Origin of the sequence: Bradyrhizobium sp. URHA0013, from assembly GCF_000518345.1 — a bacterium.
GTDB lineage: Bacteria > Pseudomonadota > Alphaproteobacteria > Rhizobiales > Xanthobacteraceae > Bradyrhizobium.
This window is the reverse complement of the sequence record NZ_JADK01000006.1, coordinates 456,383-514,053: the sequence shown is the minus strand read 5'-3', so window position 1 is coordinate 514,053 and position 57,671 is coordinate 456,383. Positions and strand designations below refer to the sequence as shown.

Genomic DNA, 57,671 nt, shown 5'->3' with positions numbered 1-57,671 from the left:
CCGCCCCGCTGCAATCCTCACCAAGAGGTAAAGAGGCATGGTTAACGGCGCCTTAACGCCCGCTTACAGGAACTTGACGAGCGAGAGCTGCGCGAGGTTCGAGGTCACCTGGTAGGACGCCTGGAGTGCATTCTGGAGCGACAGGATCTCGCTCGCAACTTGGTCCGGCGGCGCCGACTCCGCCTGGTCGATGATAGTCTGGAGCTGCGCCTTGGCCTGGGTCTGGCGCGTACCCGCGTCCTTCATGGTGTTCTGGGCCATCGCGATGTCGGTCTGGATGTCCTCGATGCGCTGCTGGCCGGGCTGCTTGGTCAGGGCCTGCGTCACCCGCAGGCTCAGTGCGGCGACCTGCCCGCCCGAATACTGCCCGGTCGGCGAGGTCGAGAACGTCCCGAACACGGCGACTGCCTGCAGCTCCTTGCGGATCGCGTCCTCGTTCGCCTGCGCGCCATACTGCACCGTGACGGAATCGTCGACCCGGGCCATCGCGGTGGAGCGCGGCGAGCCGGGGCCGTCATTGCCCAGGTACCATTGCACGGTGGTGGCCGAGCCGTTCACCAGCGTCGTCGCCGAGCCGAGGGGCGACGAGCCGACGCGCAGCGGAGCCTTTGTCGCCGTGACCGGGGAGGTCGTGAAGCCGAGCGCCGCGAACGCCGTGCTGTTCGAGCTCGTGATGTTGAGGCTCCCGGGATCGTCCGTGTTGATCGTGATCACGCCGCCATGGATGGTCGACGGCTTCGTGGTGCCGGTGATCTGATCGATCTTGCCAAGCAGAGTTGTGATGCTGTCCGTGATGTTGATCTGGTTTGGGCCGCTGGCGCCCGAGGCGACAAAAGTCAGCGTCTGACCGTTCACCGTGATCGTATCGGGATTAACGGCAGGCGGACCCGCCGACCCCGCCTGGAACGCCGCTGAGAGGACTTCCGGGCCGCCCGTGGTCGCAGTGCCGCTCAGCACAGTTGAACCGGTGATCTGAGGCGTCGACGCCACGCTGCCGCGCGTCACGCTGCTGAGACCGAGCGCCGTGGCCGCCGCGCCGCCGGTGACCGCCACGTCCGTGCCGGTGCCGGTCGCGATCTGGATATTGCCGCCGGCGCTCAGAGTCACGTTGGCGGCGGGGATGCCGGCGGCAGTCGCGATTGCATTCAGGATATCAGACACCTTCGCGGCGCTGCCCGAAGCCAATCCGATCGTGGTATTGCCGCTAGCCGTCGTGACAGTGGTGACGTTAGGGTCGAAGGTAATGGTATGGGCGCCGCTCGCGCCGGTGATGGTCAGGGTGGTACCGGTCGGAGCGTTGGCGAGCGCGTTGAGAATGGTCCCGTTGAGATGGGGTGTCGCCGAAGAATCGAGCGACGTGGTCGTAGACGCAATCGCCAATGCGCTGTCCTGCAACGCGACCGAGCCCGTCCCGGTCGTCGAGGTATAGGAGCGCAGATTGCCGGTGGCCGCCACATTCGCGGTGGCTGATCCCGCCGTATTGAAGAAATTGTCGCCGGCGGTGACGGCGGAGGCCGCCACCAGCGAGGTGCCGGCGAGCTTCTTGATCGCGGTGTTCAGCGCGGTGTTGAGGTTCGTCGCCGTATTGTTCGGGTTGACCGGGACGCTTGCATCGATGGCAAAGCTGCCGACAGGCGTCGGCGTCGCGGTGGACGCCGTCAGGTCAATCTGCTCGGTCGAGCCATCGGGCAGCGTGAACTGCACGCTGAGCTTGTCGCCATTTTTCGGATTGACGCCGTTGAGGTCGACCGAGAACGACACCGGCGAGCCGCTCGGGCCGGTGACCGTCGCGCCGGTCAGCGTCGAGGAGACTGCAGCGATCTTCAGGCCGAATGGCGATACGGCCGCGTCCTCCGACACCATCACAGAGCTCGGCGTCGGCTGTGGCGTCGCCAGCACCAGCCGGCCCATGCCGTTGGCGCCGAGGTCGGCGGCCTGGCGCTCCGCCATGACGGTCTTGAAGCCCGCCTGCGTCGTGGTGCCGTTGATGATGTCGCCGGCATTCGCGACCGACGGCGTGTTGAAGGCGGTGCCGGAGAACAGATAGCGGTTGCCGGACTGCGTGTTGAGAACGCCGACCATCGAGCCGAATTGCGCGGCTGCGGTGTTCTGCGCAACCGTCTGGCCGTTGACGTTGAGATCCTGCGCGGTGTTGGCCGAGCCCGTCTGCACCGTGTTGCGGATCGTGGTCAGCGACTGCAACGCGGTATTGGCGAGGTTGATGCTGACGTTGACGTTGGTCATTGTGTCGGTATAGGCGGCGATGTTGGAGAGTTGCGCGCGCCCGGCGATCGCAAAGCCCTCGTTGGTGCCCATGCCGGAATAGTTCTGCGACAGCTTGCCGGTCGAGAGCTGCGTCGACAGGTCGGTGAGCTGCTGGTTGATGTTGCGGATCTGCGAGCCGAGAACCGACGAGGAGTAGTTGATGCTGCTGATCGACATGTTTCAGAGCCCTGTTACTTGTTACACTTGAGCCTGGAGCAGCGTGTTCATCATGCTCTGCACCACCGACATGACATGAGCGTTGGCGGCATAGGCATTCTGGAGCTGGATCAGGTTCGACATCTCCGAGTCCAGGTTGACGCTCGCGGTCGAGTTGAACTTGGCCTGCAGCGTCGAGACCACGACGCTCTGGCCCTGCTGGAGCTGGGTCGCCTGGGTCGCGGCATTGCCCTGAACGCTCAGGAACTGCTGGAGGTAGTTCGAGACGCTGCCGGTGAAGGGCTGGCTCGCCGAGCCCAGACCGGATTGCGGCGAATAGGAGAACACCGCCGAGGTGAGCTGCGAATAGAGATAGTCCGAGCGCGCGGTGTCGCCGGTGGGCGTCACCGGCGAGGTGTTGTAGATCGACAGCCTGGTCGGGTCGGTCGCGAGCTGCGTGTTCACGGCGATGCGCCCGGCAAGGCCGGTCATCTGCGAACCCGATGCCGTGATCGCGCCGGTGTAGAGCGCCTGGCCGCCATCGGTGAACAGCGGCAGTTGCGGATTGCCCGAGGTCAGCGACGAGATCGTCTTGGTGATCGAGGCCGAATTGACCTTGGCGAGGCCGCTGTTGTCGTCGGTCACCCGCAATGTAGTGGCCGTCGCCGGCGACGGGGCGGCGGCGAACGACAGATGCGAGCCGGAAAGTGCGGTGTTGAGCGCCGAGGCGATCGCGCTCATGCCGCCGGAGAAGTTCACCCCGATCTGCATCGGATTGGCGTTGGTGGGGTTCTGCAGCGGCAGCGCCGCCGGATCAGTTACGTTGACCAGCGTGACCTGTCGCTTCGTGTTGGTGGTCGTGTCGGTGTAGCTGAAGTTGACGCTGTTGCCCGGCGCCGCCCCGGCAAGGTCGAGATCGAAGCCGGCCGGCGGGCCGGTGACCGTGCTGCCGGCCGTGGTCTTGTCCGACAACGCGCTCGACATCGTTGCGGCGAACTGGTCGATCTGGTTCTGCGCCTGCACCAGCGTCTGGTCGCGCAGCTTCAGATCGGCCGCGATCTGGCCCGAGGACACCACGTTGTTGGCGATGACGTCGACCGAGGATCCGTTCGGGAGCTTGATGTTGAACGCCCCGACGCCGGATTTGGCCGGATCGATGTTGTAGAGCGAAGTCGCCGACAGCGCACCGGCGGACGCAAAGGTGAATTGCGAGGCCAGCCCGGCGCCGACCAGCTGGATACCGGTGGTGGTGTAGATGTTGGCCTGATTGGACCCGTCGGTGGTGACGTGGACGTCGACATATTTCGACAGCGTGTTGATGGCCTGGTCGCGCTGGTCCATCAGCGTCGCAGCCGAGGGGTCGTGTTCCGACAGGCCCTGGAGTCTGGAGTTGATGTCGGCGACTTGCTGCATCGCCGCGTTGGCCTGCTGCGCCGAGGTGCTGAGATCCTGCTCGACGTTGGAGCGCAGCGACTGGATGCCCTTGGTGGTGAGGTTGAGCTGCTGCGCCAGCGTCTGCGCGGCGCCGAGCGCAACCGTTTGCGCCGACGACGAGCCCGCGTTGGTCGACAGCGCCTGCAGCGCCGTGGTGAAACTGTTCAGCGCGGTTTCGAGCGTACCGCTGTTGCCGGGCGTGCCATAGACATTCTGAAGCTGCTTCAGAATGTTGGCCATCTGGTCGGCGTAGCCGCCGCCGCCGGTCTCGGTGCGCAGCTGCTTCTGCACATAGGTGTCGAGCTCGCGGCTGACGCCGGTCGTCGTCACCGTCGAGCCGAAGTCGCCGGTGGTGACCTCGATCTGGTTCGGCGTCTGGACGACGTAACCCGGCGTCTGCGAGTTGGCGACGTTCGAGGAAACGATCGAGAGCGCAGCCTGATTGGCACGCAGACCGCTCATCGCACTGGCGAGGGCTGAACTCAAACCCATGTTGACTTGCCGCCTTTGGTTACGTCACGCCTCAATCAGCGCAACACGTTCAAGAGGTCCTGCACCATCGTATTCGCCGTCGTGATCACCTTGGTGTTGGCCGAATAGGCCTGCTGGGTCACGATCAGCTTGGTGAATTCGTCGGCGATGTCGGTGTTCGAGCCTTCCAGCGACGAGCCGCTGATCGAACCGGAAGCGCCATCGATCGCTGCGCCCGACTGTTCGGTCGCTGAGTATGCGCCGCCGTCCTGCGCCTTCAGGTAGTTGGTGCCGTTGAAGTGCGACAACGAGACCTGTGCGAGGTCGAGGTTCTGGCCGTTGGAGAAAGTCCCGACCACGAGGCCGTTGTTGTTGACGGCGACCGAGCGAAGCTGACCGGCGGCATAGCCGTTCTGGGTGATGGTGTTGATGGTGACCGCGCCGCTGGTGCTGGCATATTGGGTCAGTCCGCCCGAGGAGATGTTGAAAGAGACCGAGCCCAGCGACTGGCCGCTGACGCTGACGTTGTTGATGGTGATCCCCGAGCCGCTCGGCGAGGTCAGCGAGCCGTCGGCGGCAAAGGTGAAGGCCTGGCCGGTATTGACCCAGCCGACGGTCGTGCCGGTCGCATTCGGGTCGGTCTGGTAGAACATGTTCCAGCTATCGGCATGGCCCGCGCCCAGCGAGGCGCTGTCGGTCTTGGCCCAGCGCAATTGCAGGTTCACCGGCGTGCCGGCCGCGTTGTAGGCGGTCACCGCGCCACCGCTGATCGATTCCTTGGTGAAGGTGGCGATGTCATTGCCGATCACGCCGCCGGTACCGGCAACGCCACCACCGTCACGATTCTTGGTGATGGTCGAGGTGAAGCCGAGCGCGGCGAAGGCGGCGCTGTTGGAGCTCGCCACCGACAGGTTGGAAGCTGTGCCGGTGTTCAGCGTGATCACGCCGCCACTGCTGACCGACGACCCCGTTGCACCGGAGAGCGCGTCGATCTTGCCGAGCAGCATCGTGATGTTGTCGGTGACGTTGATTTGGTTCGGGCCTGACGCGCCGGCGGCCATGAAGGTCAGCGGCTGACCATTGACCGTGATGACGTCGCCGGCGGAGAAGCCCGATGTGATCACCTCGGCGCCGCCGGCCGCCGCCGCGCCGCTCAGCACCGTGGCGCCCGAGATTGCTGGGGAGGACAGCACGTTGCCGCCGCGCGTTACGCTGCTGATGCCGAGCGCCGTGGCCGCCTGGCCGCTACCAACCGGTACGTCGGTGCTGGTGCCGCTGGAGATCACGATGTTGCCGCTGGGGTTGAGCGATGCGGTAACGCCGGCGCCGCCGGCCAACTGGATGGCGGAGATGATGCTGGCCACCGTGGCCGTCGTGCCAGCGCCGAGACCGATCGTGGTGTTGCTGCCGGCCGTCACGACAGTGGTGCCGCCGTTGAACGTGATCGTGTTGCCGTTGACGGTCAGCACCTGGCCGCTGAGCGCGGTGAGGGTGGTGGAGGCGAGATGCGTACCCAGGGCGTTGTCGAGCGAAGTTGTGGTCGATGCGACCGCCGCAGAGTTGTTCTGGAGCGCCGCTGTGCCGGTCGCCGTGGTCGACGAGTATGGTGAGCGAATATTACCGGTCGCGGCAGCGCCGGACGTTGTGGCGTTTGCATACGGCGGAGGCGGCGTGCCGACCGGCAGCGGGTTGGCCGCGAAGTCCGATGGGTTCAGTCCGCCGGCCGCCAGGAGCGTCTTGGTCGCCGCCGTCGTGCTCGCCACGGTGTTCGGCTGGGTCGGCAGGTTGGCCGCGTACTGGATCGAGGTGGTCGCCTGCGCCGGGATGAAGTTGTTCTGGAATTTGAGGACTGTCGCAACGTTGCCTTGCGGGTTGCCGGTCTTCGGGTCGACCGTGACACCCATCAAATAGTAGCCGGCGCCGTTGACCAGATTGCCGTTGGCATTGAGCTGGAAGTCGCCACGCCGCGTGTAATAGGTGACGCCGCTGAACACCGGCGCGTTGTCGACGACGCCCGTCGCCTTCTGAATCGAGAAGAAGCCGTCACCGGTGATCGCCATGTTGGTGGCGACGCTGGAGCCCGAGATCGTACCCTGCGTGGTGATGGTGGCCTTGGCGTTGGCCGTCACGCCGCCCGCGACCTGCTTGCTCGGGACCGATGAGTCGGGAATGAGATCGACGAAGCTGGTGCCGATGCCCTTGTAAGCGGTGGTGGATGAGTTCGCGATGTTGCCGGAAATGTTCTGCAGCGCGTAGGACTGCGCCTGCAGGCCACCCACCGAGGTGTTCATTGCATCGAAGATACCCATAACTTTGTCTCCAGATCCGATCTCGGCGGCCGGTCGACCATGGCCGCAGTCGGAGGAGACTGTCGCAAGGGCTATGCCAATGCGGGTACTTTCGCGAAATCAATGACTTAATGAAAAAGCCCCGGTCGGACGACCGGGGCACAATTGCCGGGACCGGCAACAATTGCCGGACGAAACCTAGGTTGCGGACGCCGCCGCGGGATGGAAGACCAGCCCGAAACCGTCGATGCAGTAGCGCAGTCCGGTCGGCTTGGGACCGTCGTCGAAGACGTGGCCGAGATGGCCGCCGCAGCGCCGGCAATGCACCTCTGTCCGGAGCATGCCAAAGGTGCGATCCTCGGTCTTGCCGACATTGCCCTCGATCGGCTGGTAGAAGCTCGGCCAGCCCGTGCCGCTCTCGAATTTGGTGTCGGAGGCGAACAGCGGCAGGTCGCAGCCGGCGCAGGCGAAGATGCCCTTGCGGTGCTCCTTGAGCAGCGGGCTGGAGCCCGGCCGCTCGGTGCCCTCCTTGCGCAGGATCTCATATTGCTGCGGGGTGAGCTGGGCACGCCATTCGGCGTCCGTTTTCTCGATCTCGAATTTTTGCGCGGCTTTCTCTCCAGCCTCCGCGGGCGATGCTCTGAGCCAGCGGAAGGCCGCAAGGCCGAACAGGCCGGCGACGGTCGTCAACAGGATGCGGCGGTCAAACATCTCATTCTCCATGCGGGAGCGTCTACGCCCTGAGATACGGGCTCTCACGGCAGACGTTACACTTCCGGGCGGGATTTTTCTCGGGTCTCTTGCGGGACGCTGTCGTCGCGCGAGACCGGTTCCGGGGCTGGTTCCGAGGCTGGTTCAATGGCTTCTGCCGCAGTTTTCGGCGGCTGGGTAAGCCGCGGCCTGACGCCTGACGGAGGCCGGCGCGGACCGGTGCCGGCGGCCCGGTTGGCTTCGGCGAGGCGTGTCTCGCGTTCTCTGTCCTTGACCCTGGCACGTTCACGATAGCGGGCAAGCGAGCCTGCGGCAGCGGAACTCGCCCTGCCCCAGATTCCGACCAGTTGGCCGGCAACCCGCCCCGTCGTTCCCCCCGCCCAGACCAGCTCGAACGGTGAGAACAGCTTCCAGCGCTCGTCGCCCCACAGGATGCTGCGCGCGATCATCTGCCCGGCCATGGCCGAGGTGTTCATGCCTTGGCGGCCGAACCCGCTGGCCACCCACAGGCCTTTGCGCAACTGGCCGATCTGCGGCATGCCATGCACGGTCTGGCCGGTGGCGCCGCCGAAGGTCTCGGTGATTTCGACATTGCCGAGTTGGGGGAAGATGGACCGGATCCGCCGCCTGACGGCGCCCGCAAAGCGTTGCGGGCGTGCCGCCCAGGTGGTCTCCGGGCTCTCCCACATCAGGCGGTCGCCATCGACGATCCGGAAATGATCGACGCCGTGGGAATCCATCACCGATCCCTTGAAGGCGATGATCTCGTGCACGCGCTCGCCGAGCGGCGCGGTGATGCCGGCATAGCGCCAGACCGGCAGCAGCGTTTCCGACAGGCGCCGCAACGGCGCACCGAGATGGATGTTGCCGGCGAGCACGATATGGGTGGCGCGCAGCCGCGCCGAGGGCGTGACGATGCGCTTGCGGATGCCGGAATGATCGATGCTGACGACCGGCGTATCCTCGAAGATGCGCGCCCCCGCCCGCCGCGCCAGCGCCGCGAGGCCGTGCGCATATTTGCGGCCGTCGACCTGGAACGCCTTCGGATAATACACGCCATGGAAGTAGTGTTCGGTCTTGAGCACCGCGCGGACGCGATCGACCTGCCAGCCCTCGGCCTCGGTGTCGAAATCCTCGTTCAGCATCTGCAAGCGGCTGATCAGCCGGTCGCCGGCATCGACGTTGGAGACCTCGAGCACGCCGTCGGTCGGGCCGATCCCCGGCATGTTCTCCTCGGTGGCGTTGGCCCGGACGAACTCGGCGCCCGCTTTCGACAGCGTCCACAATTCCCGCGCGTCCTCGAAGCCGATCCGCTCGATCAGCTCGGCGAGCGGCAGCGCGAAGCCCGGCATCACGGTGCCGAGTTGATTGCCGGAAGCGTTCCAGCCGATGTGGCGGCCCTCGAGCACCGCGACGCTGGCCCCCAGCCGGGCCGCCTCGAGCGCGATGGAGAGCCCTGCAAGCCCGGCCCCGATGACGCAAATGTCCGCATCGAGGTCGAACGACAGCCGCGCCCGGTCGCGAAAGCCGGCTTCTTCCTGGGACACGCTTGTGAAAGTCTCGCTCATGTCGTTTCTTAAAGGACTGAGCGGCCGCTTGTCACCTTGTCCTCGACCAGCGCCTGTAGATTATCCTGGTCGTGTAACGATTCGAGAATGCCATGCGCCGTTTGCTGCTGCTGCGTCACGCCAAGACCGAGACCGACGCGCCGAGCGGCCGTGACCAGGACCGCCGGCTCGACGACCGCGGCCACAAGGATGCCGCCGAGATCGGCGACTGGATGGCCTCCCATCCCCCCTTTCCCGAGGCCGTGCTGGTGTCGCACGCGGTCCGGGCCCGGCAAACCTGGGACATCGCCTGGGAGACCATGAAGGACCGCGTCGCCGCGCCGCAGGTCGAGATCCTGCCGGAACTCTACGTCGCCGATCCCGCCCAGATCCTGGAATCCATTCGCACTGCAACCGTCCCGGCCGACCCGAAGCAGTTGCTGGTGGTCGGCCACAATCCGGGCATGCACGAGATCGCCCTGATGCTGACGGGCGGCGGCGATCCCGCCGCCGCCAAGGCGCTCGCCGACAACCTGCCCACGTCGGGGCTTGCGATCTTCGACTTTGACGTCAAGGATTGGGGCGACGTGGCTTACCGCCGCGGCAAGCTGGTGCTGTTCGTCAGTCCGAGGTTGCTTCGAAGTTAAGGCTGCTCGATCGGGTTGATCGCGCGACGTGCCGGCAAGACGTCCTGACTGGAAGATTTGGAGGCGCAGATGTTCAAGTCCATCCTCGTGCCCATCGACCTCGCCGACACCGATCTGGCCAAGCCGGCGATCGCGACCGCGGCAACGCTGTCACAGACCTGGAGCGGCGTGGTGCGCCTGCTCAACGTGCTGCCGATGACGCCGGTGATGCTGGCCGAATACGTGCCGGCCGATTTCGACGAACAGCAGCGCCAGACCTCGGAAGAAGCCCTCGCCATCGTCGCACGCGAGTCCGGCATCGAGCCTTCCCGCATCTCCAGCGTGGTGCGCCAGGGCGGCATCTATCACGAGATCCTGGAGGAAGCGGTGCACATGAAGGCCGAGCTGATCGTGATGACCTCGCACCGGCCGGCGATGCGCACCTATTTCCTCGGCTCCAATGCCGGGCATGTCGTGCGCTACGCAAAATGCTCGGTGCTGGTGGTGAGGCACTGAGGGTTGCGGCAAAACTCAGCATTGCAAGCAGCCAGGCTGTAGCCCGGATGAGCGAAGCGATACCCGGGGCAGCTCGTGTCACGATTTCCGGATGTCGCTTCGCTCATCCGGGCTACAAGCCCTTGCGTTGCCCGTCGGACAAAACACCCAAACGGTCGGTCAACGCCCGCCGCCGAAAATATTCCACTTTACCGAAATTCGGAAATCACGTATGTGTCGCGGCAACCCGGCCCAAGGAAGAGGGGCGTATCGCGATCGTCACGAACGCGGGCCGGACAGCGGCGGACGCGGGCCACACCGGCGCGGATGGCTTCGCAGGGCGGGCAACCGTGAGCGAAAGCGTCGCGCACACGACCGGTGTGATCAGCGTACGGCAAAACCGTGTCGTCCTGACGCCCGGGGTCTGTGCGTCAAGTCTTGTGGTGATGTGGCGGCCCGACCGGGTTCGCAGCATCAGCCATCCGCAAGGCGACGGGGGCAATAGTGCATCGCTCCCCGGGGAGAGCACGGCATAAGCCGTAAAACCGCTGCGCAGGGAAGGCCGGACGTTTTGGCTCCACCTGTATGCCGCTGTGCAAATTTCCTACTGCAACTTCGCACAGTGGACCGCGGGTGCCAGCCGGCGCCCGGTCTTCCCTGCGCCCTCTTTCAACTGAGGGCAAGGCGATGAAGCAAAGCTCGGGCGAAACAAGCCGCGAGAGGGCGAAGGTGTGTCTGCGATGAAGGCGCGAGCTAAAGGAGCGACAGTGCTACCCCCAAGCGCCGTCATTGCGAGCGCAGCGACGCAATCCAGAATCTTTCCGAGGTAGGATTCTGGATTGCGTCGCTGCGCTCGCAATGACGATATTGAAACAGGTGTGCCCGAGAACTCAGTCTCGTCGGCTCCGCGCAGCAGCGTCAGAACGCTGCAGCGCGTCCGGAACACGAGCGAAGCGCTTACAGATACCGCGTCAGCTCTGCTTTGGCCTGGCCGTAGACCGCGTCCTCGATCTGGCTGCGCGTGATCCCGATGTCGCGCAAGGCGCGGTCATCGAGGTCGTTCAGCGTCTTGACGGCGGAGCGTTGCTCCAGGCGGTCGAACAGCGCATAGGCGCCGTTGGCCAGCTTGCGGAAAAATCCGTCCGACGAGGATGAGCGTAAACTCCGCCCGGCGGTCTGCGAGATCGTGGTCATTGTCCTTCTCCGGCCTGTTGTCCACGCGGCGAAGCGGATGCCGTTGGCGCACGCGCCCGAGCGCCTGCACCTCATTTGCCTCGGATTGCTCTCGCTCTCCTCGGCTCAATCGTGAAGCTTGATGGAACTTAAATGCTCCACTACACTACTCGGAGCAAGTGAAACATTGCTCTCGGTGCAATAATGTCCAAGTTCGAATACGTGAAGCTTGCCGATGCCATTGCTCTCGATATCTCTAACGGCACGTTAAGACCGGGCGATCGGCTGCCGCCGCAGCGCAATTTTGCCTATGACCGTGGCATCGCGGTCTCGACCGCGAGCCGGGTTTATACGGAGTTGCTCCGCCGCGGCCTCGTCGTCGGCGAAGTCGGCCGCGGCACCTTCATCTCCGGCGCCATCAGGCGCGAGGTCGAGGCGCTGAGCGAGCCGCGCGACGCGCGGATCGATTTCGAGGTCAATTATCCGCTGCTGCCGCAGCAATGGGCGATGATCGCCAAGAGCCTTGCGGGCCTCGAACGCGTCGACGCGCTCGAATCCGCACTGCGCGTCTCCACCAGCACCGGCACCAAGAGCGTGCGCAATGCAGCCGCCGCCTATCTCGCGCGCAAGGATTTCGCGCCGCAGGCCGAGCAGATCGTCTTCACCGCCAACGGCAAGCAGTCGCTCGCGGCCGCGCTCGCAGCCCTCGTTCCCACCGGCGGCCGCTGCGGCGTCGAGGCGCTGACCTATCCTTACGTCAAGAGCATCGCCGCGCGGCTCGGCGTGACGCTGGTCCCGATACCGATCGACGAATTTGGCGCGCGCCCCGACGCCATCCAGAAGGCGCATCGCGAGGCGCATCTGTCGGCGCTGTATCTCCAGCCCATCATCCAGAACCCGCTTGGCGTCACCATGAACGCGACACGGCGCGCGGACATCATGCGCGTCGCCGAGAAACTCGATCTCACCATCATCGAGGACGCCGTCTACGGCTTCCTGGCCGACGACACGCCGCTGGCCGCGCTCGGACCCGACCGCTGCATCGTGATCGACAGCCTGTCCAAGAAGGTCGCGCCGGGCCTCGCGCTCGGCATCCTGGTCGCGCCGCCGCGATTGCGTGAGAGCGTGATGAGCGCGGTCCGCACCGGCGGCTGGATCGCGTCCGGCCATGCGCTGGCGTCCGGGCAGCGGCTGATGGCAGACGGCACCGTCGCCGAGCTGACGCGGCTGAAACGCGTCGACGCCGCGCGCCGCCAGCAGGCTGCGGCAAGGCTGCTCGCCGGCTACCAGCTCGCCGCCGATCCGCGCTCCTATCACCTCTGGCTCACGCTGCCGGCACACTGGCGCTCGCAGACCTTCGTCGCCGCAGCAGCCCGGCGCGGCATCGCGCTGACACCGTCCTCGACCTTCGCGATCGCCCATGGTCACGCGCCGAACGCAGTGCGGCTCGCGCTCGCCCCGCCCTCGTTCGAGCAGCTCGATTCCGGCCTGCGCACGATCGCATCGCTGCTCGGCACCAAGGAAGAGGATTTCGACTCGACGGAGTAGCTAAAGCGTTCTCGAGCGAAGTGGGTACCGGTTCGCGTCAAGAAAACGCGTCAAGCAATAATCTGATGCCGTTCCTCCGCTCAGGCCTCGGGCCATTCCGCGATGAAGCCCCTCGCCTTGTAAGGCTCGATCTTGTCCCATTCGTGCAGCATGCGGCGGCGAAATTCGGGATCGGTGTGCCAGAGCGCGCGCGGCGTCGCAAAGCTGTCGACCGTGAGCAGCATTTTCTCGACCTCCGGCCAGTGCCGGTGCAGCGTCATCGGATAGCGTCGCGCGGTCCAGGTGTTGCCGAGGCAGATCACGCTGCAGACATTGTGCAGCCCGAGCGCCGCGTCAATGATCGGCAGCGAGAGGATCACGTTCTCGCCGGTGTTTTGGGCACGATGTTCCTCGAGAATTCGGTCGGCCGGAATGCCCGCCGCGACCATCGCCGCCTTGATGATCGTGCACTCGGATTGCTCCGAGCCCGCCGTCACGCCGCCGCTGACAATCGACCAGCGGAAATAGCCCTGGCGCCATAGTCGCGTCGCCGTATCGGCCCGCAGCGTGACGTCCTCTCGGGTGCCGAACATGAACAGGAGGTCCGCCGGCTGCAGCGGCGTATCGATCAGATGTGCGCGGTTGATCTCGGAGATCTCATCCGCCGAAGGCTTACGCATGCCGCGGTCCATGGTTGACATGGCAGCACGATGCGACACCGGGGCAACGGCGCGAAGTCACGTTTGGTTGCGGCCCATTGCACCCAAGGCAGCAAGGCCATTTAGGGCAGCAAGGCGCTCGGCACGCGATCGAAGCTGTAGCTCCGCGGCTGGTTGCGCCGGACGAACCCGCCGATCTGCCAGGCGAATAGCGCGGCAAAGCCGATGATGAACAGCGCCCCGGCGAATTCGCCGATCGCGAGCGCGCGGATCAGGAGCCCCGTCATCGCCACTGCAAGCACCGCAAGAAAAGCCAGCATTGTCGCGTAGGTCCTGCGGCCGAGGCCCGCGGTCAATTCGGCGCGGCTGCCGGCCTGCGCCATGCGCGCGTGCAACGCGACGATGAAGTCGCGAAAACCTTTGTCCTGCGGCGCCATCAGGGCCGCGGTTTGCCAGCTCGTCGAGAGGATCGCGATACGGCCGCCACCGGTGTGGCTGACATCGGCGCGAAAGCGGTGCTGCTGCATCGACACCGGGCGGAACGACAGCCGGATTGCACTGATCTCGTCATAACGCCACAGGGCCGAACGGCCGCCGATGTGCCAGGACAGCCCCTCCTCCGTCAGTTCGAAGCGATGCGCCGAGCCGATCAGCGACGCCTTGTAGGCGTAGCTCGCGCCCGCAGCCGCCTCAGCTCCCGAATCCTGCATCTTCACAATCGATCCAATCCGGGCGATCCCATCTGCGATCCGCTTGCGTGAGCGCCCTGCCCCATCCTACAAGCGGGACATGGCTGAGACGATTTTTTTTCCGCGCCGTCTGATTCTCGGCGCCGCCGTGATCTCCGGCGTGCTGCTCGCGCTCGCCGTGCACATGCTGGGCGCGCGCTACGGGCTCGACCTCGGCGGCCTCTGGCACTCGGATACGCACGAGTTCATACCGGCGGGCGCGGCGATCGCCTGGTGGCTGATCGCCTCCGTCGGCTTCTCCGGCGGCTATTTCACGGCGACATTGATGCAGAGCGCCGTCTCGGGCCAGATCCCGCAACGGATGCGGCAATTCCTGATCGCGGTCGGCGTGCTGCTGCTTGCGGGCGCAGGCCAGGTGGCCTCGGCGCCGAGCCCGGTGCCGACGGTCTCGGGCGTGCTGGCGGGGATTGCCGCGCTGGGCCTCGGTGCCGTGATGGCGTTCTGCGGCGCGCATTTCGCACTGCGCCGCGGCTAACCTCAGGCGGTCGCGCGCAACGGCGGTCGGTCCAGCATGATCGCGACATCGGCAGCGGGCCGCGGCTTACTGAACAGATAGCCCTGCGCCTGGGTGCAGCCTTCGCGCCGGAGCAGCTCGAGCTGCGCGTCGTTCTCCACCCCCTCAGCCGTGGTGACGATGCCGAGGCTCCGGCCCAGCCCGGTCACGGCGCGGATGATCGCCATAGAATCCTCACGCGTCGCGAGTTCCGACACGAAGGAGCGGTCGATCTTGATCTTGTCGAAGGGGAAGCTGCGCAGATAACTCAGCGATGAATAGCCGGTGCCGAAATCGTCGAGCGAGATGCGTACGCCCATGGCGCGGAGGTCGTGCAGCGTGGCCAGCGTCGCCTCGCTGTTCTGGAGCAGCACGGATTCGGTGATCTCGAGCTCGAGACGGCGCGCGTCGAGTCCGGACGCGACCAGCGCCTCGGTCACGGATGCGATCAGGTTCGGATTCTTGAACTGCACCGGCGACAGGTTGACGGCGACGTCGACATCGTCGGGCCAGGTGGCCGCGTCGGTGCAGGCGGAGCGCAGCACGAATTCGCCGAGCTGGATGATCAGTCCGGTCTCTTCGGCCAGCGGAATGAAGTTCATCGGCGCGATCAGGCCGCGCTCTGGATGGTTCCAGCGCAGCAGCGCCTCGAACGCGACGACTCGACCGCTGACGACGTCGCGGATCGGCTGATAGTAAGCCTCGAACTCGTCGCGTTGCAGGGCGGCGCGCAGGTCCATCTCCAGCAGACGCCGCGCCTGCGCGCGCGCATCCATGCCGGTCTCGAAGAACCGATAGGTGCCGCGGCCGTCAGCCTTGGCGCGATACAGCGCGAGGTCGGCGTTCTTCAACAGCTCGTCGGGATTGCTGCCGTCCTGCGGCGACAGCGAGATGCCGATCGAGACGCCGATGATGATCTGATGGTCGTCGATCTCATAGGGCGCCGAGATCACCTCGACCAGGCGGCCGGCAAGGGACCTTGCCGCGGTTTCCTCCGAACGTCCGATCTGGACCACGGCGAACTCGTCGCCACCGAGCCGCGCCACCGTGTCGCTCTCGCCGACGGTGGCCTTCAGCCTGCGCCCGACCTCCTTGAGCAGCGCGTCGCCGATGGGATGGCCGAGCGAGTCGTTGATGTCCTTGAAGTGATCGAGATCGAGACAAAGCACCGCGAGCTGGTCGCCCGATCTGGTCCGGCGCAGTCCCTGCACGAGCTGCTCGTGGAACAGCACACGGTTCGGCAGGCTGGTCAGCGCGTCATGGCGGGCCATGTGCGAGATCTTGGCCTGGGCCTCCAGCCATTCGGTGATGTCCTCGAAGGTCGCGACCCATCCGCCGCCCTGCATCGGCTGGTTGACGACCCGGATGGAGCGGCCGAACCTGGTCACGACGTCCGTCGTGGTGCGGCTCTCGCGCGCGTCGGCGACGAGGCGGGCGAAGAATTCGCCGGCATCGCCCTGCCACTGACCCTTCGCCTGCTCCTCTCGCAGCACGTCGACCAGCAGTCGGCCGGTGAGCAGGATGTCGGTGCGGCCGAGCATCGCGGCATAACGCTCGTTGAACAGGATGATCTTGCCGTCCGCATCGAACATGCACAATCCCTGCGACATGTTCTCGAGCGCCGTGTCCAGCACGATCCGCTGGCGGCCCAATTCGCCCTTGGCGCGGCGGTCGAGCAGCGCGGCCACCAGCGCAATCGCGATGATCGCGACCGCTGCACCCGCTGTGAAGAAGGACAACGAGGCCGCCGGGATCGATAACCCGCTGGTCGCGAGCGTCGGATCCGGCGTCAGAACGACGGCGCCCATTGCGGTGAAATGATGTGCGACGATGGCGACCGTTAGCAGGGTGCTCGCGGTTAGCGCATGGAACAGGTCGTCGCGCCGCGCAGCGACAAACAGCGCGAGCGCCGCGAAGACAATTCCGAACAGCACCGAGGCGGCAACCGTGCTCCCGATCCAGTCGACGCGTGCCGGCATCTCCAGCGCCGCCATGCCGGTATAATGCATCGTCGCGACCGCGGTGCCGACGATGGCGCCGCCGAGCACGATCCACGGCGCGCGCGCGGAGGATGCCGCCAGACTCAGCCCCACGAAGGTTAAGGAGATCGCGAAGATCAGCGAAAGGATCGTCACCGGGATGTTGTAGGCGCCGGCGCCGCCCGGCCCGTAGGCGAGCATCGCAATGAAATGCGTCGCCCAGATGCCGCATCCGCTGACGGCGGCATCCAGGGCGATCCAGACCAGGCGCCCGGAGCCGTGCGTCGCGCGCGCGCGGTGAAACAGGCTGATCGCCGCCGCGCTTGCGAGCAGGCACACCGCGCCGCCAAGCGCGACGAGCCGCCAGTCGTGCTCCTCGGTAAGACAGTAGAGAACTTGATACATTGCGGGCCCCTATCGACCCGCACTTGAACCGACAGAGATGGACAGTCGGTAACCGGCTACGCGCCTGTTTCGGGGATGGTGAACGGAAGCTGTGTGCATTCGCTCGGATTGTTCATCCGCGCGCCGGCGCGCCGAGGCCGATCACGGCGGCGGCGAGCAGCAGCACGGCCGCCGACACGACCAGCGACAGGTGCAGGCCCGTCATGAACGCGCCCTCCGAGGCCACCAGCGAGCCGAACAGCGCGACGCCGAGCACGCTCCCGGTTTGTCGCGTCGCGTTCAGCACGCCCGCAGCGATACCGGAGCGTGCCTTCTCGACGCTGCCCAACAAGGTCGAGGTCAGCGGCGGCACCAGCAGCCCAAGTCCGCTGCTGATCGCGATCATCTGCGCAAAGATCGCCCAATAGCTCGTGCCGGCTTCGATCCAGAGCAGGCCGACGCAACCGAGCGCCGAGACGCAGGCGCCGACGACGATGGTCGGGCACGGGCCGATCCGCTCGGCGAGGCGCGGCGCCAGCAGATTGACCGGCAGCACCACGCCCATCATCGGCACGAAGGCGAGACCGGTCCACCATGCCGACAGCCCGTTGATCCTCTGGAAATACAGGCTGAGTACGAAGATCAGGCCGTAGATCGCGATGTTGACGAGCAGGCCGACGAGCGAGGTCAGCGCGAACAGCCGGTGGCTGAACAGCGACAGCGGCAACATCGGCTGTGCCGCACGGCTCTCGCGCCAGACGAAGAGCACGGCGAGAATTGCGGCTGCGACGAAGGCCGCGATCACAGCTGGATGGTCCCAGCCAAGCGCGCCACCTTCGATGATCGCGCCGGCGAGCGCCCCCAGCGCACCAATTGCCGCGAGCTGGCCCGGCAGATCGATCTCGCGCGAGCGAGCCCGCGTGGTTTCGCTGGCGTAACGCCAGCTCAGCCACAGGCCAATGAGTCCGACCGGCAGATTGACCAGGAAGATCGCGCGCCAGCCGACCAGCGTGATCAGCGCGCCGCCGACGAAGGGGCCGGCAGTGAGCGCGAGGCTCGCACCGGCGGCCCAGATTGCAACGGCGCGGCCGCGCTCGCGGTCGTCCGGATAGGCATGATTGAGCAGGGCAAGAGAGTTCGGCACCAGGATCGCCGCCGCCAGGCCCTGGACCAGCCGCGCCCCAATCAGCACGGTCGCATTGGGCGACAACGCGCAGGCGAGCGAGGCCACGGTGAAGATGGCGAATCCCGCCATGAAGACGCGCTTGGCGCCGATGCGGTCGCCGAGCGCGCCGGCCGTCAGGATGAATGCGGCAAACGCAATGGTGTAGGCGCTGACCACCCATTGCAGCTCGGCGACGCCGCCTCCGAGCGTCCTGCCCATTGCATCGAGCGCGGTGTTGACGATGGTGACGTCAAGCTGCACCACGCCATAACCAAGGCTCATCGCGGCAAGGGTGAGGGATGTCGCAAGGCGCGAGCCGGCATGCGGCGCGCCGGCTCCGAAGGCTTCGTATTTGACGGTGCTTACTCGCATGCTGCCATCTCGGTTGCAGCCCCATGCGAACGATACGCATCCAACCCGTCATGTTACGACAACGATCGAATGATGGATGCATGATGGGATATGTGATGCGCGAGCGTCGCGCGGACGGCCGCGCGACCCTCTGTCCTGATCCAGGCCGCGCCTGGCCCTAGCTCGCCGCGCGCAGGTTCACCTTGCTCTCGGCGAGAGTGGTCAGCTTCTTGTCGGTCGCTTTCTCTTCTTCCAACGTCTTGGCGAGCACGCTGGCGCAGTCGTTGCGGCCGAGTTGCTTCGCCCAGGCGATCAGACTGCCGTAGCGGACGATCTCGTAATGCTCCGCCGCCTGTGCCGCGTTGATCAGCGCCGCGTCGAGCACCGCCTTATCGGCCACTTCGCCGGCGGTCTCGTCGGCTTCCTCGATGATGCCGTCGATCGCCGGGCAATCGACCGCCTTCACCTGCGCACCGTGCATCTTGAACACTTCCTCAAGGCGCTTCACGTGCTCTCTGGTTTCTTCGAGGTGCGTCAAAAAGCCCTGCTTCAGCTGCGGATCGGTCGCCTTATCCGCCATTTTCGGCAGAGCCTTGGTGAGCTGCTGCTCGGCGTAATAGATGTCCTGGAGTTGATGAACGAACAGGTCGTTCATGGTTTTGATGTCTTTTGTGAACAATCCCATCGGTCCGATCCTCTCGGGTTGTGGGAACACAGAGGCGCCGGCTTGCAGGAGAAGCCGGTTATTCCGCCATGTTCGATTGCTGATGCGGCACTAACCAGCGCAGGGCATCGTCGTTCCAAAAAAGCCCGCATCCCTTGCGCTGGAACAATGTTGGCCGTGCAGGATCTGAGACCATGTCACAGACGGACGCGACCGATCCCACGACTCATATGCTTAACGCGCGTCCGATGTGAACCGCGTATGACAAAGTGGCTGGTCCAAGCTGGTCCAAGGCAGAACCTATCCTTGTCAAGGGCTGCACAAGTCACTGTTTTTGCCTTAAATGAGCTACATCATGCCTAGCGATCCAAGCCCACATCGGGCACTGATCGCATCTGACCGGCCAATGTCTGGCCTGGTCGGTCTTGCCCCCCGCCGGGAGGATGAATGCACGGACTGCTGACCGCGCTGAAGCGCGGCTTCAAGAGATGGATCGGCTGGCGGCGACTCGGCGTTGCGGCGAGCGTCTTCATCATTGCGTTCGCGATCACCACGCTGGTACGGACGCTCAAGGGCATCGACACCGGGGTCATCCTGACCGCGTTGACCGAGATCCCCCGCGGTAACATCGGGCTGGCGGCGATCTGCGTATGCTTCGCGTTCTGTACGCTGACCTTCTACGATTTTTTTGCACTGCGAACGATCGGCAAGAAGCACGTGCCCTATCGCATCGCAGCGCTCTCCAGCTTCACATCGTATTCGATCGGCCACAATATCGGCGCCACCGTCTTCACCGGCGGCGCGATCCGCTTCCGGATCTATTCGGATTACGGGCTGAATGCGATCGATGTCGCAAAAATCTGCTTCCTGTCGGGCCTGACCTTCTGGCTCGGTAACATCTTCGTGCTCTCGATCGGCATGGCCATCCATCCGGATGCCGCCTCCTACATGGATCAGCTGCCGTCGTCGATCAACCGGCTGATTGCGCTCGGCGGCCTCGCCTCGATCGGCGCGTATCTGGTCTGGCTGTGCATGGGCGAGAAGCGCCGCGAGCTGGGCCAGAAGGGCTGGAAGGTGGTGCTGCCGTCAGCGCCGCTGACGCTGGTGCAGATCCTGATCGGCGTCGTCGATCTCGGATTCTGCGCGCTGGCGATGTACCTTCTGGTGCCGGCCACGCCGCAGATCGACTTCCTATCGCTCTCGGTGGTGTTCATTTTGGCGACATTGCTCGGCTTTGCCAGCCACGCCCCCGGTTCGCTCGGCGTGTTCGACGCCGCCATGCTGGTGGCGCTGCCGGAGTTCGGCCGCGAGCAGCTTCTGGCCACGCTCCTTGTCTTCCGCATTCTCTATTTCGTGATCCCGTTCGGACTGGCCATCTCCATCATGGGCACACGCGAGCTCTGGATGAATGTGGTGGAGCCCTGGCAGGAGCGCCGAAGGCTGGCGGAGGCCTGCGCGCAGGCCAACCTGCCCAAGCAGGTGGCAGCGATTGAGCGCGAGCGGTCGCTGCGGCAGGCCAGCAAGCGCTGAGCATGATGCGGAAAAGTGCGAAGCGGTTTTCCGGAAAGATCATGCTCCAACGATAGTCCGCTAGACGCCGGCCGGCAAAACCATCAGACCGATGTTGCAGGCGGAGAGCAACTCTCTTATTTCCGCCTCAACTTTGCCGTTGAAAATGCGGGCCATGATCCCTGTATCCCTTCGCCGTTTCCTCGCTGGTGCCCTGCTGCTCGCCGGGCTCCTCACCGCCCTGCCGCTGGAGCGGGCGGCCGCGCAGGACGCGGGCGCCATGCAGATCAGCTGGGAGGTGCGCAACCGCTTCCGGCTGTTCCGCGAAGAGCGCGACTTCCTGCTCCATGTCGAGAACGCGCGTAACCGCAGCATCCTCGCCGCCGAGCAATCGCTGGAGCTCCAGAGCGAGGGCCGCGGCTGGGCCCGGAACATGGTCAACCGGCTCTGCATCGACCTCCAGGGCCGGGTCAACCAGCCCTGCACCCGCGACAACACGAAGGAAAACTACCTCACCCCCCTCGACCATCCCGTCACCGTGCGTCTCGCCGGCGCGGTGCCGGTCGGCGCCACCTGCGCCTGGTCGTTCGACGACGGCGACGGGCCGCAACAATCCACCTTCGACTGCGCCGAGCCGATCAATCTGCGGGTCCGCTACGGCAAGCAGACGGTCGCGACCGTCGACGTCTCCTCCGGCTCCGATCCAACCCAGCGGGTCCAGACCGAGATCCAGGTCCGCGACATCTTCGTCGCTGGCCTCGGAGACAGCATCGCCTCGGGCGAAGGCAATCCGGACCGGCCGCTGGCGCTGTCGGACGAAGGTTTTTGCTTCCGCTCCTATCTCGGCACCGCCGGCGCGCAGTATTACCGGCCGAGCCGCGCCGGCTTCAAGGGCGGCCGCGCCTGCGAAGCGCCGGATACGCTTGCCAACTGGCAGCGCTACAGCGCGCTCTGGTTCAACTCGCCCTGCCATCGATCGCTCTACAGCTACCAGGCCCGCACCGCGCTGGCGCTCGCGGTACGCTACACCCACGTCGCGGTGACGTTTCTGCCGCTCGCCTGCACTGGCGCCAGCATCAGCGACGGGCTGCTCGGCTCGCAGCGTGCCCGTGAATGCCCGCCCGGCAAGACCGGCGTCTGCAACATCAGCGTGAACGCACAGGTCGCCGAGCTGCGCGAGGCGCTCACCGCTGCTAGGAAACGGCAGCCAGAGCGCACGCTCGACCTCGTGCTGCTCTCGGTCGGCGCCAACGACGTCTATTTCTCCGGCCTCGTCGCCGACGTGATCGTCGAGACCGCAACCGAGCGCGCGATATTCCGGCGCTCCGGCGTGATGGCGAGCGTCGATGATTCCCGAGATGCGCTGGCGCGCGAACTGCCGCAGAATTTCGTCAAGCTACGCGAGGCGCTGAAGCCGCTGGTCGGTGGCGACCTCTCGCATGTGGTCTACGTCTCCTACGCCAACCCGGCGCTCGCCGATGGCGGCGTGCCTTGCCGCGGCGGCCGCGCCGGCTTCGACATCCATCCGTCCTTCAACGCCGATCCGCAGCGCCTCGCCCGCGTGTCGACCTTCGTCGACACCGAATTCCTGCCGCAACTGAAGGGGCTCGCTACCTGCACCCGCGGCGCGCTGTGCCGCGATCCCGAGGCCGACCGCATGACCTTCGTGGATTCGCATCAGGCGGCGTTCGCCGATCACGGCTTCTGCGCGCATTCGGGCAACGATCCCGAATTCGACCGCACCTGCTTTGCCGAGAACGGCCAGAGCTTCAATCCTGACATCGTGAGCGCGGCGAGCCAGCCGATGCTGTGCGGCCGCGGCGCCTCCGAATTCCGCGCCTATCTGCCGCGCGCGCGCTGGATCCGCGACGCCAATGACAGCTATTTCGCCGCGATGACCTATCCGCAAGGCTTGCCGGCAGCAAGCCAGCCGACCGACATCCACGACGCGACCTGGGGCGTGCTCTCCGCCGTCTATGGCGGCGCCGTGCATCCGAGCGCCGAAGGCCACGCCGCGATGGCGGACGCGGCACTGCCGGCCGCAAGCGCCGTGCTGGGGCTGGATGCGGCACCGCCGGGCGTGACACGCGGGCTGCTCGCGCCGCTGCTGCCGGCGGCGCAGCAGTAGGCACCCTGCGCCAAAATGGCGCAGGCGACCTCTCCGGCCTAAATTGAATGCACGACTTCGCCAATGCACGCTAAAGTTGGGCGCAGGGGCTTGGGTCAGACCAAATGCTCGCACGCCCGCCTACGTCACACGGAGGAGGCTGCCTTGGCGAAGCGATCAGCGAGAGGTCCGGCCAAGAAGCGACCGCGAGGTCCCACGCAGCGTAGCAGATCGGCGACCCAAGCTTCGCGAGGCCGGGATCAGGAATCACCGCGTCTGTCCGAGGACACTTGGCGAAGCCTCATTTTCAGGACATTTGGTCACCAGCGCTTCACGCAAGACAGCCCCATCCTGCCGGACGTGTGGCTGGCCTACGCCAAGGCCGACAAGGGGGTGCGCGTCGACATCATCCTAACTCCCAAGACGGGACACGCGCCCGGTGCCATTGCGCAGTCGCTTGAGCAGCGATTGCTGCGCTATCACAGGAACTCCGGCAGAACGACCAGCACGCTCAAAAGCGAGACGATGATCGCGTACAGCAGGTCCTCGGTCGTAGCCAAGCTGACATTTGCAGAGCTGATGCGCGTCGTCATTCCCATGACGAACTGGTGGCGTGACCTTCCCATGCAATTGCGTTCTTTCCAGGAGGTCGAAGAGCGGCTGTCGCAACTGGAAACGCAGCGAACGAAGTTCAAGACCGTCGTCAATACCAGCCAACAATGGGATTACTTCCGCTTCATTGTCTTGGCTGGGTTCATCGACAGTTGGCGCGAGCGTGCCGATCCCGAAGACCTGGCCGAAGTTCTGCAAACCGACGCCAATAATTTTCGGGATATCAGGAGCATCACGGAAGGATTTCTGAGCCAATTCCGCCGGTTCAAGCAAATTCCCGGCGACGAGGACGGAAAGCTGATTTGGAGCATATCACTCAATCGCCGCACGACTGTGTCGCTGTTTCAGTCCCGGCAAGCCGTGAAGGCGGACGCGGCACACAACTTGTTCAAGATCAATACGAAGGGGATCGCCTGGGCCGTCATCGACTGCGGCATCGACGCCACCCATGTTGCTTTTCTTGACCGCGCTAAGAGCAAGTATTCAGAGCCCGGACAGGGCATTCTGCCCGAGCACTCGAGGATCAAGAAAACATATGACTTCACATACTTGCGAACGTTGCTCGCGCTTCAAAGTGGCCGTTTCAAGACCTCGGGCGGGCGACAAGTCGTCGTCACCCAACAGCAACAGCAGGAGCTTGTGGATCTTACGCGCCGGGTCAACCTTGGCCGGGAAATTGATTGGGACATGTTGCTGCCACTGATTACGGTCCCTTACGACAGGTACGAGCCACCCTCGCAAGAGCACGGCACACACGTTGCCGGCATTCTGGCGGGAAACTGGCCCGAGCAGGACAATGACGACAACGGTCCTCTCTTCGGAATCTGCCCCGACCTTACCCTTTACGATTTTCGTGTCTTTGACCAGAACGGTGAGGCGGAAGAGTTCGTGATCATGGCGGCCCTGCAGGTCGTTGCGCATCTCAATCGCTTTCGCGCAAATCCGGTCATCCATGGCGTCAACCTAAGCCTCTCGATAAGGCACGAGGTCATGAGTTACGCCTGTGGACGTACTCCGATCTGCGACGAATGCTCCAGACTTGTCGGCGACGGGGTGGTGGTGGTCGCGGCGGCCGGGAATCAGGGATTCAACCAGCATCCCGAAACAGGCGGCGGCGACTTTGGAAGCTACCGCGTCGCGAGCATCACGGATCCGGGGAATGCAGACGCCGTGATTACGGTAGGTTCAACTCATCGCAGCGAGCCCCACACATACGGCGTGAGCTACTTCTCGAGTAGAGGGCCGACCGGAGACGGACGGCGCAAGCCGGATCTGGTCGCTCCTGGAGAGAAGATCACGGCTCCCATACCGAATCTCGGTTCAAAGCGCATGGATGGGACAAGCATGGCAGCGCCGCATGTGAGCGGCGCAGCGGCATTGCTGATGGCGCGCCACCGCGAGCTGATCGGCAGGCCAACCATGATCAAGCAAATCCTCTGCAAGACGGCCACTGATCTCGGCCGCGAAGTTAGCTTCCAGGGGGCAGGCATGCTCGACGTGCTACGCGCGCTGCAATCCGTCTAGGAGCCGTCATGATCCGATTTGAGGCCTTGAATGCAAAGCACGGCGATGCCCTGCTTATTCAATACCCCTGGAAGAACAGGAAGCGTCTCTGGATCATCGACGGCGGGCCGAAGGGAGTTTGGAAACAGACATTGAAACCGCGATTGGAAGAGTTGCGAGGCGACGATTCCGAACTGGCGGTCGATCTTGCCATGCTGAGCCATGTCGACGAAGACCACGTCACGGGAATCTTGCAGATGACCAAAGGGCTCGCCGAACAGGAGGACGGCGCCGCGGACTTTCTCGAAATCAAGCGATTTTGGCATAACAGCTTCCGTGACATCGTCGGCAGTTCCGCCAGCTTGCAGGCAGGCATGACGTCTCTCGCCGGCACGCAAGCGAAGGCTCAAGTGGCGATGGCCAGTGCCGATCCCCAACTCAACATAGGCGACGGCTCGCTCGACCAGCGCGCGGTTGCCGTTCTTGCCAGCATCGGCCAGGGCCGTGAGCTGCGGGACTATCTGACTAAACTTCAGCTCAGCGGAAACGAGCCGTTCGGTGGCACCTTATCCTCGAAGAGCGGGAGCAAGGTCGTGGATGGCGCCAAGGTCACGCTCGTCGGACCGATTAAATCGCGGCTGGACGCATTTCGACAAAAATGGAAGAGCGAATCCGGCAACGCCGCAGCGCTCGCTGCGTTGTTCCGCGACGATCTTGACGAGTCCCCAACAAACCTGTCGAGCCTCGTGATGCTGGTCGAAATCGCCAAACGTAAGATCTTGCTGACCGGCGACGCGCGCGGGGACGACATCGTCGATGGCTTCAAGGACGCAGGTCTAGATCTGCCTTCGAAGCTCGACATCTTGAAGATGCCGCACCATGGTAGCGACCGCAACATCACCGAGAAGTTCCTCAGGTCATTTCCCGCAAAGCACTACGTGATCTCGGCTGACGGCAAGTACGGGAACCCGGATAGCGATACGATAGAGAACATCGTGAGTGTCCGAGGCGACGGCGACTATACGCTGCACTTCACAAATGATGTGAAGGGCCTCAAGACGCAACTGACGAAGTTGCAGAAAACGCGGTCATTCGAGTTCGAAATCCGCGCAGAGAGCGCTCCATCCCTCGCTATAGAACTCGGATGACGTCGACTCCCGTTCCATCAATCCAAAATCGGCATCGATCGATACTGCCTTGAACTTGGACACTTTGCCGCGCGGACCTCTAGGAGTCGCAGTGGGGAAACGTTTCGAGTTCTAAGGAGGCGCGCAATGAGCGCAGTGATGTCCGCAGCGGACGTGAGAAGGTCTCGCGTCAGGCTGTTCATCGTGACCATGTTGTTCCTGGTCACGACCGTCAATTATGCCGACCGCGCCACGCTGTCGATCGCGGGCCCCGCGCTCTCCAAGGAGCTGCATCTCGACCCCGTCGCGATGGGCTACATCTTCTCGGCGTTCGGATGGTCCTATGTGATCGCACAGGTGCCGGGCGGCTGGCTGCTCGACCGCTACGGCTCCCGCCTCGTCTATGCGTTCAGCATCATCGTCTGGTCGCTGTTCACGACGCTGCAGGGCTGGGTCGGATTCTTCAGCGCCGGCACCGCGATCGTCGTGCTGTTCGGCTTGCGCTTCCTTGTCGGTATCGCCGAAGCGCCCTCGTTCCCCGCCAATGCTCGCATCGTCGCGGCCTGGTTTCCGAGCAACGAGCGCGGGACCGCGTCGGCGTTCTTCAATTCCGGGCAGTATTTCGCCACCGTGATCTTCGCGCCGCTGATGGGTTGGATCGCACACGGCTACGGCTGGCGCTACGTGTTCTTCGTGATGGGTGCGCTCGGAATCGTCATGGGCATGGTCTGGATCAAGACCGTCTACGGGCCGAAAGAGCACCCCGGCGTCAACGAGGCCGAATTCGACTACATCAAGGCAGGTGGTGCGCTGGTCGACCTCGACGCTCCCAAAGACGACCTGAAGCATGAACGCGCGGCCGCTTCCGGTCCGGGATGGGACCATATCCGCCAGCTGCTCTCCAACCGCATGATGCTCGGCGTCTATCTCGGCCAGTACTGCATCAACACGCTGACCTATTTCTTCCTGACCTGGTTCCCGGTCTATCTCGTCAAGGAGCGCGGCCTCTCGATCCTGCAAGCCGGCTTCGTCGCGACGCTGCCGGCGCTGTGCGGCTTCATCGGCGGCGTGCTCGGCGGCGTCATCTCCGACGCGATCCTGCGCAAGACCGGCTCGTTGACGATGGCGCGCAAGATCCCGATCGTCGGCGGCATGCTGCTGTCGATGTCGATCATCGCCTGCAACTATGTCGACGGCCAGGCGCTGGTGGTCGGCTTCATGGCGCTCGCCTTCTTCGGCAAGGGCATCGGCGCGCTCGGCTGGGCTGTCGTCTCCGACACCTCGCCGAAGGAAGCCGGCGGCGTCTCGGGCGGCCTGTTCAACACCTTCGGCAATCTCTCCTCGATCAGCACTCCGATCGTGATCGGCTACATCCTGGCCGCGACCGGCTCCTTCAACGGAGCGCTGATATTCGTCGGCGCCAATGCGCTGGTGGCCGCATTCGCCTATCTCGTGGTCGTGGGCAAGATCGAGCGCGTGGTGCTCAAACGTTCCTCCTGAGGGCTCCCATGGGAGCTTGACCAGGCAACTTAACGGCGGCTTCACGGCCGCCGTCTTTGTTTTGGGAGTAATCGATGCTAGAAGCGCCGGGGAAACGCCTTATCCATCTAAGGCATGTATCGATGTTCGACCTCAATCAGCTCCGCTGTTTCGTCACGGTGGCGGAGGAATTGCATTTCGGCCGCGCCGCCGCGCGGCTGAACATGACCCAGCCGCCGCTGTCCCGGCAGATCCAGGTGCTCGAGCACATCATCGATGCGCCGCTGCTGGAGCGTACCAGCCGCTCGGTACGCCTGACGCCTGCCGGGCGCAGCTTCCTGCCGGAAGCGCGGCGCATCCTGAAGCTTGCGGAAAGCGCCTCGCAGGTCGCCCGCCGTATCGCGCTCGGCAAGTCCGGCTCGCTCAAAATCGGCTTCACCGCGGCCGCCGCCTACGGCTTCCTCCCCGAACTCGTCGCCGCCTGCCGCGCCAAGCTGCCCGAGGTGGACTTCTCGCTGAAGGAGATGGTCTCGGGCGACCAGTTCGAGGCGCTGACCTCGGGCCAGATCGATGCCGGCCTGCTCAGGCCCCCGATCGCGCGCCCCGAAATCGCCAGCCGCCGCGTCGTCGCCGAGCCCCTGCTCGCCGCGATCCCGAAAAAGCATCCGCTGGCGAATGCCGAGACCATTACGATCAAGGATTTCGACAACCAGCCCTTCGTGATGTATTCGCCCTATGAGAGCCGCTACTTTCACGACGTGCTGGTGGCGCTGTTCACCCGCGCCGACATCCTGCCGCGCTATGTCCAGCACCTGAGCCAGATCCACTCGATCCTCGCCATGGTGCGCGCCGGCCTCGGCCTTGCCATCGTGCCGGCGGCGGCGGCGAGCCTGAAGATCGCGGACGTCCGCCTGCGGCCGCTGAAGCTGCGCACCCGCGTCCCGGTCGAGCTGTTCATGGTCTGGCGCCGCGACGACGAGAATCCGCTGCTGTCGGCCCTCGTCAAGATCGCGAGCGAATTGTCCTCGGCGGAGGTGATGGAAGATTGATGCTGAATTCGCATCGGTCGATATAGGCTTTGGCTTGGACCCGCATCGAACGGTCTCCTAAACCACGGCGCATGGACGCGCAGCCTTTGCGTCCTCCACAACATGAGACCAGGGAGCAGCGCCCATGAGCAAGATGACCCCGCAGGAAATGGCCCAGAAGATCGGATCCGGCCTGCTGTCTTTCCCCGTCACGCCGTTCAAGGCGGACTACTCCTTCGACGAGACGACCTACCGCGCCAACATGGACTGGCTCTGCGGCTATGACGTCGCAGGCCTGTTCGCCGCCGGCGGCACCGGCGAGTTCTTCTCGCTGACGGCGGCCGAGGTTCCGCAGGTGGTCAAGATCGCCGTGGACGAGACCAAGGGCCGCGTCCCCGTGCTCGCCGGCACCGGCTACGGCACCGCCACCGCGCGCGAGATCGCGATCGGCGCAGAGAAGGCCGGCGCCGACGGCCTGCTGCTGCTGCCGCCCTATCTCACCCATGCCGAGCAGGATGGCCTTGCTGCCCACGTGGAAGCGATCTGCGCTTCCGTGAAGATCGGCGTCATCGTCTACAACCGCGACAACGCGATCCTCCAGCCCGATACGCTCGCCCGCCTCGCCGAACGCTGCCCGAACCTCGTCGGCTACAAGGACGGCATCGGCGACATCGAGCTGATGACCCGCGTCTACACCAAGCTCGGCGACCGCCTGACCTATATCGGCGGCCTGCCGACGGCGGAGACCTTCGCGCTGCCCTATCTCGACATGGGCGTGACCACCTACTCCTCTGCGGTGTTCAACTTCGTTCCGGAATTCGCCACCAACTTCTATGCCGCCGTGCGCAAGCGCGACCACGCGACGATCCACGCCGGCTTGAAGGACTTCATCCTGCCGCTGATCGCGATCCGCAACCGCAAGAAGGGCTATGCGGTCTCGATCATCAAGGCCGGCATGAAGGTGATCGGCCGTGATTCCGGCCCGGTCCGCCCGCCGCTGACCGACCTCACCGAGCACGAGATCGCGGAAGTCACGGCGCTCGTGAAGAATCTGCCCGCCATCCGATCGTCACAACAGGCTGCAGAATAACGAACGACACAGGGAGGAGCCTGCGATGGCCAAGACCGAGATCACTGGCGCACCGGTCGTCACCGCGATGCAGGTGATCCCGGTCGCAGGCCGTGACAGCATGCTCCTCAATCTGAGCGGCGCGCATGCGCCGTTCTTCACCCGCAACATCGTCATCCTCACCGACAATGCCGGTCACACCGGCGTCGGCGAGGTGCCTGGCGGGCAGAAGATCTGGCAGACGCTGCAGGACGCCCGTGATCTCGTGATCGGCAAGACCGTCGGCGCGATGAACAACATCCTCGCCGATATCAGGACCGCATTCGCCGATCGCGATGCCGGCGGCCGCGGCAAGCAGACTTTCGATCTCCGCGTCATGATCCACGCCGTCACGGCCGTGGAATCGGCGCTGCTCGATCTGCTCGGTCAACATCTCAACCTGCCCGTCGCAGCCCTGCTCGGCGAGGGCCAGCAGCGCAACAGCGTCGAGACCCTCGGCTATCTCTTCTTCGTCGGCGACATCAGTAAAACCAAGCTCGGCTATGTCAGCGGCGAGACCGGCAAGAGCGAATGGTTCAACCTCCGCCATCAGGAGGCGATGACGCCGGAAACCGTGGTGCGGCTCGCGGAAGCCACCCACGACCATTACGGCTTCGCCGATTTCAAGCTCAAGGGTGGCGTGCTGCGCGGCGAGCAGGAGATCGAGGCCGTCACCGCGATCGCCAAGCGCTTTCCGAATGCGCGGGTGACCCTGGATCCGAACGGCGCATGGTCGCTCGACGAGGCTGTCAGCCTCTGCAAGGACATGCACGGCATCCTTGCCTATGCCGAGGACCCCTGCGGCGCCGAAGGTGGCTTCTCCGGCCGTGAGATCATGGCCGAGTTCCGCCGTGCGACCGGCCTGCCGACCGCGACCAACATGATCGCGACCGACTGGCGGCAATTGTCCCATGCGCTGCGCCTCGGCGCGGTGGACATTCCGCTGGCCGATCCCCATTTCTGGACCATGCAAGGCTCGGTGCGCGTGGCCCAGACCTGCCGCGACAACGGCTTGACCTGGGGTTCGCACTCCAACAACCATTTCGACATCTCGCTCGCCATGTTCACCCATGTCGGCGCCGCCGCCCCCGGCAAGGTCACCGCGATCGACACGCACTGGATCTGGCAGGACGGCCAGGCCCTGACCAAGGAGCCACTCCAGATCAAGGGCGGCAAGATCGCCGTGCCTGGGAGGCCGGGCCTGGGTATCGAAATCGACAGGGCCGCCATCGACGCCGCGCATGACCTCTACAAGCAGCATGGACTCGGCGCCCGCGATGACGCTATTGCCATGCAGGACCTGATCCCCGGCTGGACCTTCGACGACAAGCGTCCCTGCCTCGTGCGTTAGAAAATTCGGAGGAAGAGATTATGACTGCGATCCTGAAGAACTTCATCGGCGGCGAATGGGTCGATGGCTCCGCCGTCACCAAGAACATCAACCCCTCCAACACCAACGACGTCGTGGGCGAATACGCCAAGGCCGACAAGGCGCAGACCGAGAAGGCCATCGCAGCCGCCAAGGCCGCCTTCCCCGCCTGGGCGCAATCGACGCCGCAGGCGCGCTACGACGCGCTGAACAAGATTTCGCTCGAGATCATCGCCCGCAAGGAAGAGCTCGGCCGCCTGCTCGCCCGCGAGGAAGGCAAGACGCTGCCCGAGGGTATCGGCGAGGTCGCGCGCGCCGGCCAGATCTTCGCATTCTTCGCCGGCGAGGCGCTGCGCATGATCGGCGAGAAGGGTGCCTCGGTGCGTCCCGGCATCGACGTCGAGCTCACCCGTGAGCCGATGGGCGTCGTCGGCATGATCACGCCCTGGAATTTCCCGATCGCGATCCCCGCCTGGAAGATCGCCCCGGCGCTCTGCTACGGCAACACCGTGGTGTTCAAGCCTGCCGAGCTGGTGCCGGGCTCGGCGCATGCGCTGTCCGAGATCATCACCCGCTCCGGCATCCCGTCCGGCGTGTTCAACCTCGTGGTCGGCTCGGGCTCCGTGGTCGGCCAGACCCTGATCGAGCATCCCGACGTCGCCGCGATTACCTTCACCGGCTCGGTGCAGACCGGCCGCAAGATCGCGCAGGCCTGCGTGACCTCGAGCAACATGAAGAAATTCCAGCTCGAGATGGGCGGCAAGAACCCGCTGGTGGTGCTCGACGACGCCGATCTCAAGACCGCCGTCGAAGTCGCCGTTAACGGCGCCTATTTCTCCACAGGCCAGCGCTGCACGGCGTCCTCACGCCTGATCGTCACCGAAGGCATCCATGATCGCTTCGTTGCGGCGATGACCGAGCGCCTGAAGGGTCTGACGGTGGACGACGCGCTCAAGGCCGGCGTGCATATCGGCCCCGTGGTCGACCAGAGCCAGCTCGACCAGGACCTGCGCTACATCAAGATCGGCCAGGACGAGGGTGCCAAGCTCGCCTGGGGTGGCGAGTTGCTCAAGCGCGAAACGCCCGGCCACTACCTGCAGCCGGCGCTGTTCACCGAGGCCAACAACAACATGCGCATTTCGCGCGAGGAGGTCTTCGGCCCGGTCGCCGCCGTCATTCGCGCCAAGAACTACGAGGAGGCGCTGGCGATCTCCAACGACACCGAGTTCGGCCTTGCCTCCGGCATCTGCACCACCAGCCTGAAATACGCCTCGCACTACAAGCGCAACAGCGAGTCCGGCATGGTGATGGTCAATCTGCCGACCGCCGGCGTCGACTATCACGTGCCGTTCGGCGGCCGGAAGGGTTCGAGCTACGGCGCCCGCGAACAGGGCTCCTATGCCCGCGAGTTCTACACGACGGTGAAGACCGCCTATACCTTTCCCGGCTAACCACGGGCAAGATATCGTAGGGTGGGCAAAGCGAAGTGTGCCCACCGCCTTACGTTCGGTGTGAAGATGGTGGGCACGGCGCGTTGCGCCTTTGCCCACCCTACGGCTTCGGAGGCAAGCGCAGATGGACCAGTCAGTCGCAGCGAAAGAACAGCCTCGCTACATCAAGCTCAACGAGCGCGACAACGTCGCGATCGTGGTCAATGATTTCGGGCTTCCCGCCGGCTCCCGCTTCGCCAGCGGGCTGACGCTGCGTACCTTCGTGCCGCAAGGCCACAAGACGGCGCTGGTCGACATCCCGCAGGACGCCCCGATCATCCGCTACGGCGAGGTGATCGGCCATGCGCTCGCGCCGATCCTGGCCGGGGAATGGGTGGACGAAGTGCGCATCCGCATGCCGGAGGCCCCTGCCCTCGACAAGCTGGAAATCTCGACCGCTGTGCCCGCGCCGCTGCCGCCGCTCGATGGTTTCACGTTCGAAGGCTTTCGCAACTCCGACGGCTCGGTCGGCACCAAGAACATCCTCGGCATCTCCTCATCCGTGCAATGCGTCAAGGGCACGATGGAATATGCGGTGAAGCGCATCCGCGCCGAGCTGCTGCCGCAATACCCGAACGTCGACGACGTCGTGCCGCTGACGCATGCGTATGGCTGTGGCGTCGCCATCAACGCGCCCGACGCCGTGATTCCGATCCGCACGCTGCAAAACATCGCGCAGAACCCGAACTTCGGCGGCGAGATCCTGGTCATCAGCCTCGGTTGCGAGAAGCTCGCGCCCGAGCGTCTGGTGCCGGAAGGCGTCAGCAACGCCATCGTGCGCATGCAGGACGAAGCCTTCGACGGTTTTGGCGCCATCGTCGATGCGATCATGACCCAGGCCGAAGCCCGCCTGAAGATCCTCAACAAGCGCACCCGGGAGACCTGCCCGGCCGCCGATCTCGTCATCGGCCTGCAATGCGGTGGCAGCGACGCCTTCTCCGGCGTCACCGCCAATCCTGCCGTCGGCTTCGCCGCCGACCTGCTGGTGCGCGCCGGCGCCACCGTGATGTTCTCGGAAGTCACCGAAGTGCGCGACGCGATCCAGTTGCTCACCCGCCGCGCCATCAACGAGGACGTCGGCCGCGCGCTGGTCCGCGAGATGGCCTGGTACGATTCCTATCTGGCCCGCGGCGGCGCGGACCGCAGCGCCAACACCACGCCGGGCAACAAGAAGGGCGGCTTGGCGAATATCGTCGAGAAGTCATTGGGCTCGATCGTCAAGTCCGGATCGTCCGCAATCACCGGCGTACTCTCGCCCGGCGAGAAGGCGACGCAGAAGGGCATGCTGTTTGCGGCAACGCCGGCGTCCGACTTCATCTGCGGCACGCTCCAGCTCGCCTCCGGCATAACGCTGCAGGTGTTCACCACAGGCCGCGGTACGCCCTATGGCCTTGCGGCTGCGCCCGTCATCAAGGTCGCGACCCGCACCGAGCTGGCCCGACGCTGGAAGGACCTGATCGATTTCGATGCCGGCGGCATCGCCACCGGCGACAAGACCATCGAGGAGACCGGCTGGGACCTGTTCCGCTTGATCCTCGACGTCGCCAGCGGCCGCACGCAACCCTGGTCGGATCGCTGGGGCATCCACAACGATTTGACGCTGTTCAATCCGGCGCCGGTGACCTGAGCACTGGGCGCGGACGCTGTCTCGCCGCGCGGATGCGTTGGTGCGAGAGCCTCGTTTCGGCGCTACGCATCGCCTGGGATGACGCTTCCGTTTACGTCATGCTGCCCGGCATGAAGCAGCGCACGCGTGGATGGCCGTCGATGTAGTGCTTCCACACCATGGTGCGGCCGATCTTGTTCGGCTCGGTGATAACGGCGCCTTCGGGCACGACGACCCATTCGCCCTCGAGATGCACGCGATAGCGGCCCCTGTCGGATTCCCAGTCGACATCCGCGACCACATAGCCGTCGGCATCCGAGCAGCATTGGCCGTATTCGCTGTGCAGGCTCTCGAACCAGGGCTTTAACGGCGAGTTGGCGTAGCGGCCGTCATCACGCGCCATCGTCGGGGCGGTCAGCAGCACCGTCAGAACCAGCAGCATGGCGGCACGCGGTATTGCACGTCTCATGTCGTCTCCGCGGATCGAGGTCATCGCCGCGGGGCGATAGTTGCCGTCCGCCTCCGCGACTCGGCGAAGGCGTCAAGGATGGCGACTCATTCCCCCAACAGCTTTGCGGATAGCTATGCAAATCCGGCGCCACCGCGCATTCCGGGGAACTACTGGCGCGCGTCCGGCACGCATTGGTCTTTCGACGGGTATCACCGCTGCTCGCGCGCCAAGGTCTCCGCTGTCTCAGCCGGCCGCATCCGCGATTGCGCACGGGGGCCACGGACACCGCGCAGGAACATGGAGAGGCTGCGGCGTACTGGAGTCCCCCGCCTTCGCGAGCAATGACGGCGGTGTGTGGAGCTACGGAAGTTCAGACGGCACAGTGCGCGACGTAGACCTACTGCTTCGGCGCTGGCGCCATCATCGCGCCGCCCTTCTTCGCCGGCGCCGCAGGCATCGGCTTGGTCGCGGCGGTCGCTTGCGCCGGGAGATATTTCGCGACGATAGCGGGATCGACCTGCGCGATGTTGGTGTCGGGAAGACGCGTCCAGGTTTCGTCCTTGCCGAACAGGGAAATGCCGAGGAAGCCGCGCATCGTCAGGGTCTGCCCATCCGGGCTGACCGTCATCTTGGCCTTCCAGATGTTGCCGTCGCGCGGATTGACCACGTTGCCGCCGTCATACTTCAAGCCGTCGCGCTTCATGTCGCGGATAAAGGAGAGCCCGAGCACCGGCGCGTTCTTGCGATCGTCCGTGCATTTCGCGCAGATCTCGTTCGGGTCGTCGCCGGGCCGCGGGAAGGTTTTTGCGATGACACCTTCGAAGATGCCGTTGTGGTCGATGAAGAGGAACCATCCCACCGTCTTGCCGTCTTCGACCTTCTGCCAGAGACCCGCGGCGGTCGGCTGCTGCACTTGCGCCGCAACGGGGCTCATCGCACCGAGCGACATCGCGAGCGCGAGGAGCGAGAACAGCCGAAAGCTGGAAAAGAAAGTCCGCATTATGATCACCTTGCTGAGCCAATCGCCTTGCCAAGCCGCCTACCGCAATGGCCGCAGACTACGGCGATTTCGCGAACTGTTCCAGCACCAGAAACATGGGGCATCGCCCGCCGCCGTCAGTTGACGCCGAGCTTCTTTTGCAGGCTGGAGGACGAGGTCGTGTACTGGAACACGAGCCGCTTCTCCGGATAGACGTAGCGATGGGCTTTTTGCGACATCAGCGCGCCCTCGTGGAAGCCGCACAGGATCAGCTTGATCTTGCCGGGATAGGTGTTGATGTCGCCGATCGCGAAGATGCCTGGCACGTTGGTCTCGAACGCGGACGTCTCGACCGGCACCAGATTGTTCTCCAGCGCGATGCCCCAGTTCGCCACCGGACCGAGCTTCATGGTCAAGCCGAAGAACGGCAGCATGGTGTCGCAGGTGATTTCGGTCACGCTGTTGTCGTTGCCCTTGACGGTGGCGCCGCTCAGCTTCCCCTCGCTGCCCGACAGCGCGGTGACCTGGCCGAGGCGCATATCCATCTTGCCGGCCGCGACCAGCGCGCGCATCTGCTCGACGCTGTGGGGCGCGGCGCGAAAATCGTCGCGACGGTGCAAGAGCGTGATGCGCTTGGCAATCGGATGCAGATTAAGTGTCCAGTCGAGCGCGGAATCGCCGCCGCCCACGATCAGCACGTTCTTGTCGCGGAACGTCTCCATCTTGCGCACGGCGTAGTGCACCGAGCTTCCTTCATAGGCTTCGATACCCGGCACCGGTGGACGCTTGGGCTGGAACGAGCCGCCGCCGGCCGCGATCACCAGCACCTTGCATTCGAACACCTTGCCGGCGTCCGTGGTGCAGCGGAACAGGGGATCGCCGATCTTCTCCACGGTCTCGATCATCTCGCCGAGATGGAAAGTCGGATGGAACGGCTTGATCTGCTCCATCAGCGCGTCGGTGAGGCCCTGCCCCGAAACCTGCGGAATGCCGGGAATGTCGTAGATCGGCTTTTCCGGATAGAGTTCTGCGCACTGGCCGCCGACCTTGTCGAGGATGTCGACGAAATGCGTCTTCATGTCGAGAAGGCCCAGCTCGAAAGCGGCGAACAGACCGCAGGGGCCGGCGCCAATAATCAACACATCGGTTTTGATCGCGTCGCTCATGTCGTCTCTTTGTCGGTCGATATCGGTGGGACGGCGCCCTGTGGGCCGAGGTGACCCTTGCCTGTCTAGCCAACGGGGATGGATCAGGGAAGGCATAAAAGCGGGAGCGCCCCGCAGCCGGCCCCACTTGCCGGGTCAGGATAACTGGGCTGTAACCAGCAACGATATGACGGAGATCAATCGGTGAACGCACCAAGCCGCCTCGATACGACGCCGCGCCTGGAGGACTATCCTTTTCGCCTCAGCGACAACGTCCGCTTCGGCGATCTCGACCCCAATCAGCACGTCAACAACGCGGTCTACGCCACCTATTTCGAAACCGGCCGCGTCACGCTGATGAAGCTCCCGGAATACGGCCTGACGCCGCCCGGACTTGCCTGGATCATGGTGCGGCTCGACATCCATTTTCGCGCGGAGCTGCACTGGCCGAATACGATCGAGCTCGGCCTCGGCGTCGCGAAGCTGGGACGAACGTCGGTGACGTTCGAGCAGGTGGTGTTTTCGGAAGGGAAGTGCATTGCATCGGCGACATCGGTCGCCGTGATGATCGACGAAGCGTCGCGCCGGCCAACGCCACTGATCGCGGAAGTGCTCGAGAAGCTCAGGCCCTGGCACAAGCGCGGCATCGAGGTCGCGCCGCCGAGCACATGAATAGCTAAGAGAGTTAGGCCTGGCGTTCCGGCGTCGCCACCACGAGGCCGTCGAGATCGTCGGAGACCTTGATCTGGCAGGACAGGCGCGAGTTCGGGCGCACGTCGAAGCCGAAGTCGAGCATGTCCTCTTCCATCGGCGTCGGGCTGCCGACCTTCTCGCGCCACGCTTCGTCGACATAGACATGGCAGGTGGCGCAGGCGCAGGCGCCGCCGCATTCGGCCTCGATGCCGGGAATGCTGTTGCGGATGGCGGCTTCCATCACAGTCGCGCCGTTCTCGACGTCCACCGTACGGGTTTCGCCCTTGTGATCGACAAAGTGGATTTTGGCCATGTGTGCTCGTGCTGCCGCGATCTAGGGAATGAAGGAGGGTCCGGGCTGTCCTATAACGGGTCGGTCAGCCCGGCGCCATAGCGTTTTGTTGAAGTCGAGAATACCGCTTCGCGGGAAGAAAACCCGTCAAAACAAAAGACTAGAGCAGGGGTCTGGCCCTGTCGCCCTAAGGGTTGAGGATTGCCTCGATGGCGACGCGCGCCTCGGTCACCGCCTCTTTCAGCGCGGCGAAGGCGTGAGGCCGGCCCTGGCCGGTCTGAATCGCAGTCTCCAGGCTGGCTGCGGCATCCGCCACCGCAAAGGCGCCGATCCCACGCGCCGAGCCCTTGAGCTTGTGGGCGAGTGCGCCAGCCTCGGCCGGCAGCGCTGCCATTGCCGCGATCAGGCGCACCGCCTGCTCGGCAAACATCGTCAGCACTTCCTGTTCCAGCTCGGAATCGCCGAGCGTCATGCGGGAGAGATGATCGAGGTCGAGCGGGCTGTCGATGGGTGCAAGCGGGGGCGAGGGCATCCAGTCCATCCGTTGCAGTTCAGGCGTCATGGCGCAGGCCCCGGCATCGCGCGATGTCCGCCGGTCTGGCGGTCAAGTTCCCTCCACCCAAGCACGGAAATGGTTAACGAAATGTTCCGGCCGTTTTACGCAAATCTGCCTGTTTATTGACGAAAAGTTGCCGCAATCCGCCGAGTTCGGTGGAGAATTGCATTTATTGCTAAGGCCTTACGGCACGTTCCTGTTAACGATGATTAAGAATGTCTTAATCGCGGGCATTTCATTCGCGACGCTCTGCCAATAGGATGTTGGAGAAATTGGCGGACAAGCCGTCCGGGTGGGGATGGCTCGGAGATCCGCGCAAGCGGCATGATCCGGACTGTGGGCTTGCGTAGCGCGCAGAGCTCGCGGGGGGACGCGTACAAGTAACGAGGGCTCGGACTGAACATGGCAAACACTCCGAAAAAGGTCAAAGACCCCACAGAAGATGCGCTTTCTGCAATCCAGGAAGCCCTGAACATCAGCGACACGGCCGCGGACACCAGCCGCAACGCATCGATGCGCAGCGAAACGTCGCCCCCCGTCGCGCCACCGGCTCCCCCGATGTTCGACGAACCGAGCTTCGACGCGCGCCCCGCCGCGAACGAACGCGCGATGTTCGACCAGGTCGAGGAGCCGCGCTCCTCGCGCCGCGCCGCCAATGACGACCGTGCGACGATCGGCCAGCTCTTGCAGACGTTGCAGACGGGACGCCCGACCCGCAACATCTACACCGGCGCGACAATCTTCACCGTCATCTGGCTGGCGGCTTGCGCCGCGCTGACGGTCGGCTTCCTGCCTTCGATCCAGGCGGCGATGGGCCAGAGCGGCGGCGTGTTGGCCATTGCCGGCCTCGTCACGATGTTCTTCGCGCCGATCATGCTGTTCTTCTTCCTGGCGAGCCTCGTCTGGCGCGGCCAGCAAATGAGCTCGGTCGCGCAGGCAATGGCCCAGGTTGCGATCCGCTTCTCCGAGCCGGAAGGCTCGGCTTCGGATTCCATGGTGACCGTCGGCCAGGCCATCCGCCGCGAGGTTGCGGCGATGGGCGACGGCATCGAGCGCGCCATCGCGCGCGCCGGCGAGCTCGAGACGCTGGTCGCCAACGAGGTCGCGGCGCTCGAACGCGCTTATTCCGACAACGAAGTGCGCATCCGCGCCCTGCTCCAGGACATCGCGCATCAGCGCGACAATCTGGTCGGCCAGGCCGAGCAGGTCCGCAGCGCCATCTCCGGCGTGCAGATCGATTTGCGCCATGACATCGCGCTGATCTCGGACGCGATCGCCTCGCGCGTCGACGAGGTCGCCAAGTCCATCACCGGCGCGCTCGAAGAGCGCGGCGCCCACATCACCGGTGCGCTCAGCAACGCCGGCGACAACATGATCCTCGCGCTCGGCGAGCGCGGCGGCGACCTGCTCGACCGCCTCGAGGAGGCCAGCAACGAGACCACGCGCGCCGTGCTCGACGCCAGCGAGCGGCTGACCACCAGCCTCAATTTCAAGACCGGCCACGTTCACGACGAGTTCGTCGATCTCGCCGACCGCGTCCACGAAATGCTCAACGAGCGCATCGACCGCATCACCGGCGAGTTCGAGCAGCGCTCCGCCGCGATCGTCGACGGCATCTCCGAGCGTACCGAGCAGGTGCACGACAGCCTGAAGAATTCGTCGGACTCGCTGCTGCTCGAGCTCGAGCTGCGCTCCAACGACCTCTCCGCCAAGATCGACGACGCCGGCAACCGCCTCGCCGGCCACATCATGACCTCCGGCGACAAGGCGAGCGAAGCGCTCGACGCCACTGTCAACACGCTGGTCGCCAAGGTCGTCAGCCAGACCGAGACCGCGCACGACTCGCTCTCGCTCCAGATGAGCGCCTTCGACGAGCTGGTGAAGAACCAGGGCACCGAGCTTGTCGAGAAGTTCGCCCGCGACTCCGGCACGCTGGGCGCGCTGATCACCCGCCACATCTCCGAGTTCGACCGCACCGTGAAGACCTTCGGCGGCGAGATCGTCGATCGGATGGGCCAGCGCACGCAGGACATCCATGAGTCGCTGAAGACCTATGTCGACAATTTCGACACCCGCTTCACCTCCAACGGCGGCGCGATCACGGCTGTGCTCGACCAGCGCCTGGTGCAGTTCGAGACCACGATCGGCGAACGTGTCACCAACCTCGACGCCTCGCTGAACGGCAAGATCTCCAGCCTCGATTCTACGATCGACGGTCACATCAAGACCTTCGACGAGCAGCTCGTCGGCCGCGTCGCCGCGCTCGAACAGTCGTTCGATACCCGCGCGAAGTCGGTCACCGAGACCATCGATGGACGGCTCAACACACTCGCCTCGTCGCTGACCGACGGTGCCGCGCAGGCGATCCAGTCGATCGACTCCCGCCTCACCCACCTCACGACCTCGCTGACCGATGGCGCATCGCAGACCATCCAGTCGATCGACACGCGCCTCACGCATCTGACGACGACCCTCACCGGCGGCGCGTCGCAGGCGCTCGAATCCATCGACACGCGCCTCACCTACCTCACCACCGCGGTGACGAACGGCGCCTCGCAGGCCGTGCAGTCGATCGATACCCGCCTCACCCTCCTGACCTCGACGCTCACGGACGGCACCGCGCAGGCGATCGAGGCGGTCGACCGCCGCATCACCGGCGTCACCGAGATCATCGACGGCCGCAGCATGCACCTGACCGACACGGTCACGGCGCGGTTCCAGGAGATCCAGCAGGCCATCGAGACCAAGGTCGGCTCGGTCGCGAGCGACATCGACGTGCGCGTGGCGCAGTTCGAGGACCTGCTCGGCTCGCGCGTCGAGGCCGTCGCCGGCCGCATCGAGAGCAGCGGACGCCAGGCCAGCGAGGACATGATGTCCCGCGCCGAGATGATCTCGACCGCGATCCGCTCGCATGTCGAGGACGCCGAGCGCTCGCTCACCAATCTCGTGGTCAACACCAGCGAGACCATCCAGACCGGTGCGCGCACCGCGCAGCAGTCGCTGATGACGGTTTCCTCCGACGTCAATGCCCAGCTCAAGATGACCTCCGCCGAGGTCGAGCGCGCGCTGACCGCGGTCGGCACCGGTGCCGCGAACTCGATCCTGACCAGCGCCCGCGAAGCGCAGTCGACGCTGGTCGCCGCGTCGGGCGATGCCTCCAACCAGATCAAGGGGCTCGCGGCCGACGTCGAACGCACGCTGTCGTCGGCGGGCTCGGCGACCGCCGCCTCGATCCTGGCCGGTGCCCGCGAGGTGCAGACCACGCTCGTCACGGCGTCCTCGGACGCGGCCAACCACGTCAAGACCCTCACCGCCGACGTGCAGCGCTCGCTGTCCATGGCCGGCACCACCACGGCGGAATCGATCACCGCCGGCGCCCGCGATGCGCAGAGCACGCTGATCGCGGCCTCGAGTGAGACCGCCAACCAGATCAAGGCGCTGTCCTCGGACGTGCAGCGCTCGCTCTCGATGGCTGGCACCGCGACGGCAGAGACCATCATGACCGGCGCCCGCGAAGCCCAGAGCACGCTCGTCAACGCGTCCTCGGATGCGGCGAGCCAGGTCAAGTCTCTCGCCGCCGAAGTGCATCGCTCGCTCTCGCAGGTCGGCCAGTCCACCGCCGAGACGATCACGACCAGCGCCCGCGATGCCCAGAGCACCCTGCTGGCGGTCTCCGCCGAACAGACCGGCCAGGTCCGTTCGCTGGCGGCCGAGATGCAGCGCGCGCTGGCGACCGCCGGCGGCGCCACCATCGAGGCGCTCACGAGCGGCGTACGCGAAGCCCAGGGCACGCTGATCTCCGCCTCGACAGACGCTGCAAGCCAGATCAAGTCGCTGACCATAGACATCGAGCGCACGCTGACCTCGGTCGGCGCCGACACCGCCTCGACCATCCTCAACAGCGCGCGTGAGGCACAGACCTCGCTGACCTCGACTTCGGCTGATGCCGCAAGCCAGATCCGCACGATCTCGAGCGAGATCGAGCGTACGCTGAGCACGGCCACAGCGAACGCGACCAACGACATCCAGACCAGCGCGCTCAACGCCCAGAACGCGTTGATCAACGCTTCCAACGAGGCGAGCTCGCGCGTCAAGTCGAGCTCGGCCGATGTCGAGCGCTCGGTGCTCGCCGCCAGCAGCAGCTTCGGCCAGGCCATGACCGGCAAGACCGACGAGATCGTCACCTACGTGCAGCAGCAGTCCGACCGTCTCGCCAACATGATCGACGCCAAGCGCGGCTCGCTCGTGGACGCGATCGGCTCCAAGACCAGCCAGCTCACGCTCGACATCGACCGCGTCACGTCGGACGCGCTGAAGTCGATCGAGACGCGCGGACATGCGTTCTCGCAGACCATGATGGGCAACGGCTCCGAGGTGGCGCGGACCATCAACTCGGCGAGCGAGATGGCGACCGGTGCCGTCAACAAGTCGCTCAAGGACCTCGAGCAGGCCTCCCGCGCGGCAATCGACCAGTCGCGCCAGGTCTCGATCGCGGCCGTCACCGAGATGCAGGAGACCAGCAAGATCCTGCGAACCGACACGGTCGCCCTGTTCGAGCGCCTGCGCGAAGGCAACATCCTGCTCCAGGAGGTGCTGACCGGTGCGCACGACAACCTCAACTCGCTCGAGCGGGCGCTGGTGACGCGCGTCGCCGACTTCGTCTCGGCGATGAACGACGTCACCTCGCGCAACGGCGCTGCGACGCAGAACCTGGAAGACCAGCTCAACGTCTTCAACAGCAAGACCACGCGGGCACTCCAGGATCTCGGCGAGTTGTCGACCCAGTTCGACGCGCACGGCAAGGCACTGGTCGAGGCCGCGCAGGTCGTCGAGCAGAGCAACAAGAACACCACCGCCTCGCTCGCCGAACGCAAGGAGGCGCTGGAATCGCTCGTCACCACGATCGACCTGCGCACGGCCGATCTCGACCAGCGCCTGTCGCGCTTCACCGGCCTGCTCGATGAATCGCTGGCGGCCGCCGAAGAGCGTGCCCGCGACATCGCCCGCGTCGTCGCCGAGACCGCCGGCGCCGGTTCCGCCGCGATCACCCGCCAGTTCGAGGCGGTGCGGTCGGCCTCCGAAGAGGAGCACCGGCAGACCGTCGAGGCCATGCACGACATCTACCGCCAGACCACCGACGAGGCGGATGCGATGTTCAAGCAGTCGACCGAGAAGTTCACCAACCTCGTCTCCAGCATGAAGCAGATGGCGTTCGAGATGCACAACGAGCTCGAAGCCACCCGCAACGAGCTGCGCCGCGGCGTGCTCGAGATGCCCCAGGAGGCCGCCGAGAGCACTGCGCAGATGCGCAAGGTGATCGTCGACCAGATCGAGGCCCTCGCCGAGCTCAACCGCATCGTGGCCCAGCACGGCCGTGGTCTCGACGTCTCCACGACGGGCCGCGCCAGCGTGCAGCGGCAGGAAGAGCCGATGCTGGCGGCCGTCGGCGCGCGCAGCACCGAGACGCGCATGCGCGAGAGCGCCAGCGCCTCGACGCTGCCGCCGCCGGACCTCGGCATGCCGGCCTCCTCGCGCCGCACCGAAGCGCCGCCGGTGGCGCCGGCCGGCAACGACCAGGGCCGTGACGGCTGGCTGTCGGACCTCTTGAGCCGCACGGACGCCAACCAGGGTGCGCCTACCGGACGTGAGCCGCAGCGCGGCCGCCAGGCTGCACCGGCTCCGCAGCCGCAGGCTCCGCAAGGTGGCGGCAATCCGCTGGAATCCTTGTCGCTCGACATCGGCCGGCTGATGGACCGCAACCTCGCCTCCGAGATGTGGGACCGCTACCAGCGTGGCGAGAACAAGGCCTTCACCAAGCGCCTCTACACGCCCGCCGGCCAGAAGGCTTTCGACGAGGTCGCCCGCAAGTATCGCTCCGACCGCAATTTCAAGGCCACGGTCGACCGCTATGTCGCCGAGTTCGAACGCCTGCTCGACGAAGTCGCCCGCGACGGCCGCGGCCCGCAGGAGCTGCGCAACCATCTGACCTCCGAGACGGGCCTGGTGTACACGCTGCTCGCGCACGCAGCGGGCCGGCTGGGGTAAGCGGTTCGCAGCGATAGCGAACAGCGAATGAAAAACGGAGCCCTCGCAGGCTCCGTTTTGTTTTGGGAACGTCGTTGCGCCTCTACTCGTCATTGCAAGGAGCTCTTGCGACGAAGCAATCCAGACTGCTTCTGCGAGGCAGTCTGGATTGCTTCGCCTCGCTCGCAATGACGAAGGAGAGGGTCGAGTGCAACGCGCCTACTACCGCCTGCGCTCCGGCACGGCGGGCTTCGGCGGCTCGGGCGGCGGTGGCGGCGCGGCTGGCGGCGCGTTGTTGCTGGCGCCGAACAGGACGCGGGTCGGATTGCGGTCGAAATTGTTGACGGCGCGGCTGATGTCGCCGAGCGTGCGGCGGCCGTCGGTCATCAATGCGCCGGAGCGCTTGTCGAAATCGTCGGCCAGTTCGCGGATCGACTTCACCGCCAGAAACAGCTCGCCGCCGTCCTTGCCGCCGGCCAGCGTGTTGAGGCCGAGCATGAGGCTGTCGGCCTTGAGCATGACGCCGTCGACCTTGGCCATCACGCCGTCGATCTTCTCCGAGTTGCGGGCGAGCGAGTTGGTGAAGGTCTCGAGATTCTTCAGCGAGTTCTTCACCGACTCCTGATTGTCGGCGACGATCTTGTTGATGTTCTGGAGCGTGCCGCGGATCGCCTCGGTGACGTCCTGAAGCTTGTTGGGATCGGCCGTCAGCGTCGGGATGCCGTCCTCGTCGAGCGGCGGCGACGGCGCGGCCTCCTCGCCGCCCTTGAGCGAGATCGCGGCGACGCCGGTCAGGCCCTGGAATTCGAGGCCGACCAGGGTGTCCTTGCGGATCGGAGCGTTGTTCTCGACCATGGCGAGTGCGACAACCCGCCGCGGGTTGTCGAGCTTCACCGAGACCACCTCGCCCACCCTGATACCGTTGAAATTGACACTGCCGCCGTTGCGCAGGCCCGCGGCCGGGCCCTCGAACACGACGCGCAGGGGGCTGCGCTGCTTGGTCGTGTGCAACGACTGAAACCACAGCACGAAGCCGATCGCGGCGGCGATCACCGCCAGCGTGAACGACCCGATCAGCACGTAATTTGCGCGCGTTTCCATCAGCTACTCCGGCACCTCAGCCCATCACCGCGCGAGCGCGCTTGCCATGGAAATATTGCCTCAGCCAGGGATGCTGCGAGGCCTGCATGTCGGCGATCGACCCTGCCGCAATGATCTTACCGTTGCCTAAAACGGCGATGCGGTCACATGCTGTGTAAAGGCTATCGAGGTCGTGGGTTACCATGAAAACGGTCAGCCCCAAAGTCCGCTGCAGCGTCCTGACCAGCTCATCGAAGTCGCCGGCGCCGATCGGGTCCAGGCCCGAAGTCGGCTCGTCCAGGAAGACGAGATCCGGGTCGAGCGACAGCGCGCGCGCCAGGGCCACGCGCTTGATCATGCCGCCCGACAGTTCCGAGGGAAAGCGATCGGCCACTTCGGGCTTGAGACCCACCATGGTGAGCTTGGCGATGGTGATCTCGTCCATCAGCCGTTGCGACACTCGCAGATATTCGCGCATCGGAAACTGGATGTTCTGCCGCACCGTGAGCGAGGAGAACAGCGCGCCCTGCTGAAACAGCACGCCCCAGCGCCGCTCCACGTTGCGACGCTGCGAGGTATTGGAGGCATCCAGGTCGACGCCGAACACCTCGATGCTGCCTGCGACCTTGGGCACGAGGCCGATGATCGTGCGTGTCAGCACGGACTTGCCCGCGCCGGAAGGGCCGACGAAGCCAAGAATCTCGCCGCGCCTGACGTCGAGGTCCAGCCCGTCGAGCACGCGCGTCGCGCCGAATTGCACGGTGATGTCGCGGACGCGAATGATCGGGTTCTGAATTTCGGGAGCCATCGTCACATCCCGATCGCGGCGAAGAAGATGGCGAACACGCCGTCCATGACAATGACGAAAAAAATGCCTTTCACGACAGACGACGTCGTGTGCTGCCCGAGCGATTCCGCGCTGCCCTGCACCGCGAGCCCCTCGACGCAGGCGACGATGCCGATCACCGCGGCCATGACAGGTGCCTTGACGATGCCAACGATGAAATGGTCGATCGAGATAGCGTCGCGCAGCCGCAGCAGGAAAGCTTCCGGCTGCACGCCCCCATAGAGCCAGGCGACCAGGCCGCCGCCATAGAGCGCGGCCATCGCGCCGAGGAAGGCCAGGATCGGCAGCGCGAGAACGAGCGCGAGCATGCGCGGCAGCACCAGCACCTCGATCGGATCGAAACCCATGGTGCGCAGCGCGTCGATCTCCTCGCGCATCTTCATCGAGCCGAGTTCGGCGGTGTAGGCGCTGCCCGAGCGGCCCGCGACCATGATCGCGACCAGCAGCACGCCGATCTCGCGCAGCACCAGCACGCCGAGCATGTCGACGACGAACAGGTCGGCGCCGAACCTGCGGAAATGAAAGATGCCCTGCTGGGCGATGATGCAGCCGATCAGGAAGGTGATCAGCACCACGATCGGCACGGCGCGCCAGCAGACCTGCTCGAGATGATGCACGGTCGAGGTCAGGCGGAACGAGCGCGGATGAATCAGGGTGCGCGCGACCGCCGCGAGCACCGCGCCGAGCATGTCGATCAGGCCTGCGACCGTGCCGGCAACACCGGCCACGGTCTGGCCGATCTGCTCCAGCATGCCGGTGATGGTGATCGTGCTGGTGTCGATGACGGGCGTCGCCCTGACCCGCCGCACCTCGTCCACGAGGCTCGAATAATTGGCGGAGAGGCCGGCGATCTGCGCCTCGACGGCGCCCTGCGTCAGGCTGCGGCGCAGCCGCTCGATCAGCCAAGCGCCGAAGGTGTCGAGCTTGGAGACCTCGGAAACGTCGATGAAGATGCTTTGCGGGCCGCCGGCGAGCTTCTCGGCGTCAGCCACCATCCGCTCCAGAACCGGCGCGAAGCTCGCGGTCCAGGTTCCGGTGGCGCAGAGTGCCAGCGCATTGCCCTTCGCAATCCGTTCCAGCTTCGGATCGCCGTTCAAGATGTCCGCTCCCGTGCCGGGGCGCGAGAAACGGATGAAATCAGATGGTTGCGCACGCGCCCTTACCCAGAGAAGGTATCCCCAACTGGTTAACCTTAGTTGCTAGAGGTAACCAGCAGGTTCAGATTTCGCCAGAGTTCAAAATGACTTCCAGCAAAGTTCCTGCCCTCGCCGCGCGAATCGAGCGCTTTCCCATCGCGGGCAGTTTCACCATCAGCCGGGGCGCCAAGACCGAGGCCGTGACGGTCGTGGCAGAGGTCAGCCGGGACGGCCTGACCGGCCGCGGCGAATGCGTGCCCTATTCCCGCTATGGCGAGACGCCCGAGGCGACCCTTGCCGCCATCCAGGCCATGCAGGCGGCCGTGGCCCGCGGCCTCACCCGTCAGGCCCTGCAAGCCGCGATGCCGCCCGGGGCCGCCCGAAATGCCCTGGATTGTGCCCTGATCGATCTGGAAGCCAAGACGGCCGGCTTGCGGGCCTGGAGCCTGCTCGACCGCCCGGCGCCGGGCGAGCGCACCACGGCCTACACGATCTCGCTGGGCACGCCCGAGGCCATGGCGGCGGCGACCGCCAAAGCGGCGCACCGGCCGCTGCTCAAGATCAAGCTCGGCGGCGACGGCGATCCGGAGCGGATCACGGCGGTGCGCGAGGCGGCGCCCGAATCCGAGTTGATCGTGGATGCCAACGAGGCCTGGACCGAGGCCAATCTGGAGCACAATCTTGCCGCCTGCGAGGCCGTCGGCGTCACCTTGGTCGAGCAACCGTTACCCGCCGGCAAAGACGACGCGCTGGCGCGGATCAAGCGGCCGCTCGTGGTCTGCGCCGACGAAAGCGTGCACGACCGCAACTCGCTCGCAGCCTTGCGCGAGCGCTACGACGCCGTGAACATCAAGCTCGACAAGACCGGCGGCCTCACCGAAGCGCTGGCGATGGCCGATGCCGCTCAGGCGCTCGGCTTCGAGATCATGATCGGCTGCATGGTCGCGACCTCGCTGTCGATGGCGCCGGCAATGCTGGTGACGCCGCAAGCGCGCTTCGTCGATCTCGACGGCCCGCTGCTGCTGGCGCACGACCGCGATCATGGCCTGCGTTATGATGACAGCCTGGTCTATCCGCCGGACTCGTCGCTCTGGGGCTGAGCTTTCAGCCGGTGCCGCGCCGACCAGATCAGAAGCGAGCCGCCGGCGGCCATCGCCGCCATGACGTAATACAGGCCGTCGCCGATGCGGGCGTAGATCGCGCCTGACGCGATCGAGGTGGTCGCACCCAGCAGGCCGTTGCACGCGGCGTAGTAGCCCTGCCCCCGCGCGATCTGATGCGACGGCACGCGCTGCACCAACAGGCTCATGGTGCCGAGAATGGTCATCCCGAAGGTCAGGCCGTGGCCGAGCTGCACGATCGCCAATAGCGCGAGCGGCGGATCATGCGCGGTGACGACCCAGCGCACGACCGCGCTCGCGCCTCCGATCGCCATGAGCGCGGACGGATGCAGCGAGAAGCGCGGCGACAGCGCGAACACGATGATCTCGGCGATCACCCCCAACGTCCAGAGGCCCGCGATCGTCAGCCCGCCGAGGCCCTGGGCCTGCCAGTTGATGGCCGAGAACGTATAATACGCGACGTGACTGCCCTGGATCAGCGCGGCCGAAACGATGATGGCCCAGAAGCCGGCATCGCGCAGCAGCGCCTTGCCGGCATGCGCCACTGTCGTTCTTCGCCTGACATCGTCGAGCGGCTGAAGCAGCATGCCGGCGGCGACCGCAACAACAGCCCAGGCGACGATGATCCAGATCAGATCGCGCGCCGCGATATGGTCCACGAGATAGCCGCAGGCGAGCGAGCCGGCCGCGAAGGCTGCCGAACCCCACAGCCGCACCGGCCCGTAATCGAGCCCGTAGCGGGCGACGCCACGCAGCGCATAGGCGTCGGTCAGCGGCATGGTCGGCGTCCACATCATGCAGGTCAGCGCATAGATCAGGAACAGCGCCAGCGGCTGCTGCTGCAAGCCGACCGCCGTGAACCCGATCGCCGTGGCCAGCACGGACACCATCATGCCGGCGCGAATCGCATGTCGCTTTTCGGCAATGGCGGTGACCTGCGGCAGCGTGGTGAAGCGCGTGATCGCGGGCAGCGCGTTGATGAGGCCGATCCAGGCCGCGTCGATGCCGATTGCCTTCAGCCAGACCGGAAAGAACGGCAGATGCGTACCCGACACCGCGAACACCGCCGAATAGAACAGCGCGAGGCTGACGGCGAATCGCCGCTTCCGAGATGCTGCGATGGGGATTTGTGATTCGCCTGCCATCAAACCAATTGCGATTCGGCCGATATCGTGGTGATCGTTACAGTAACGCGTACTGATTTGCGCGACGAGATTGACATGGCCAACGAAGCATTCGCCCTCTCGCCTATGTCTGCCCGTGCGGCCGAGCCGAACGAGCAGGATTACGACGCGATCCGCGAAGCCTTCATGGAGACCGCGCGCGGCCGCTGGTTCCTTGGCGAATATGCCAAGCGAAACCGCAATGCGGATACCCGCATGGTGCTCGAGGCGGTCGCGAAAATCGAAGAAACCCTTGCGGCACAGCGCCAACCCGTCGTCGAGGACCGCCTGCCCGAGGCGCTGGTCGCGATCCGGCACGCGATGCGCGAAGCCGAGACGATCGCGATCGCGGCGTTCGATCCCGGGGCGATCGAGGCGAGCCTCGCGCCGATCCCGCGCGGCCTGCGCATCATCAAGGAGATCTCCTGGCGCTGGCGCGAGATCGGCGCCGACGGGCGAATCTGCGACCTGATTGATTCGCAGCTCGCCTCCATCGAGGCGGCCTGCGCGCAGGTTTTGACCATCGACCCCCGCGCCGACCTCAAGGCCGCATTCGATCTGCTCAAGGAGCGGATCGACCAGACCGACGCCGACGCAACGCCGCAGCCCGCGCGCCCCTCGCCGGCTCCGGTGCAGGAGGCACCCTCGCCCGTTGCGGAAGCTCCGCCTGCGGAGGCCGTGCCTGCGGCGATGGCCAGCGAAGCAGCCGTGGCTTTTGCGGAGGCGCCGCAGGACATCGTAGAGGCGATCGAGCCCGAAGCAGCCGTGGAGACGGCTGGCGTCGCTGACGCCTTCTCTATTGCCGAGCAGGCGACCCTCGCCGAGAGCCGGATCGCGCCTGAAGACATCGCTTTTGAAGAGCCGGCCACTGAGGCCTTCGCGGAGGTGACGGACGAATTTTCGCTCAATGCCGCCGCCGAAGCCGAGGACGAAGCCATCCTCGAGGCCATCGCGCTGGAGATGGCCGCGCCAGATCCGGAATTCGACGAGATCATCGAACCGGTCGAGATGGAAGCGACCAATACGGAGCCGGCGGTTGCGGAGGCCGCAGCGCCCATCGCAGCCGAGATACCGGAGCCGATCGCACCCGAGCCAGTCGCCGCCGCAGCGATCGTGGAGGAGCCTGTAGAGGAAGCGCCGATCGCGATGGAATCGCTAGCGCGCCTCACCAACGCCATTGCGGAAGCCGCCGCCGAAGTGATGGAGCAGCCGGCGCCGGTGATGGCCGCCACCGCGACATTCGGCGCGGCGCAGGCCACGACGCTGCCGATGCCCTCGCCGGTTCCGGAAGCCTCGCTCGGCGCCACCATCCTCGCCAGCGGCATCCTGCAAAAACCCCGCGCCGCCGCAAACGACCCCATGGCGCCCATCCGCCGCATGACCCAGGCCGAGAAGATCGCGTTCTTCTCGTAAGGGGGCAACCATCTCCTCAACCGCAGACACCCTCACCCTCTGGCGTCCCGTCGGTCCGAAAGAGCTGGAACTGATCCAGCAAACGGGCATGCGCGCGTTTCCGCCGCGCTTGCCCGACCAGCCGATCTTCTATCCAGTCTTGACGGAAGACTACGCCATCAAGATCGCGCGCGACTGGAATGTGCCAGCGAGCGGCGCGGGCTTCGTGACGCGCTTTGCTGTCGAGCGCAGCTTTATCGCGAAGTACGACGTGCAGGAGGCGGGCGGCCGCTCACATCTGGAGTACTGGATTCCGGCCGAAGACATGGATGCCTTCAATGCCGCAATCGTCGGCCTGATCGAGGTCGTCCGTAGCTTCCCTTAGCCGCCGCGCGCTCAGCCCATCATCCGCAATTCCACACCGCACCGATCGGCGTCCGCGTCCAGCATGGCCCAAAACTGCCGCCATTGTAGCGGCCGCCGCCGAAGCCGGGCCGGCCGAAATAGCGCCACTCACCATCCCAGCCGTAATATTGCGGGACCGGATCGATGTACCAATGGCGCCGGTCGCTAGGCGACATCCGCCGCATCGCTTCCTTCTGCTTGTAGAGCGGAATGCTGTTGCTCAGCGGCTGGCGATAGCCGGGCAGGAAGCCATAGCCATGCCAGGCTTGCTTGGGACGCTTTTGGATCGAAGCAGCCGGCGCGACAGCCGGCAGCAGCGACAGGACAATAGCGACAGATAGACACATAAGGCGCGACATGGACCGACCATAAACAGTCGGATGCCGGCAGGCCATTCAAATTCGGGTGGGCAATGTAACAAAGCCCATCCCGAAACCGAAGAGATCGAGAACGGAAATCCACCACCGAGGGTCAAGGAAATATGATTGGTGAAGTGATTGTCATTGGCGATCTGCAATTGCGTGACGGCGCCTCTGTCGACGAACACGACCGACTCGGCGAGCGCATGTACGACATCGTCAGCCGTCTTCCCGGCTTTCTGTCGGTCAAGTCGTTCAAAGCCGACGACGGCGAGGAGCTCACCGTGTTCCGTTTTGCCTCGGAGGAAGCGCTCGAAGCCTGGCGCACCCACCCCGAACATGTCGAGACGATGAAGCGGGGACATGCCGAGTTCTACGCCAGCGGCTTCCTGCAGATCTGCAAGGTGATCCGCGAGGTCGGACCGTTCGAGCACGCGTGACGCAGTCTCGCATCGTTCGATCGTGCGCTTCTAGCTGATCACACCCTTCCTGATCAGGAAGCATCCGTAACTGCTGCTGTCGCCGACCTGCACGACGCCAAAGCTCGCCGCCGCCGCGCGATAAAAATCCGGCCGGGAGAGTTTTCCGGGCGTGACCGGCCGGCCGGCGGCGCGTTCGATCTCGGCGAGCACCGCGCGCTGCACGTCGGGGACGCGATCGGGATCGTCGACCGGCATCATCACGCGCACCGGATCGGGATCGAAATCGTCGAGCGGATAGACCGATATGATGGCGCGGATCGCGGTCTCCATGCTCATGCCCGGCAACTGGATCAGGCGCCGCGAGTGCGTGCTCTGCGCGATGCGTGCCGCCGGGTGGTTGGCATCGACGAAAACGAGGTCGTCGCCATGGCCCATCGAAGCCAGCAGCCAGAGCAGGTCGGGCGTGAGGATCGGATCGATCGATTTCAGCATGTGACGACTGTCCTCCCATCGTGCACCCACCCCGGCGGGTTCCAAGCGTGATTCAGATCACGCAACCTACCATGGTGATGGCGATCACGGACCTCAAACTCGAACGCGGCCAAGCTCCCGGGCAACCAATCTCGTATCGAGATCAGTGCCAAAGGAGCACGCCATGTTCCGCCTAAAACCTTTCCTGATGACGGCCAGCCTGCTGGGAAGCCTGTTCGGCTTCGCCTGCGGCCCTGTTTCCGCGCAAGTCGCTCCGGTCGAGCCGGCCCCCACCGCGCTGCAAGGCCCGGAACAGCGCGTGGCGCTGGTGATCGGCAATTCGAACTACCAGAACGCGCCGCAGCTCGCCAACCCCGACAATGACGCGGAGTCCATGGCGAAATTCCTGAATTCGGCCGGGTTCGAAGTGGTCGCCGCGACCGACCTGACCCAGAACGACATGCTTCGCGTGGTGCAGGACTTCTCCGCCAAAGTGTCGGCGCGCGGTCCGAACACGGTGGCGATGGTCTACTACGCCGGTCACGGCGTGCAGCTCGCCGGCGAGAATTACCTCGTTCCCGTCGACGCCAAGGTCTCGAGCCAGACCGAGCTCGTCAACAACTCCGTCCGCCTGGTCGACGTGATGTCGACGCTGGAGACGATCCCGAGCCGCATGCGCATCGTCATCCTCGATGCCTGCCGCAACAACCCGTTCCCGAACGTGAATGATGCCGGCCGTGGCTTGGCCATCGTCGATGCCCCGAACGGTTCGATCGTCGGTTACTCGACCGCGCCGGGCGCGGAAGCGCAGGACGGCACCGGCGGCCACAGCCCCTACACGCAGGCCTTCCTGAACGTCGCGCGCGAGCCCAACGTGCCAATCGAGCAGCTCTTCAAGCGCGTGCGCCTCGAAGTGAACCAGACTACCAGCGGCGCGCAGATCCCGTGGGAGAGCTCGTCGCTGACGTCCGACTTCACCTTCTTCGGCGACACCGCCGTTGCCGCCAACCGCGCGCCGGTGAATGCGCCTGTGGTGCAGATGGCCTCCAACCTGCCGAGCCGCTCGACCCGCCAGGCCTATGACTACGTCGTGTCCGAAGCCCGCCCGGAGTACTATCAGGAGTTCATCACGATGTATCCGCACGACCCGCTGTGCGATCACGTCCGCTGGCTGCTCAACAACCTGCTGCTCACGCAGGCCTGGCACAAGACGGTGCTCGCGAACTCGCCGGTCGCCTACAAGAACTTCTACGACAGCTACGGCAACACGCCCTATGCGCAGGTCGCGCTGAAGCTCCAGATGCAGCCGAAGCAGATCCCCTTGATGCAGGCGACCAAGTTCCTGGCGCCGCAGAATATCGCCCCGACCTTCAAGATCGGCAATCTCGGCCAGCCCAAATACATGCCGCTGCAGCAGGGTAATGGCGGCGCGCAAGTGAACGGCAATTTGCCGATCGTGCAGAAGTCGGGCGACAACAACGGCATCGGCAAGCTCGGCAATGGCGGCCAGATCGTCAACCTGCCGGCGGGCAACAACCAGCCCAACCAGCAGAACGGCACGCCGTCGCAGACCCCGGGCAAGATCGTCACCCTGCCCGCGCCGACCAACACCACCAACAACAATGGCGGCATCGGCAAGATCGTGACGCTGCCTGCGACCAACAAGACGCCGAACGGTACTGCTAACGGCACGACCAATGGCACGACCAATGGCACTCCTGGCAAGATCGTGAGCATGCCGGTGAATGTCGGCAAGGGCGGTACGACCATCGATGCGAAGCCCGTCAAGGTTCAGACCCAGAACAACCCGATCCGCATCGACAACGGCGCGAAGATCAACAACAACCCGGTGAGCAAGGTGCAGGTGCAGAACAACACCCGCCCGCAGTTCAACACGACCAACCGGATCGTCAACAATAGCGGCAACAACAACTTCCGGCAGTCGATGAACCAGAGCCCGGGCGGTAACGGCGGCAACAACCACCGCGGCTTCATGCACTGATCGCGGTCGGCCCACACAACAAAGGGGCAGAGCGATGACGCTCTGCCCTTCTTCATGTCAGAAGATTAGACTATCAGGCCACCAGCTCGGCAAACAGATCAGCGTCGACATTGCCGCCGGAGAGCACGATGACGACGTTCTTGCCGGCAACATCGAGTCGCCCCGCAAGCAGCGCGGCCAGGCCGACCGCTCCGCCCGGCTCCACCACGAGCTTCAGCTCGCGATAGGCAAACGCGACGGCCGCGCCGACTTCCTTGTCCGAGGCGGTGACGCCGCGCGCGAGCAGCTTGCTGTTGATCGCGAACGTCATCTCGCCGGGGATCAGGGCCATCAGCGCATCGCAGATAGTGCGGCCTGCCGGCCCGTGCGGCTCGCGATGACCTGCGGTCAGCGACAGGCCGTGATCGTCGAAAGCCTCGGGTTCGGCGACGACGATTTGCGCCAGCGGATAGCGCGCCTTCACGGCCGTCGCGACGCCCGCGATCAGACCACCGCCGGAGGCCGGCGCCACCACGATGTCAGGGGCGAGACCAAGTGCCGCCATGTCCTCGGCGATCTCGCGGCCGGCGGTGCCTTGGCCGGCGATCACGAAGGGATCGTCATAGGGCCTGACCAGCGTCGCACCGCGCTTCTCGGCGATGCCGCGCGAGATCGCCTCGCGGTCGTCGCGGTCGCGGTCGTACAGCACGACCTCGGCACCGTAGGATTTGGTGCGCTCGCGCTTCGACAACGGCGCATCCGCGGGCATCACGATGGTCGCCTGCATGTCGAGGATCTTGGCCGCCGCCGCCACGCCCTGGGCGTGATTGCCGGAGGAGAACGCCACCACGCCGCCGGCGCGCTTGTGCTGCGGGATCGAGGCGACCTTGTTGAAGGCACCCCGGAACTTGAACGAGCCGGTGCGCTGGAGCATCTCCGGCTTGAGATAGACCTTTGCGCCGACACGTTCGTTGAGCACGGGAAAGGACAACAGCGGCGTACGGACGGCGAAGGGTGCGATCACGCGCGCTGCGGCATCGATATCGGCAGGGCCGATCGGGAGGAGCTGTTCTGTCATGCCTGATGTTATCGCGGCGGATGAGGCGCGGGCAAGGCATCTCCGCGCGAGCATTCTGGGCTCTCAGGCGACGAATCGCGCCGGCTCCGCCCCGTTCCGGCCCGGCAGCACCGCGCCGACCGCCAAAATGCTGTCGATAAAGGCCCGGGCCGAGGCCTCCCAGGTGTAGTTGGAGGCGAATTCGACACAGTCCTGCCGGGAGATGTCCAGCGCGGCGAAGCAGGCGCTGCGCAGATCGTGATCGAGCGCGCCGACCGGCGCATCGCCGATCACGTCGCGGGGCCCCTTCACCGGAAACGCCGCGACCGGCAGGCCGCTCGCCAGCGCTTCGAGCAGGACCAGGCCGAAGGTGTCGGTTTTGCTCGGAAACACGAAGACATCGGCGGCAGCGTAAATGTCCGCCAGTTCCTCACCGTGCTTTTCGCCGAGGAAGATCGCGTCCGGATAGGCCTCCTCCAGCGCGACACGCTCCGGACCGTCGCCGACGATCACCTTGGTGCCGGGCAGGTCGAGGTCGAGGAAGGCCTCGAGATTCTTCTCTACCGCGACCCGGCCGACCGACAAGAACACCGGCGCGGGCAGGCAGAGGTCGATCGCGCGGGGGTGGAACAGGCTGGTATCGACGCCGCGAGGCCACAGCACGACATTGTCGAAGCCGCGCTCGGTCAGCTCGCGGGCGAGCGCCGGCGTTGCCGCCATCACGGCGCGGCTGGGGCTGTGGAATCGGCGCAGCGCCCGCCAGATCAGGGATTCCGGAACCGGCACCCGGGCACGGACATATTCGGGGAAGCGGGTGTGGAAGCTGGTCGTGAAGGGCAGCTTGCGCTGGCGGCAATAGCGCCGGACCATCAGGCCGATCGGCCCCTCCGTCGCGATGTGGATGCTGTCCGGATGCGCCTCCTCGATCAGCTTCGCGATTCTGCCCGGCCGCGGCATGGCCAGACGCACGTCCCGATAGCTTGGCATCGCAAAGGTGCGGAACGATTGCGCCGTCAGGAACGCGAATTCGACGCCAAGGCTCTGGGCGGCGTCATTAAGCTTGGTCAGCGTCCGAACCACACCGTTGACTTGCGGGTGCCAGGCGTCGGTCGCGACCAGGATGCGCATCAGGATGCCCTTGTCATGCGGCTCTGGCTGCGACCTGCGGGACTTGTGCCGGCTTCTCGGCCTGGTCCGCCCAGGTGATGATCTCGAAATGGCCGTCGTCGTGCTCGACCAGCGCCGTGCAGCTCTCGACCCAGTCGCCGCAATTCATGTAGCGGATGCCGCCCTCGTCGCGGATCACCGCGTAATGGATATGGCCGCAGATCACGCCGTCGGCGTCGTGGCGCCGCGCCTCGGCGGCGAGCGCCTGCTCAAACGCGCCGATATAGTTGACGGCATTCTTGACCTTCTGCTTGGCCCATTGCGACAGCGACCAATAGGGCACTTTGAACATGCGCCGGAAGAAGTTGACGAAACGATTGAGCTGGATCGCGAAGTCGTAGGCCTTGTCGCCGAGATGGGCGAGCCAGCGTGCGTTCTGCACCACGAGGTCGAAGATGTCGCCGTGGATGACGAGATAGCGCTTGCCGTCCGCGCCGGTGTGGACGGTATTCTCGACCACGTCGATGCCGCCGAAATGAGTGCCGTAATAGTTGCGCAGGAATTCGTCGTGATTGCCGGGAATGTAGATGACCTTGGCGCCCTTGCGCGCCTTGCGCAGAAGCTTCTGGACGAGGTCGTTATGCGATTGCGGCCAATGCCAGCTCGATTTCAGCGCCCAGCCGTCGACGATGTCGCCGACGAGATAGATCGTGTCGGCATCATGGAAACGCAGGAAGTCGAGCAGAAGGTCGGCTTGAGAACCGCGGGCTCCGAGATGAACGTCGGAGATGAACAACGTGCGAAAGCGCCGCTCCGGGCTCTCGTCACTCACATCGTAACTTCCCATGCGCCAGCCTGTAACAATGTCCCGTGACAGGGGGATGACCAATTGAACCTTTGAGGCACCTTCGGAAC

The 57,671-nt window shown here is 65.0% G+C and carries 46 protein-coding genes; 21 read left to right on the top strand and 25 right to left on the bottom strand.

The annotated features are described in order from the left end of the window. Positions 1-63: 63 nt before the first annotated feature. The 5 genes from N551_RS0110085 to N551_RS0110065 all read right to left on the bottom strand — a co-directional run bounded on the left by N551_RS0110085 (position 64) and on the right by N551_RS0110065 (position 8,893). Complete coding sequence (locus tag N551_RS0110085) at positions 64-2,442, bottom strand: flagellar hook-associated protein (RefSeq protein WP_027566881.1); 2,379 nt, start codon at positions 2,440-2,442, stop codon at positions 64-66. A gap of 21 nt (positions 2,443-2,463) precedes the next feature. Next, the gene (gene flgK / locus N551_RS0110080; RefSeq protein ID WP_027566880.1) at positions 2,464-4,347 is read right to left on the bottom strand and encodes a flagellar hook-associated protein FlgK; all 1,884 of its coding nucleotides are present in this window, start codon (positions 4,345-4,347) and stop codon (positions 2,464-2,466) included. A 35-nt stretch (positions 4,348-4,382) separates the two neighbouring features. Then, complete coding sequence (locus tag N551_RS0110075; protein WP_027566879.1) at positions 4,383-6,635, bottom strand: flagellar hook-basal body complex protein; 2,253 nt, start codon at positions 6,633-6,635, stop codon at positions 4,383-4,385. 177 nt (positions 6,636-6,812) lie between these two features. Then, complete coding sequence (gene msrB, locus N551_RS0110070; RefSeq protein ID WP_027566878.1) at positions 6,813-7,325, bottom strand: peptide-methionine (R)-S-oxide reductase MsrB; 513 nt, start codon at positions 7,323-7,325, stop codon at positions 6,813-6,815. A 56-nt stretch (positions 7,326-7,381) separates the two neighbouring features. Further along, complete coding sequence (locus N551_RS0110065; RefSeq protein WP_027566877.1) at positions 7,382-8,893, bottom strand: FAD-binding oxidoreductase; 1,512 nt, start codon at positions 8,891-8,893, stop codon at positions 7,382-7,384. 92 nt (positions 8,894-8,985) lie between these two features. Here N551_RS0110065 and N551_RS0110060 point away from each other — a divergent pair, with 92 nt between their 5' ends. Continuing rightward, positions 8,986-9,519 carry a histidine phosphatase family protein gene (locus N551_RS0110060; protein WP_027566876.1) on the top strand — a complete coding sequence of 178 codons (534 nt, stop codon included), beginning with the start codon at positions 8,986-8,988 and terminating at the stop codon, positions 9,517-9,519. Between the two features lie 69 nt (positions 9,520-9,588). Then, positions 9,589-10,014, top strand: a complete 426-nt coding sequence (locus N551_RS0110055) for a universal stress protein (protein ID WP_007602088.1) — start codon at positions 9,589-9,591, stop codon at positions 10,012-10,014. 936 nt (positions 10,015-10,950) lie between these two features. Here the strand turns inward: N551_RS0110055 and N551_RS0110050 are convergent. Continuing rightward, positions 10,951-11,187: a DUF1127 domain-containing protein gene (locus N551_RS0110050; RefSeq protein WP_027566875.1), complete on the bottom strand. Its 237-nt coding sequence runs from the start codon at positions 11,185-11,187 to the stop codon at positions 10,951-10,953. A 183-nt stretch (positions 11,188-11,370) separates the two neighbouring features. On the opposite strand from N551_RS0110050, the gene N551_RS0110045 reads away from it, so the two are divergent. Further along, on the top strand, positions 11,371-12,714 hold the full coding sequence (locus tag N551_RS0110045; RefSeq protein ID WP_027566874.1) for a PLP-dependent aminotransferase family protein: 1,344 nt from the start codon (positions 11,371-11,373) through the stop codon (positions 12,712-12,714). 80 nt (positions 12,715-12,794) lie between these two features. Here N551_RS0110045 and N551_RS0110040 read toward each other — a convergent pair whose 3' ends face one another. Further along, a complete protein-coding gene (locus N551_RS0110040; protein ID WP_245287755.1) occupies positions 12,795-13,373 on the bottom strand; it encodes a YdcF family protein in 579 nt (192 codons plus the stop codon). A 101-nt stretch (positions 13,374-13,474) separates the two neighbouring features. Next, complete coding sequence (locus N551_RS0110035) at positions 13,475-14,062, bottom strand: hypothetical protein (protein WP_027566872.1); 588 nt, start codon at positions 14,060-14,062, stop codon at positions 13,475-13,477. A gap of 79 nt (positions 14,063-14,141) precedes the next feature. Here N551_RS0110035 and N551_RS0110030 point away from each other — a divergent pair, with 79 nt between their 5' ends. Continuing rightward, positions 14,142-14,576, top strand: a complete 435-nt coding sequence (locus N551_RS0110030) for a hypothetical protein (protein WP_027566871.1) — start codon at positions 14,142-14,144, stop codon at positions 14,574-14,576. A 2-nt stretch (positions 14,577-14,578) separates the two neighbouring features. Here N551_RS0110030 and N551_RS0110025 read toward each other — a convergent pair whose 3' ends face one another. From N551_RS0110025 to N551_RS0110015, 3 genes are all read right to left on the bottom strand, one after another. After that, positions 14,579-16,978 (bottom strand): EAL domain-containing protein, encoded by a 2,400-nt coding sequence (locus N551_RS0110025; protein WP_027566870.1) that lies wholly within the window; start codon positions 16,976-16,978, stop codon positions 14,579-14,581. Between the two features lie 112 nt (positions 16,979-17,090). Beyond that, on the bottom strand, positions 17,091-18,494 hold the full coding sequence (locus N551_RS0110020) for an MFS transporter (protein ID WP_027566869.1): 1,404 nt from the start codon (positions 18,492-18,494) through the stop codon (positions 17,091-17,093). Positions 18,495-18,651: 157 nt separating this feature from the next. Continuing rightward, complete coding sequence (locus N551_RS0110015; protein ID WP_027566868.1) at positions 18,652-19,158, bottom strand: ferritin-like domain-containing protein; 507 nt, start codon at positions 19,156-19,158, stop codon at positions 18,652-18,654. Positions 19,159-19,584: 426 nt separating this feature from the next. Here N551_RS0110015 and N551_RS0110010 point away from each other — a divergent pair, with 426 nt between their 5' ends. From N551_RS0110010 to garD, 10 genes are all read left to right on the top strand, one after another. After that, entirely contained in the window at positions 19,585-20,667 is a 1,083-nt protein-coding gene (locus N551_RS0110010; protein WP_027566867.1) for a YbhN family protein, read from the top strand. 154 nt (positions 20,668-20,821) lie between these two features. Then, the gene (locus tag N551_RS0110000; RefSeq protein ID WP_027566866.1) at positions 20,822-22,774 is read left to right on the top strand and encodes a hypothetical protein; all 1,953 of its coding nucleotides are present in this window, start codon (positions 20,822-20,824) and stop codon (positions 22,772-22,774) included. A 144-nt stretch (positions 22,775-22,918) separates the two neighbouring features. Beyond that, the gene (locus tag N551_RS0109995; RefSeq protein WP_027566865.1) at positions 22,919-24,889 is read left to right on the top strand and encodes a S8 family serine peptidase; all 1,971 of its coding nucleotides are present in this window, start codon (positions 22,919-22,921) and stop codon (positions 24,887-24,889) included. A gap of 8 nt (positions 24,890-24,897) precedes the next feature. Beyond that, positions 24,898-26,016, top strand: a complete 1,119-nt coding sequence (locus N551_RS0109990; RefSeq protein WP_027566864.1) for a hypothetical protein — start codon at positions 24,898-24,900, stop codon at positions 26,014-26,016. 126 nt (positions 26,017-26,142) lie between these two features. Beyond that, the gene (locus N551_RS0109985; protein ID WP_027566863.1) at positions 26,143-27,495 is read left to right on the top strand and encodes an MFS transporter; all 1,353 of its coding nucleotides are present in this window, start codon (positions 26,143-26,145) and stop codon (positions 27,493-27,495) included. Between the two features lie 122 nt (positions 27,496-27,617). Then, positions 27,618-28,523 carry a LysR substrate-binding domain-containing protein gene (locus N551_RS0109980; RefSeq protein ID WP_027518955.1) on the top strand — a complete coding sequence of 302 codons (906 nt, stop codon included), beginning with the start codon at positions 27,618-27,620 and terminating at the stop codon, positions 28,521-28,523. A gap of 124 nt (positions 28,524-28,647) precedes the next feature. Further along, positions 28,648-29,592, top strand: coding sequence for a 5-dehydro-4-deoxyglucarate dehydratase (gene kdgD / locus N551_RS0109975; protein ID WP_027566862.1), 945 nt, complete (start codon positions 28,648-28,650; stop codon positions 29,590-29,592). A 25-nt stretch (positions 29,593-29,617) separates the two neighbouring features. Beyond that, complete coding sequence (gudD, locus tag N551_RS0109970) at positions 29,618-30,961, top strand: glucarate dehydratase (protein ID WP_027566861.1); 1,344 nt, start codon at positions 29,618-29,620, stop codon at positions 30,959-30,961. Between the two features lie 20 nt (positions 30,962-30,981). Next, positions 30,982-32,430, top strand: a complete 1,449-nt coding sequence (locus N551_RS0109965) for an aldehyde dehydrogenase family protein (protein ID WP_027566860.1) — start codon at positions 30,982-30,984, stop codon at positions 32,428-32,430. 124 nt (positions 32,431-32,554) lie between these two features. Further along, complete coding sequence (gene garD, locus N551_RS0109960) at positions 32,555-34,096, top strand: galactarate dehydratase (protein ID WP_027566859.1); 1,542 nt, start codon at positions 32,555-32,557, stop codon at positions 34,094-34,096. Between the two features lie 91 nt (positions 34,097-34,187). Here garD and N551_RS0109955 read toward each other — a convergent pair whose 3' ends face one another. The 3 genes from N551_RS0109955 to N551_RS0109945 form a co-directional block, all read right to left on the bottom strand. Further along, positions 34,188-34,544, bottom strand: coding sequence for a hypothetical protein (locus tag N551_RS0109955; RefSeq protein ID WP_027566858.1), 357 nt, complete (start codon positions 34,542-34,544; stop codon positions 34,188-34,190). A gap of 379 nt (positions 34,545-34,923) precedes the next feature. Further along, the gene (locus N551_RS0109950) at positions 34,924-35,526 is read right to left on the bottom strand and encodes a DUF2147 domain-containing protein (RefSeq protein WP_027566857.1); all 603 of its coding nucleotides are present in this window, start codon (positions 35,524-35,526) and stop codon (positions 34,924-34,926) included. Positions 35,527-35,642: 116 nt separating this feature from the next. Then, complete coding sequence (locus N551_RS0109945; protein WP_027566856.1) at positions 35,643-36,671, bottom strand: NAD(P)/FAD-dependent oxidoreductase; 1,029 nt, start codon at positions 36,669-36,671, stop codon at positions 35,643-35,645. A 183-nt stretch (positions 36,672-36,854) separates the two neighbouring features. Here N551_RS0109945 and N551_RS0109940 point away from each other — a divergent pair, with 183 nt between their 5' ends. After that, complete coding sequence (locus tag N551_RS0109940; protein ID WP_007602045.1) at positions 36,855-37,322, top strand: thioesterase family protein; 468 nt, start codon at positions 36,855-36,857, stop codon at positions 37,320-37,322. Between the two features lie 13 nt (positions 37,323-37,335). On the opposite strand, the gene N551_RS0109935 is transcribed toward N551_RS0109940, so the two are convergent. Together N551_RS0109935 and N551_RS0109930 are read right to left on the bottom strand one after the other, a co-directional pair. Further along, on the bottom strand, positions 37,336-37,656 hold the full coding sequence (locus tag N551_RS0109935) for a 2Fe-2S iron-sulfur cluster-binding protein (RefSeq protein ID WP_007602043.1): 321 nt from the start codon (positions 37,654-37,656) through the stop codon (positions 37,336-37,338). Between the two features lie 166 nt (positions 37,657-37,822). Then, positions 37,823-38,197 carry an Hpt domain-containing protein gene (locus N551_RS0109930; RefSeq protein WP_027566855.1) on the bottom strand — a complete coding sequence of 125 codons (375 nt, stop codon included), beginning with the start codon at positions 38,195-38,197 and terminating at the stop codon, positions 37,823-37,825. A gap of 396 nt (positions 38,198-38,593) precedes the next feature. Here N551_RS0109930 and N551_RS0109925 point away from each other — a divergent pair, with 396 nt between their 5' ends. Next, positions 38,594-44,236, top strand: coding sequence for a negative regulator of septation ring formation (locus N551_RS0109925; protein WP_027566854.1), 5,643 nt, complete (start codon positions 38,594-38,596; stop codon positions 44,234-44,236). Between the two features lie 201 nt (positions 44,237-44,437). On the opposite strand, the gene N551_RS0109920 is transcribed toward N551_RS0109925, so the two are convergent. The 3 genes from N551_RS0109920 to N551_RS0109910 are packed head-to-tail and all read right to left on the bottom strand — an operon-like array spanning position 44,438 to position 47,239. Continuing rightward, a complete protein-coding gene (locus tag N551_RS0109920) occupies positions 44,438-45,316 on the bottom strand; it encodes an MlaD family protein (RefSeq protein ID WP_027566853.1) in 879 nt (292 codons plus the stop codon). A 16-nt stretch (positions 45,317-45,332) separates the two neighbouring features. After that, on the bottom strand, positions 45,333-46,103 hold the full coding sequence (locus N551_RS0109915) for an ABC transporter ATP-binding protein (RefSeq protein WP_027518968.1): 771 nt from the start codon (positions 46,101-46,103) through the stop codon (positions 45,333-45,335). A 2-nt stretch (positions 46,104-46,105) separates the two neighbouring features. Beyond that, positions 46,106-47,239 (bottom strand): ABC transporter permease, encoded by a 1,134-nt coding sequence (locus N551_RS0109910; protein WP_027566852.1) that lies wholly within the window; start codon positions 47,237-47,239, stop codon positions 46,106-46,108. A 143-nt stretch (positions 47,240-47,382) separates the two neighbouring features. Here N551_RS0109910 and dgcA point away from each other — a divergent pair, with 143 nt between their 5' ends. Beyond that, entirely contained in the window at positions 47,383-48,378 is a 996-nt protein-coding gene (dgcA, locus tag N551_RS0109905; RefSeq protein ID WP_027566851.1) for an N-acetyl-D-Glu racemase DgcA, read from the top strand. Here dgcA and N551_RS0109900 read toward each other — a convergent pair. Beyond that, positions 48,348-49,544 carry a major facilitator superfamily domain-containing protein 6 gene (locus N551_RS0109900; protein WP_027566850.1) on the bottom strand — a complete coding sequence of 399 codons (1,197 nt, stop codon included), beginning with the start codon at positions 49,542-49,544 and terminating at the stop codon, positions 48,348-48,350. The genes dgcA and N551_RS0109900 overlap by 31 nt on opposite strands. A gap of 75 nt (positions 49,545-49,619) precedes the next feature. Here N551_RS0109900 and N551_RS0109895 point away from each other — a divergent pair, with 75 nt between their 5' ends. Both N551_RS0109895 and N551_RS0109890 read left to right on the top strand, forming a co-directional pair. Further along, positions 49,620-50,975 (top strand): hypothetical protein, encoded by a 1,356-nt coding sequence (locus N551_RS0109895; protein ID WP_027566849.1) that lies wholly within the window; start codon positions 49,620-49,622, stop codon positions 50,973-50,975. Positions 50,976-51,045: 70 nt separating this feature from the next. Further along, the gene (locus tag N551_RS0109890) at positions 51,046-51,339 is read left to right on the top strand and encodes a hypothetical protein (RefSeq protein WP_197031122.1); all 294 of its coding nucleotides are present in this window, start codon (positions 51,046-51,048) and stop codon (positions 51,337-51,339) included. Between the two features lie 19 nt (positions 51,340-51,358). Here the strand turns inward: N551_RS0109890 and N551_RS0109885 are convergent, their stop codons facing one another. Further along, positions 51,359-51,718 (bottom strand): hypothetical protein, encoded by a 360-nt coding sequence (locus N551_RS0109885; RefSeq protein ID WP_007612410.1) that lies wholly within the window; start codon positions 51,716-51,718, stop codon positions 51,359-51,361. A gap of 122 nt (positions 51,719-51,840) precedes the next feature. On the opposite strand from N551_RS0109885, the gene N551_RS0109880 reads away from it, so the two are divergent. Then, positions 51,841-52,158 carry an antibiotic biosynthesis monooxygenase gene (locus N551_RS0109880; RefSeq protein ID WP_027566847.1) on the top strand — a complete coding sequence of 106 codons (318 nt, stop codon included), beginning with the start codon at positions 51,841-51,843 and terminating at the stop codon, positions 52,156-52,158. 30 nt (positions 52,159-52,188) lie between these two features. On the opposite strand, the gene N551_RS0109875 is transcribed toward N551_RS0109880, so the two are convergent. Next, entirely contained in the window at positions 52,189-52,632 is a 444-nt protein-coding gene (locus tag N551_RS0109875; protein ID WP_027566846.1) for an RbsD/FucU family protein, read from the bottom strand. A 163-nt stretch (positions 52,633-52,795) separates the two neighbouring features. Here N551_RS0109875 and N551_RS0109870 point away from each other — a divergent pair, with 163 nt between their 5' ends. Further along, positions 52,796-54,613, top strand: a complete 1,818-nt coding sequence (locus N551_RS0109870; protein WP_027566845.1) for a caspase family protein — start codon at positions 52,796-52,798, stop codon at positions 54,611-54,613. 73 nt (positions 54,614-54,686) lie between these two features. Here N551_RS0109870 and N551_RS0109865 read toward each other — a convergent pair whose 3' ends face one another. The 3 genes from N551_RS0109865 to N551_RS0109855 all read right to left on the bottom strand — a co-directional run bounded on the left by N551_RS0109865 (position 54,687) and on the right by N551_RS0109855 (position 57,603). Next, positions 54,687-55,670, bottom strand: coding sequence for a threonine/serine dehydratase (locus tag N551_RS0109865; protein WP_027566844.1), 984 nt, complete (start codon positions 55,668-55,670; stop codon positions 54,687-54,689). Positions 55,671-55,733: 63 nt separating this feature from the next. After that, on the bottom strand, positions 55,734-56,777 hold the full coding sequence (locus N551_RS0109860; RefSeq protein ID WP_027566843.1) for a glycosyltransferase family 1 protein: 1,044 nt from the start codon (positions 56,775-56,777) through the stop codon (positions 55,734-55,736). Positions 56,778-56,790: 13 nt separating this feature from the next. Beyond that, positions 56,791-57,603: a UDP-2,3-diacylglucosamine diphosphatase gene (locus N551_RS0109855; protein WP_007602023.1), complete on the bottom strand. Its 813-nt coding sequence runs from the start codon at positions 57,601-57,603 to the stop codon at positions 56,791-56,793. Between the last annotated feature and the right edge of the window lie 68 nt (positions 57,604-57,671).

Bases quoted from the DNA above. Each gene is read 5' to 3' on its own strand.
- N551_RS0110085 (WP_027566881.1), bottom strand. From the start codon at position 2,442: ATGTCGATCAGCAGCATCAACTACTCCTCGTCGGTTCTCGGCTCGCAG.
- flgK (WP_027566880.1), bottom strand. From the start codon at position 4,347: ATGGGTTTGAGTTCAGCCCTCGCCAGTGCGATGAGCGGTCTGCGTGCC.
- N551_RS0110075 (WP_027566879.1), bottom strand. From the start codon at position 6,635: ATGGGTATCTTCGATGCAATGAACACCTCGGTGGGTGGCCTGCAGGCG.
- msrB (WP_027566878.1), bottom strand. From the start codon at position 7,325: ATGTTTGACCGCCGCATCCTGTTGACGACCGTCGCCGGCCTGTTCGGC.
- N551_RS0110065 (WP_027566877.1), bottom strand. From the start codon at position 8,893: ATGAGCGAGACTTTCACAAGCGTGTCCCAGGAAGAAGCCGGCTTTCGC.
- N551_RS0110060 (WP_027566876.1), top strand. From the start codon at position 8,986: ATGCGCCGTTTGCTGCTGCTGCGTCACGCCAAGACCGAGACCGACGCG.
- N551_RS0110055 (WP_007602088.1), top strand. From the start codon at position 9,589: ATGTTCAAGTCCATCCTCGTGCCCATCGACCTCGCCGACACCGATCTG.
- N551_RS0110050 (WP_027566875.1), bottom strand. From the start codon at position 11,187: ATGACCACGATCTCGCAGACCGCCGGGCGGAGTTTACGCTCATCCTCG.
- N551_RS0110045 (WP_027566874.1), top strand. From the start codon at position 11,371: ATGTCCAAGTTCGAATACGTGAAGCTTGCCGATGCCATTGCTCTCGAT.
- N551_RS0110040 (WP_245287755.1), bottom strand. From the start codon at position 13,373: ATGCGTAAGCCTTCGGCGGATGAGATCTCCGAGATCAACCGCGCACAT.
- N551_RS0110035 (WP_027566872.1), bottom strand. From the start codon at position 14,062: ATGCAGGATTCGGGAGCTGAGGCGGCTGCGGGCGCGAGCTACGCCTAC.
- N551_RS0110030 (WP_027566871.1), top strand. From the start codon at position 14,142: ATGGCTGAGACGATTTTTTTTCCGCGCCGTCTGATTCTCGGCGCCGCC.
- N551_RS0110025 (WP_027566870.1), bottom strand. From the start codon at position 16,978: ATGTATCAAGTTCTCTACTGTCTTACCGAGGAGCACGACTGGCGGCTC.
- N551_RS0110020 (WP_027566869.1), bottom strand. From the start codon at position 18,494: ATGCGAGTAAGCACCGTCAAATACGAAGCCTTCGGAGCCGGCGCGCCG.
- N551_RS0110015 (WP_027566868.1), bottom strand. From the start codon at position 19,158: ATGGGATTGTTCACAAAAGACATCAAAACCATGAACGACCTGTTCGTT.
- N551_RS0110010 (WP_027566867.1), top strand. From the start codon at position 19,585: ATGCACGGACTGCTGACCGCGCTGAAGCGCGGCTTCAAGAGATGGATC.
- N551_RS0110000 (WP_027566866.1), top strand. From the start codon at position 20,822: ATGATCCCTGTATCCCTTCGCCGTTTCCTCGCTGGTGCCCTGCTGCTC.
- N551_RS0109990 (WP_027566864.1), top strand. From the start codon at position 24,898: ATGATCCGATTTGAGGCCTTGAATGCAAAGCACGGCGATGCCCTGCTT.
- N551_RS0109985 (WP_027566863.1), top strand. From the start codon at position 26,143: ATGAGCGCAGTGATGTCCGCAGCGGACGTGAGAAGGTCTCGCGTCAGG.
- N551_RS0109980 (WP_027518955.1), top strand. From the start codon at position 27,618: ATGTTCGACCTCAATCAGCTCCGCTGTTTCGTCACGGTGGCGGAGGAA.
- kdgD (WP_027566862.1), top strand. From the start codon at position 28,648: ATGAGCAAGATGACCCCGCAGGAAATGGCCCAGAAGATCGGATCCGGC.
- gudD (WP_027566861.1), top strand. From the start codon at position 29,618: ATGGCCAAGACCGAGATCACTGGCGCACCGGTCGTCACCGCGATGCAG.
- N551_RS0109965 (WP_027566860.1), top strand. From the start codon at position 30,982: ATGACTGCGATCCTGAAGAACTTCATCGGCGGCGAATGGGTCGATGGC.
- garD (WP_027566859.1), top strand. From the start codon at position 32,555: ATGGACCAGTCAGTCGCAGCGAAAGAACAGCCTCGCTACATCAAGCTC.
- N551_RS0109955 (WP_027566858.1), bottom strand. From the start codon at position 34,544: ATGAGACGTGCAATACCGCGTGCCGCCATGCTGCTGGTTCTGACGGTG.
- N551_RS0109950 (WP_027566857.1), bottom strand. From the start codon at position 35,526: ATGCGGACTTTCTTTTCCAGCTTTCGGCTGTTCTCGCTCCTCGCGCTC.
- N551_RS0109945 (WP_027566856.1), bottom strand. From the start codon at position 36,671: ATGAGCGACGCGATCAAAACCGATGTGTTGATTATTGGCGCCGGCCCC.
- N551_RS0109935 (WP_007602043.1), bottom strand. From the start codon at position 37,656: ATGGCCAAAATCCACTTTGTCGATCACAAGGGCGAAACCCGTACGGTG.
- N551_RS0109930 (WP_027566855.1), bottom strand. From the start codon at position 38,197: ATGACGCCTGAACTGCAACGGATGGACTGGATGCCCTCGCCCCCGCTT.
- N551_RS0109925 (WP_027566854.1), top strand. From the start codon at position 38,594: ATGGCAAACACTCCGAAAAAGGTCAAAGACCCCACAGAAGATGCGCTT.
- N551_RS0109920 (WP_027566853.1), bottom strand. From the start codon at position 45,316: ATGGAAACGCGCGCAAATTACGTGCTGATCGGGTCGTTCACGCTGGCG.
- N551_RS0109915 (WP_027518968.1), bottom strand. From the start codon at position 46,103: ATGGCTCCCGAAATTCAGAACCCGATCATTCGCGTCCGCGACATCACC.
- dgcA (WP_027566851.1), top strand. From the start codon at position 47,383: ATGACTTCCAGCAAAGTTCCTGCCCTCGCCGCGCGAATCGAGCGCTTT.
- N551_RS0109900 (WP_027566850.1), bottom strand. From the start codon at position 49,544: ATGGCAGGCGAATCACAAATCCCCATCGCAGCATCTCGGAAGCGGCGA.
- N551_RS0109895 (WP_027566849.1), top strand. From the start codon at position 49,620: ATGGCCAACGAAGCATTCGCCCTCTCGCCTATGTCTGCCCGTGCGGCC.
- N551_RS0109885 (WP_007612410.1), bottom strand. From the start codon at position 51,718: ATGTCGCGCCTTATGTGTCTATCTGTCGCTATTGTCCTGTCGCTGCTG.
- N551_RS0109880 (WP_027566847.1), top strand. From the start codon at position 51,841: ATGATTGGTGAAGTGATTGTCATTGGCGATCTGCAATTGCGTGACGGC.
- N551_RS0109875 (WP_027566846.1), bottom strand. From the start codon at position 52,632: ATGCTGAAATCGATCGATCCGATCCTCACGCCCGACCTGCTCTGGCTG.
- N551_RS0109870 (WP_027566845.1), top strand. From the start codon at position 52,796: ATGTTCCGCCTAAAACCTTTCCTGATGACGGCCAGCCTGCTGGGAAGC.
- N551_RS0109865 (WP_027566844.1), bottom strand. From the start codon at position 55,670: ATGACAGAACAGCTCCTCCCGATCGGCCCTGCCGATATCGATGCCGCA.
- N551_RS0109860 (WP_027566843.1), bottom strand. From the start codon at position 56,777: ATGCGCATCCTGGTCGCGACCGACGCCTGGCACCCGCAAGTCAACGGT.
- N551_RS0109855 (WP_007602023.1), bottom strand. From the start codon at position 57,603: ATGGGAAGTTACGATGTGAGTGACGAGAGCCCGGAGCGGCGCTTTCGC.